Source organism: Microbacterium sp. AK031, assembly GCF_024807145.1.
In the GTDB taxonomy this organism is placed as follows: domain Bacteria; phylum Actinomycetota; class Actinomycetes; order Actinomycetales; family Microbacteriaceae; genus Microbacterium.
The window spans coordinates 395,049-452,186 of sequence record NZ_JANUCA010000002.1 but is presented as its reverse complement, the minus strand read 5'-3'; the positions used below and the strand labels follow the sequence as shown (position 1 = coordinate 452,186).

Sequence of the window (57,138 nt, the reverse complement as noted above, 5' to 3'; positions counted from 1 at the left end):
GCAGCACCAGGATGCCGCCGATCAGGAGCGAGAGCCCGACGGGCGATGTCCAACCCCACTCGGCGCCTCGCGAGACGTACAGCAGCAGGCCGGTGAGGCCGATCGCCAAGCCGATCGCACCTGGCACGTCGAGGCGGCCGGGGGAGAGAAGCACGTCTTCCGGCACGAACAGGAAGACCAGGATGAGCCCGACGATGCCGAGACCGGCCGCGAGCCAGAACAGAGAATGCCAGTCGGCGTTGATCGCCAGGTACGCAGCGAGCGGCATCCCGAGCGCACCGCCGACGCCCATGGTCGCGCTCATCAGGGCGACGGCGGTGCCGAGTCTGTTGGTCGGCAGGATGTCGCGCATGATCGCGATGCCGAGCGGGATGACACCGGTGACGCCGCCCTGCAGCGCGCGGCCGATGATCACGCCGACGATGGATCCGGACATCGCGGCGATCACGGAGCCGATGCTGAGCAGCGCCATCAGCACCACGACGACGCGACGTTTGCCGTACATGTCGCCGAGACGGCCGGAGATCGGGGTGGCGACCGCGGCGACCAGCAGCGTGATCGTGACGACCCAGGTGGTGTCTTCGCGTGATGCGTTCAGCAGCGTCGGCAGCTCGGCCTGAAGCGGCACGACCAGCGTGAACATGAACGAGGAGCAGAGGCCGGCGAAGGCGAGGACCGCGACCGTGAGGCCACGATGTGGGGTGCGGGAGAGACGTTTTCTGGCTTTGTCATCTCTGTCTCCCACCACGCCAGATTACCGCTGCTCGGCAGAGGTGGGCGCGTCGGGCGAGATCGCAACCGTCCGGTAGAGTCATGCGCGGCTGCGCACGACACGCATCCGTCCGCACTCCGTGAAGTCGGAGCGAGAGTCACGCTGGAGTCCTCTTGAACCACGCATCCTCGTCCTCTCGGGACGCCTCTCCTGCGATCACGTGGCGCGACGGGCAGCTCCTCCGTGCCGGACGGTCGTATCGCATCCTCGCTGGAGCGCTGCATTACTTCCGCGTGCATCCCCAGCAGTGGGAGGACCGTATGCGTCGGCTCGCCGCGATGGGTGCGAACACGGTCGACACCTATGTGGCCTGGAATTTCCACGAACGGGTGGAAGGAGAGCCGCGTTTCGACGGCTGGCGCGACCTGGAGTCGTTCATCCGACTCGCGGGTGAGATCGGACTCGACGTCTACCTGCGTCCGAGCCCGTACATCTGCGCGGAGTGGTCGAACGGCGGGTTGCCGTTCTGGCTGACCGGACGGGTGAGCGCGTTGCGCACGAACGATCCCGAGTATCTTGCGGCCGTCGACAGCTGGTACGACGAGCTGATCCCGCGCATCGTGCCGCTGCAGGCGGCATTCGGCGGGCCCATCGTCGCCGTGCAGATCGAGAACGAGTACGGCTCGTTCGGCAGCGATCACGTATATCTCGAGCATCAGCGCGACGGCCTGCGTTCGCGGGGCGTCGTCGAGCTGCTGACGACGGCAGACGGCATCACCTCCGACATGATCGCGCACGGCTCGGTGGCAGGAGCGCTGCCGACATTCACCTTCGGCACCGGCGTCGCCACAGCCCAGCAGCTGCGTCGCCCCGACGATGCGCTGATGTGCAGTGAGCTATGGGGCGGATGGTTCGACCACTGGGGCGAGCAACACCATGTGCGTTCGGCCGAGAGCATGATCGGCACCGTCGACGAACTGCTCGCGGTCGGCGGATCCGTCAGCATCTACATGGCGCACGGCGGCACGAACTTCGGCCTGTGGAACGGAGCCAACCACGACGGCGCACTGCAGCCGACGATCACCAGCTACGACTCGGATGCCCCGATCGGCGAAGACGGCACGCTGAACGCCAAGTTCGAGGCGCTGCGCGCAGCGTTCGCCCCGTTCCATGACGGTGAGATGCCGGAGCGCCCCGCACCTGCGCCGGTTCAGGCCGCGCAGTCGGCGCCGCTGCAGCCGGTGACGTCGTTGCGCGAGTTCGCCGAGACGCTGCCGATGATCGGAGAGATCACCCCGATGCCGCAGACGTTCGAGCAGCTCGGCGTGGAAGACGGCATCGTCATCTATCAGGCACAGATCGACGTTCCGGCGGATGCGACGATCGACATCGACACCCTGCATGATCGTGCGACGGTCTTCGTCGGCGACGAGCGCATCGGCACCCTGGAGCGGGACGGGCAGCTGTCGCTTCCGCTTCCCGGCGGCGCCCGAAAGGCGCAGCTGACGATCGTGGTCGAGAGTCTCGGACGCATCAACTACGGCCCGCGCACCGGCGAGGGCAAGGGCATCATGAACGGCGTGCGCATAAACGGCCGCCGCTACGTGCACGGCTGGACGCACCGGGCGCTGCCGCTCGACGCGGCGCCCGCCCCCGACGCGACGGACCCTGCTGGCGCTCGGGAGGCGGACGGGGTCGCGCGTGCGACGATCGAAGTCGTCACCCCAGCGGATGCCTGGCTCGCCTTCCCTGACGGGGCCAAAGGCATGGTGTGGCTGAACGGCTTCCTGCTCGGCCGTTACTGGACGATCGGCCCGCAGCAGACGCTCTACGCTCCGGCCCCGCTCTGGAACCCGGGAGTCAACGAGATCGTCGTGCTCGACACCGACGGTCTGGGCTCGACAGTCGAGGTGCGCGAGTGGCCGGAGTTCGGCCCGACCGAGGAGTTCGTCGGCTCCTGATCGTCGACCCAGTGTGACGTCGACAGCTGCGATGTTCTCGGTCTCCCGTTTCCGCATCAGGGGCGAGGAGGGGCAGACTGGGGACGTGCGAACCATACGTGACCTTGACACCGTCGAACTCATCATCGAGGCGCAGTCCCTGTTGGATGCCATCCGCGGACCGGAGCGCGTCATCGATGCGGGCACCCTGCGTGCGCTGCAGCAATCCGGCAACTACGTCGTCGGGTTGTTCGACGATGAGTCCGGCGCGGAGCACATGGTCGGGGCATCCGTCGCTTTCTTCGGTGTTCCCGGCCAGCGCACGATGCACTCGCACATCACAGCCCTGGTACCGGATTACCGCGGTCGCGGCTGGGGGCGCGAGCTGAAGGAGCACCAGCGCCAGTGGGCGTTCTCGCGTGAGGTCGGACGGATCACCTGGACATTCGACCCGCTCGTCGCCCGCAACGCGCACTTCTTCCTCACCGTTCTCGGCGCGCGCGTGACCGGGTACTCGGTGAACAACTACGGCATCTTCGGCGGTGGGGATGCCGGCGACGAGAGCGACCGTCTCGATGTCGAATGGGCACTCGCTGACATCGCCAAGCACCCTGCGGGGGAGACCGTCGTCGCGACCCTCGAGATTCCGTCGGACGTCGAGGGAATTCGGGCGACGGATCCCGACGCGGCGCACGAGTGGCGTCTCCGGTTGCGCGGTGAGATGGAGGCACTGCTGGGCCGTGGACTGCGCATCGCCGGCTTCGACGTGGAGCGCGGATACCTCTTCACCGAGTGATGCGCGGCGCTGCGACGCCTTCTCTGGTTTCATGGGTGGCATGCCCTCCGACCCAGATTTCGCACAGCATCCGGCCGACACCGAGTGGCACCGGTGGGCGCCGATAGGTCAGACGCTCGACACGAGCAGAGTGCCCGGCAGCGGTCCTGCGCCCAGTATCGCCGCATTCGAGTTGTTGCCGATCGAGCCGATGCTCGTGCCCGAGAGGCCAAGGCACGGTGAGGTCGATGCCTCCGAATGCGGGCACTGCAAGCCGTCGAAGAGCACGATCTGGCATGACGATGAATGGCAGGTGAGTTCAGGATTCGAAGGCGGCGTCGGGCTGCCGTTCGTCGGCTCGATCTCACCCCGCCGCCATGTAAAGCTCGAAGACGCCCCGATCGAGGTGCTCGCCGGCCTCGGACCCGTGCTGCAGAGACTGTCGGAGGCCACCAAGGCGATCCCTGCGGTCGCGCGCTGCCATTTCTCGCGATGGAACGACGGCTCGGCGCACCTCCACTTGTGGGCATACGCCCGTCTGGCCGGAATGATGCAGGGGCGTGGTGCGATCCTCCCGTACTGGGAGCAGAGCATGCCGGCGATGCCGGCGGCGATGATGAACGACCACATCGAGATCGTCGCCGAGGCGCTCGCCGCGGGCGGGGGAGAGGCTTTCCCGAACCGTTGAGGCGGTGTCGGATGCTCGTGGCATCCTGTTCCCATGGACGATGTGGCGGGACAGGCGGGCGGTTCGGCGGAGAAGCCCGCGGTGTACTTCCGCGACGCGGCGGAGTTCCGTGCGTGGCTCGAGCGGCATCACTCCGACAAGCCGGAGCTGTGGATGGAAGTGCGCAAGGCTCACGTCGTCGATCGGGGTCTGACGTGGGCGGATGCCGTTCCCGAGGCGCTGTGCTTCGGCTGGATCGACTCGGTGTCGCAGCCCATCGACGATGATCGCCGCCGTCAGCGGTGGACGCCGCGAAAATCGGGGAGCACGTGGTCGAAGGTCAATGTCGCGCACGTGGAGCGCTTGCAGGCGGAGGGGCGGATGGCCCCCGCCGGCCTGGCGGCGTTCGAGGCGCGCAGCGCGGATCGCACCGGCACCTATTCGCACGAGAACGGTGAAGCTGAACTCGAGCCGGAGGTGCAGGCCGTGCTCGACTCGTCTGCTGCGGCACGGGCATTCCTCGACGCAGCGACGGCGGGGTATCGCAAAGCTGTGCGGCACTGGATCGCGACAGCCAAGCGCCCTGCCACCCGCATCGCGCGTGCTGAGCAGCTAGTGGAAGAGAGCGCCGCCGGGCGGCTCGTGCCGTTCGCGCGGCCGGGCAAGACACCCGCGTGGCTGGCGCGCGCAGCCGCTGCTGCTGCCGCAGTGGAGGGCTGAACCGGGCTCGTCGGCGCGGATAGGATGGAGGACGGCGCGGCATGTCCGCGCGCAGCATCCGAATCTCTCCCGACCATTGGAGCCACCGTGGCCGAACAGTCCCGTCTTGACAAGGTCATCAGCCTCGCCCGCCACCGCGGGTTCGTGTTCCAAGCGGGTGAGATCTACGGCGGTTCGCGTTCCGCATGGGATTACGGCCCCCTCGGCACCGAGCTCAAGGAGAACATCCGTCGCCAGTGGTGGCAGACCTTCGTCCGCGGACGCGGCGACATGGTGGGACTGGACTCCTCGATCATCCTCCCGAAGCGCGTCTGGGAGGCATCGGGGCACGTCGCCACGTTCACTGATCCGCTGGTCGAGTGCCTGAGCTGCCACAAACGCTTCCGTGCCGACACCCTCGTCGAGGACTTCGAGGCGCGCAAGGGCCGCAAGGCGGAGAACGGTCTTGCCGACGTGCCGTGCCCGAACTGCGGCAACAAGGGCCAGTACACCGAGCCGAAGGCCTTCTCGGGCCTCGTCAAGACTTACCTCGGCGTCGTCGACGACGAATCCGGCCTGTTCTACCTGCGTCCCGAGACGGCTCAGGGCATCTTCGTGAACTTCGCCAACGTGCTCACCGCCAGCCGCAAGAAGCCGCCGTTCGGCATCGGTCAGGTGGGCAAGGCATTCCGCAACGAGATCACCCCCGGAAACTTCATCTTCCGCACCCGCGAGTTCGAGCAGATGGAGATCGAGTACTTCGTGCCTCCCGCCGACGCCCAGGAGTGGTTCGAACACTGGGTCGAAGCGTGCTGGGCGTGGTTCGAGGACCTCGGCATCGACACCGCCAACATGCGCCGCTTCGATGTCCCAGAGGACGAGCGGGCGCACTATTCCGCCGGAACCATCGACTTCGAGTACCGCTTCGGCTTCCCCGGCAAGGAATGGGGAGAGCTCATGGGTGTCGCCAACCGCACCGACTACGACCTCTCGAGCCACTCCGAGGCGTCGGGCCAGAGCCTGTCCTATTTCGACCAGGCATCCGGAGAGCGCTACACCCCGTATGTCATCGAGCCGTCCTTCGGGCTCACCCGCTCGATGATGGCGTTCCTCGTCGACTCGTACGTCGAGGAGGAGGTGCCGAACGCCAAGGGTGGTACCGACACCCGCACCGTGCTCAAGCTCGACCCGCGTCTGGCACCGGTCAAGGTCGCGGTCCTTCCCCTGTCGCGCAACGAGAGGCTCTCGCCGCTCGCGCGCGAGGTCGCGGACTCGCTGCGCGGTCGCTGGGCCATCGACTTCGATGACGCCGGCGCGATCGGTCGCCGCTATCGTCGCCAGGACGAGATCGGCACGCCGTTCTGCGTCACCGTCGACTTCGACTCGCTCGACGACAACGCCGTCACGGTTCGCGACCGCGACACGATGGCGCAGGAGCGCATCCCCGTTGACACGTTGCACGAGTACCTGGCGGAGCGTCTCAAGGGGGCGTGAGCGGGGTGGAGTCCACGACATTCGCAGCGACAGACGGCTTCCCTCACAACGCACTTGTAGGGGTGACCAGCTCTGAGCAGACGCTCGCCGTGCAGGGAGACTCGCGCTCGGTTCTGCCGCTGGCATCGGTGTCCAAGCCCATATCGGCCTGGGGCGTATTGATCGCCGTCGAACGTGGGTTCGTGGACCTCGACGAGCCGGCAGGTCCCGCGGGATCGACGCTTCTGAACCTGCTCGACCACACCAGCGGGCTGCCGTTCGAGGGAGACCAGACGCAGGCCGCGCCCGGAACCCGGCGTATCTATTCGAATGCCGGGTTCGATTCGCTAGGCGCGCACGTGGCCGAGGCCGTCGGCATGCCGTTCGCCGACTGGATGACCCGCGAAGTCACCGTGCCGTTGGGCATGCAGGACATCGTCGTGACCGGCCGGCCGTCCGCAGGCTACCGGGCGTCGATCGAAGACCTGCTGACGTTCGCACGCGAAGTGCTGCGACCGACGCTGATCCCCGTCGAGCTGCGTGATCTCGCGCTCATGGTCTCGCGGACCGGGTTGCGCGGCGTCGTTCCCGGATACGGCTCGTTCGACGACAATCAGTGGGGACTGGGGTTCGAGCTCAAGGGCGCGAAGAGTCCGCACTGGCTGAGCGACACCCTGCCGCCTGAGACCGCAGGACACTTCGGCGGGCAAGGCAGCTTCCTGTTCATCGACCGCTCCCGCGACCTCGGCGCAGCGTTCCTCTCGGGCGTCGCATTCGGCGATGAGCACAAGCGCATCTGGCCGCCGCTCACCGAGGAGATCGTCGCTCGCTACGGCAGTCGCTGACGACAGTCGCTGACCGCGACGCTCGTGACCCCGAGCAGACGGTCGCGTCTTCGCGGAGCGCGCGGCCGCGGATGCCGGGTCTAGGCTGTCCGCATGATGGAGCAGTGGAGCGAGTTCAACGTCGCCATGGCGGGCGCCACTGCGGCGCTCGCCGGACTCGTGATCGTCGCCGCGAGCGTCAACATCGCGGAGATCATCAAATCGCGCACGCTCACCGCGCGGCTCCTTGCCGGCGTCGCGACACTCGTGCTCGCGCTCACCGTCGCGGCACTGGGCCTCGTTCCCGATCTTGAACCCGCTTGGTACGGCGGCGTGATCATCGCGGCCACGCTGCTCGCCACCGTATTCCAGGTGAACGCCACCCGGCTGATCGCACGCGATCCCGCCCCGGCGGCCCGTGCACGACCGCTCAAGTACCTCATCGGCTTCCTGCCACTCGCCGCGTACGTCGTCGCCGGCGTGATGGTGTGGGCGGGGCATCCTTCCGGCCTGCACCTCGCGGCCGCCGGGTGCCTGCTCGCGATCGTGTCGGCTGTCGTCGTCTCGTGGGTCGCGCTGGTCGAGGTGCTGCGCTGACGCTCACACCTGCGAGTGACGGAAGGCCTCAGTCGGTGACCGTCAGCTCGATCCCGGGCGTACCACCGGACTCAACCCAGGCGAGAGTGCCCTCGAGGATGTCGCGGAGCACCTCGAGATCGACCTTCTCGAGGTCCTTGACGTACAGGCATCCTTTGCCGACGGTATGCGGGCCGAGGTCACCGAGCGCCTCGCTGTGCCGCTCGGTGTCATCGAGGTAGATCGTGGTCGCGGTCTTGCGTGGTGCGAACGCCAGAATCGGCATGTCGCCCTCGGTGCCGGTCGGGTAGCGGTAGTGGCAGGAGCCGAAGCCGATGATCGATCCCCAGGCGGCGGGTTCGCGGCCGGCGACCTCCCGCATCAAGGCAGTCAGCGTCTCAGCATCCCGCCTTCTGATCGCGGGTGACGCCGCGGCGATCAGCGCGGCGACGTTCGAACCGGTCTGCTTCATGAGTTCATTCTCCACCAGACGCGCGCGGCGCGAGATCCGGCAGCGCTCTGGTGCCGAAGTCGTTCCGCAACGCGCTCAGCGCTGCGTGCCATCCGGGCAGGCCGTGCACTCCTGGCCCCGGTGTCGTGGATGCACCGCACAGGTAGACGCCGTTCATCGGCGTCTGCCACGGCTCGGGGCTGAGTACAGGACGGCGCAGCAGCTGCACCAGATCCGGCGTACCTGCAGAGATGTCGCCGCGAGGGTAGTTGGGGTTGTGCCGCTCCACGTCCATCGCCGTGCGGGACGACATGCCCAGGATCGTGTCGCGGAAGCCGGGTGCGAACCGTTCGATCTGCCGGATGACTGCCTCCGACCTGTCCGCGCGCGATGCCGCCGGCACATGCGTGTACGTCCAGAGCGTGTGCTGGCCGGCGGGGGCGCGGGTGTCATCGAAAAGCGAGGGCTGCGAGACGAGAACGTACGGAGACTCGGAGAGGTTGCCGTGTGCGACGGCGTTCTCGGCCGCCGCGATCTCGGCCCGGGTGCCGCCGACGTGAAGTGTTCCGGCGCGGCCGAGTTCCGGATGCGACCACGGCACAGGTTCGGAAAGCGCGAAATCCACCTTCGCCACGGCGTTGCCGTAGCGGAAGCGACCGAGCGCATCGCGGTAGCGCTGCGGCATCCGGTCGCCGGCGATCCTGCTCAGCGCACGCGGTGTGACGTCGAGCAGCGTCACGCGGGACGAGGGCAGTTCGTCAAGAGAAGTGACCTCGTGATCAGTCACGAGCTCACCTCCGTGCGTGACGAGGTCGTCGACCATGGCGTCGATGATGCTCTGGCTTCCGCCGATGGGGATCGGCCATCCCTTCGCATGCGCGTACGCCGTCAGCGCGAGGCCGGCGCCCGAGCTGGCCAGGCCAGGCATAGGCAGGATCGTGTGCGATGCCACGCCGGTGAGCATGGCGGGGGCGGCATCCTCGCGGAAGCGCGCGTTCCACAGCGGGCTGCCCTGCTCCATCGCCGCCAATCCGAAGGCCAGGGCGGTCGGGATGTCCCGGGGGATGCGCAGGAGAGTGTCGCCGGTGAAGTCGGCGACCCTCGTCGAGCGCTCGACCAGCGGGCGCATCAGGCTGGTGTACGCCCTGCCATCCACACCGAGGGTCTCCGCCGTGCGCTCCAGATCCCGGTACGCGATCCCGGCCCTCCCGCCATCGAGCGGATGCGCGAAGGAGATCTCCGGTACGGCGAACGGTATGCGTCGGGTGAGTCCGAATTCGCGGAAGAAGCGCGACTCGAAGGCGAGAGGATGCACCGCCGAACAGACGTCGTGGTGGAAGCCCGGCAGGGTGAGCTCTGCGGTCGCCGCGCCGCCTCCGGCTGTCGTCGCGCGCTCGAAGACTCGCACCGAGAGCCCTGCGCGTGCGAGTGTGACGGCGGCGGCGAGACCGTTGGGCCCGGCGCCGACGACGGTGGCATCGACATCGAACGAGCGCCCTGTCATGTGTTCTCCGAATCGGATGCCGTGTTCACGGGGGCGAGTCCTTCTGCCAGGTATGCGAGTCTGTGCAGCGTCTCGGCGTTGCGCCATTGCAGCAGCACATCGGACACGATGCGGGGGATGACCTTCGCCGGTCCGCTGACCTCTTCCTCCTGGATGCGGACGAGGCATCCTCCCCCGAAGGGCCTGACGTCGATCGTCACGCGTGCCTCGCCGATCGGCCACCCCCGTGCGGTCATCACCATGTGGCGCGGTGGATCCCACGTGGCGGTGCTCGTCGTGTCGTCGAGGAGGGCCGGCCAGACCCCCACGGAGTGATGCAACTTTGCTCCGGGCTGCGGCCATGCGGCGGCGACGTCGCGCATGCGCGATGCCCCGACGACCCAGCTCGGGTAGAGCCAGCCGTCCTCCAGAACGCGGAAGACCGCTTCGGGCCGGCAGTTCATCCTTCGGACGTTTCTCGACATGCGCGCTCCCTGGCTCGTTTGCTGACCAGTCTGCGTCACCGGATCTTCTGCGAGACCGGCCTTGACAAAGGTTGCCCGCCTATCCGGCCGTCTTCGCGGCGGCCTTCATGGCCTTCTTGTGCTCGCGCACCTTCGTCAGCGACTCTGGCGAGACGATGTCGGCGACGCTGCGGTATGAGCCGTCCTCTCCGTACGGGGCGGATGCCTCGCGCCACCCGGAACCGGTGAAGCCGTACTGCTTGCCGAGCAACGCGAGGAAGATCTTCGCCTTCTGCTCGCCGAATCCCGGCAGCTTCTTCAATCGGCGCAGCACCTCCGCACCGTCAGGGTCTCCGCGGGTCCACAGCGCCGCGGCATCCCCGTCCCAGGCATCGACGAGCTCCTGGCAGAGCGTCTGCACGCGAGTCGCCATCGAGCCGGGGAACCGGTGCACTGCAGGCGTCTGCTTGAACGCCTCGAGGAACGACTCCGGGTCCATGGCGGCGATGGCCTTGGCATCCGCGGAGCCGGTGCGCTGTTCGATCTTGAGTGGGCCGGCGAATGCCGTCTCCATCGGCACCTGCTGATCGAGCAGCATCCCCACCAGCAGCGCCAGGGGATTATCGGTCAACAGCGAATCCGCGGCGGGGTCACCGGTGATGTGAAGGGCCATGCATCCAGTCTGGCACTCGAGCGTGCTGCCGTGCGGTGATCAGTACCTGCCGCTTCTTCGGAGATCTGCGCTACGTCCGGAGAGATTCTGGAATCTCTCCGGAGTAACTGTACTTCTCCGAACGAAGCGTCGGAGAAGGCTCAGGCGGACTCGGCCGTCGGGGCATCGGCGACGACTTCGGCCTTGATGCCGTACAGCGTCTCGAGCGCTGCGGCGAACTCGTCGCCGCGCCCCTGAGCCGCGAGCTCGTGCGCCCGCGTGGTCGGGGTGTGCGTGAGTACACCGGCGAGGTGGCGCATGGCCTGCTCGACCTTGCCGCCTTCATCACCGCGGGCGCGGGCCCGCTCGATCTCGGCTTCCATGAGCGACAGGATGTGCGTGCGGAATGCGACGACCGAGGGCGTCACGCTCTGCTGGGCGCCGATCACGTGGAATGTGTCGGCGGCCTCGCGAACCACCGTGCGCGCGGCATCTGTCGCCTGCAGCTCTTCCAACGGGGCGTGCAGACGAATCGTCTCGAGGTCGAGCAGGGCCACGCCCTCGAGGCTTGAGATGTCGGGGTCGACGTTGCGGGGCATGCCCAGGTCGATGACGAGCTGCGAGGTCTGCTGGCCCATCGGGCACCCGGCAGGCGAGTCCGCTGTCGGACCCTGCAGCTGAGCGCGGCCGAGTACGGGCTCGGTCGCAGTGGTGCAGGTGATCAGCAGGCTCGATGCCGTCGCGACGCTGGCATAGTCCGCTTCAGTAACGGCGGTGATGTCGTGCTTCTTCGCGAAGAGCTCTGCACGGCCCGACGGCGAGTACACCGAGATGTTCGTCGCGCCGCGCTCACGGAGCGTCGCGAGCGTCACAGCGGCATAGGAGCCGGTGCCGACCAGGAGCACGCGCTCGGCGGACCAGTCGGCGATGCGGCTGTCGGCCAGTTCGAGCGCGAGGCGCACCAGAGAGCGGCCGGCGCGACCGAGTGCCGTGACGTTCTTGACCTTGCGCTGCGCCTGGCTGGCGCGCTGGAAGAGGCGCTCGAGTTCGGGGGAGGTGGTGCCGTGCTTGCGAGCGGTGGTGAGCGCGCGGCGCACCTGGCCGGCGATCTCGCCTTCGCCGGAGACGACGGATTCCAGACCGGATGCCACGGCGAACAGATGCTCGGCGACACGGCGACCGGAGTGCACGGTGTATGCGCCGTCGAGTTCTTCGGTGGGGATGCCGGCGGACTGCTCGATCGCTTCCAGCACGGCCTCGACGCCTACGGCGCCCGCAGCGGTCACCGGTTCATCGACCTCGACGTACGCCTCGAAACGGTTGCACGTCGAGACGACGACTGCGCCCTGCACGCACGGAGCGAGGCGCAGAAGATTCGGCGCGACGTCGTCGGGCGTGCGGCTCAGTCGTTCGAGCATTTCGAAAGAGGCGGTCTTGTGGTTCGCCGTCACACACAGCAGCACATTGACATCTTACGCCGCCTTCCGGAGCGCCTCCTGGATGCGTACATCGGGCACCCACAGAGACCGGATGGGAAGATGGACGCATGTCCTCATCCACTGCCCCGTTGCTGCGCGCGCTCGCGGGAGATCGACCAGAGCAGACCCCCGTCTGGTTCATGCGACAGGCGGGTCGCTCGCTACCCGAGTATCGCGAGCTGCGCGTCGGCACCCGGATGCTGGACGCGTGCCTGACCCCCGACCTCGCGGCCGAGATCACACTGCAGCCGGTGCGTCGGCACGGCGTCGATGCGGCGGTGTTCTTCAGCGACATCGTCATCCCGCTGCGTCTGGCCGGCGTCGACGTGGTCATCGAACCAGGACGCGGTCCGGTATTCGCAGAGCCGGTGCGCACGCGCGCCGACGTCGACCGGATCACCGCGATCGATCCGGATTCCCTGGACACGACCGCGATCGCCGAGGCCGTGCGGATCGTCACCGCCGAACTCGGCGACACCCCGCTGATCGGGTTCGCCGGTGCGCCGTTCACCCTCGCCGCGTATCTGGTGGAGGGCGGTCCCTCCAAGGAGCACCTTCGTGCCAGAGCGATGATGCACACCGACCCCGAGGCATGGGATCGACTCGCCGGATGGCTCTCCCGCATCTCGCGCCGCTTCCTCGAGGCCCAGCGCGACGCCGGGGCCGGTGCCCTGCAACTCTTCGACTCGTGGGCCGGCTCACTCAATCCCGCCGACTACCGTGCGTTCATCGCCCCGCACTCCAAGGCAGCAGTGACCGACCTCGGCATCCCGGTGATCCACTTCGGCGTCGGCACCGGACCCTTCCTCGCCGACATGAAGCTCGGCGGCTCCGCCTCCGCCGTCGGCGTCGACTGGCGTCAGCCGCTCGACGAGGCGGCCGCGATCCTCGGTGCGGATGTCACCGTGCAGGGGAACATCGACCCGGCCCTGCTGTCGGCGCCCTGGCCCGTGCTCGAGGCACACGTGCTCGACGTGCTGGAGCGCGGTCTGGCAGCACGCGCGCACATCCTCAACCTCGGTCACGGCGTGCCACCGGACACCGATCCCGACCAGCTCACCCGCATCGTCGAGCTGGTGCACTCCCGCTCGGAGCAGGCGCGCGCATGAGTGAGGATTCCGTCGAGCTCGCAGCCAGGGCGGCCGCACGCCACGTCATCGTGGTCGGGGGTGGGATCGGCGGCCTCGTCGCGGCCCGTGAATGCGCCAAGGTCGGTATGAAGGTCACCCTCCTGGAAGCGACCGAGAGCCTGGGCGGCGCCATCCGTCGAGCCGAACTCGACTCGATCGTGGTGGATGCCGGTGCGGAGAGTTACGCGACGCGCGGTGGCCACGTGCGTGAGCTGCTCGCCGATCTCGGTCTGACCGACCGCATCGTCACGCCGAACCCGGCCGGGGCGTGGCTGGTCGGCGCTCCCGGCGTCGATGCAGCGCCCCTTCCCCAGGGCGGCATCCTCGGCATCCCCTCGAATCCGTTCGCCGAAGACGTGCGCCGGATCATCGGCTGGGGTGGAGCATGGCGCGCGTATGTCGACCGATTGCGACCGCCGCTGACGATCGGCAAGGAGCACAGCCTCGGCAGGCTCGTCTCGACGCGCATGGGAGAGAAGGTGCGCGACCGACTGGTCGCCCCCGTGACCGCCGGGGTGTACTCGGCGCAACCTGATGACGTCGACACTGAGATCGCCGCGCCGGGCCTCAACGAGGCCATGACCAGGGCGGGGTCGCTCTCGGGAGGCGTCGCTCAGCTTCTCGCCGATCGTGCCGACCGCGCCAAGAAGGCTCCCGGCTCCGCCGTCGAGGCCCTCGCGGGCGGGATGAGCGCGCTCGTCGACGCACTGGCGAGTGACCTGGATGAACTCGGCGCCCTCGTGCGCACCGGCGCCGACGTGCAGTCCCTGGTCCGCGAGGACGATGGATGGACGGTGACGTTCCCGACGCGCAACGGGGCCTTGGATGCCGCGGAAGAGCCCGAGGAGATCACCGAGACGCTCACGGCGGATGCTGTCATCGTGGCCACCGCCGAGCCCGTCGCCCGCACGCTGCTCGATTCGCACATCGATGCTCTCACCGCTCCCGGCGCCGCCCCCGAGATCGAGATCGTGAGCCTGCTGCTCGATGCGCCGGCGCTCGACGCCGCCCCGCGCGGCACCGGCGTGCTCACTGTGCCGGGCAGCCACGCGGCCAAGGCTCTCACACACGCCACCGCGAAATGGTCGTGGCTGCGCAAGGCTGCCGGCGGCAAGCACATCGTGAGGGTGTCGTTCGGCGCCCAGGGTGAGCCCGCCGCCACCGCGCTGCTGGACGACGAGGAGGCTGCCCGGCTTGCACTGCGCGAGGCCGCCGACATGCTCGGAGTGCCGGTGGCGGAGTCGATGCTCGTCGACTCGCACCGGGCACGATTCACACAGGCGCAGCCGGCATCCCTCATCGGTGCGGCGGACCGCCGTCGTGCGGTCCGCGCGGCCGTGCAGAAGACCGCTGGCCTCGCGGTCGTCGGGGCATGGTTATCCGGGACGGGCCTCGCGCAGGTCATCCCGGATGCGAAGGCGGAGGCCGATCGCCTCCGCCGGGCTCTGCTCTGGACGTGAATGAACCTTGGCTGTCAACCCCCTGAGGTATAGATGCCGAAATCGGCATATGGGGTTACGCTGGGTACCTGGCCGACAGGGGCGGAATCCTTCGGCTCGACCGGAACAACGTGAGGAGACCCCATGAAGGGGAAGATCGGACTTGTCGTCGGACTCGGCGTCGGTTACGTACTCGGCACGCGCGCCGGACGCGAGCGCTACGAGCAGATCAAGACGCAGTGGCTCAAGGTCTGGCACCTGGACCCGGTCCAGGAGCAGGTCACCAAGCTCACGGCATTCGCGGGGGACAAGGCCGCAGCCATCCCCGGCGCGGTCTGGTCGGGAATCGTGAAGGTGGCGGGGTCTGTCGGCAGCGGAACGACGCCTGGCGAGAAGCTCGACTCCGCGATCGCCACGACCAAGGAGGCGGCGGGGAACGTCGCCGACGTGGCGGAGGGCGTGGTCGAGGACGCGAAGGCGGCGGCGAAGAAGCCCGCGGCCAAGAAGTCCGCCGCCAAGACGAGCAACGCCACCTCGAGTGCGTCGACGGGCTCAGCGGCGAAGAAGACGACGACGAACGGCAACTGACATGGTTCGCGGATACCGTGACCGCGCTGACGACAGTTTTCTGACGCTGCTCGGCGACCTCCCGGAACTGGTCAGCAAACTCGTCAAGGCCGAGATCGATGCCGCCAAGGTCTGGATCTCGCGCACGGCGAAGGACGCCGGAATCGGAAGCGTCTGGTTCCTGGTCGCGCTGTTCTTCCTGTTCTGGGTGATCCCGATGATCCTCGTCTTCGCCGTGGCGGGACTGTCCTCGTGGTGGCCGGTCTGGCTCTCGGCGCTGGCAGTGCTCGTGCTGCTGCTGCTCTGCGTTCTGGTGTTCGCGGGTCTCGGACTGCTGAAGTTCCGCAAGGTGCTGCGTCGCGAGAACCCCGGTCAGGCAGTCGCGACCGATATTCGAATCGTGAAGGATGCCGGTGATGACAAACTCTGAGCTGAATCTGCCCCGCACTGCTGTTCCTGCCGGGATCACCGACCCCGTGGCATCCGCTCGTGCCGAGTTGAAGGCCGCTCTCGCCGCCATCGAGATCAAGGGCAACCTCCCTCGTCGCATCGAGAAGGCATCGGTGCGCGGCGCCGCGAAGGCACGCGTGTTCGCGGACCGCAACCCGGTCGGAGCTGCCGCTGCAGCTGTCGGAGTCGCCGCGGTGGCCGGTGCTCTCGTCTGGGCGATCGTGCGAGCGCTCGCGCGCTGACTTCACTGAGGGTCGCTGAACGCTGCATTCGCTCCTTCCTCGAGAAAGGGGCAGACTGGATGCATGTCCGACGCGAGCGAAGAGAACCCGACCGGCTTCACCCTCTGGGCTGTATGGCGACGCAATCCTGATGCCCCTGTCGCGGAGACGGATGCGACGGAACTGGAGACGATCTCCGAGCACATCGAGAACTCCGGCGTCACCATCCGCGGCTTCTACGACGTCTCGGGGCTCAAGGCCGACGCCGATCTGCTCGTCTGGCTGCACGGCGAGACCGCTGAAGAACTGCAGAAGGCGCTCCGCCGGCTTCGTCGCACCGAGCTCCTGCGCACACTGCTGCCCGTCTGGAACGTGATGGGCGTGCACCGCGACGCCGAGTTCAACCGTGCGCACGTGCCCGGTTTCCTGCGCGGCGTCGAGCCCAAGGACTGGCTGTGCCTGTACCCGTTCGTGCGCACCCCCGAGTGGTACCTCGCCTCTGAAGAGGATCGGCGGAAGATGCTCGCCGATCACGGACGCAAGGGGGCGGCGTTCAAGGGCGTCATCGCGAACACCGTCGCCGCCTTCGCGCTCGGCGACTACGAGTGGATCCTTCCGCTCGAGGCGGATGACGTCACGGAACTCGTCGATCTCATGCGTGACCTGCGCTACACCGAAGCTCGTCGATTCGTGAAAGAGGAGGTCCCGTTCTTCACGGGACGCAGGCTCCGATTCGACGAGATCGCGGACGTGCTGCAGTAGGCCGCCGTGAGTACCCCGATCCGTCTCGGCACGCGCCGAAGCGCACTCGCGCAGGCGCAGTCCGGTCATGTCGCCACCGCGCTCGAGAAGGCCTCCGGCCGCAAGGTCGAGCTCGTCCCCATCGTGTCGGAGGGCGATACCAACCGCGCATCGCTGTCCGAGATCGGCGGGTTGGGCATCTTCGCGACTCGTCTGCGGGAGGCTCTGCTCGCCGGCGAATGCGACATCCTGGTGCACTCGCTCAAGGACCTTCCGACGGCCGTGCCGGAGGGTCTGCTGATCGCGGCGACGCCGGCACGGGAAGACGCCCGCGACGTCGTGCTCACGCGGGAAGGTACAGCGCTTCACGAACTGCGCCGCGGTGCGAAGGTCGGCACCGGCTCGCCGCGACGCATCGCACAGGTGCATCGTCGTGCGCCTGGCGCAGAGGTCGTCGACATCCGAGGAAACATCGGTTCGCGCATGGGCCGGGTCGAATCCGGTGAACTGGATGCCGTGATCCTCGCGGCCGCCGGTCTGTCGCGACTCGGATCCGAGGTGACCCTCGCACGTGAGGAGCTCGGTCTCGCCGAATGGCCGACGGCACCAGGGCAGGGATCCCTCGCCGTCGAGGCTACGACGGACGCATCAGAAGAACTGCTCGCTGCGCTCGCAGAGCTCGACGACGAGGCGACCCGGCTCGCCATCACCGTGGAGCGCGGAGTGCTGGAGGGACTGGATGCCGGATGCCAGGCGCCGATGGCCGCGCACGCCGTCGTGACCGGCGATGAAGTGCGTGTGCGAACGATCGTCTATGCGCCGGAAGGAGAGAGGCGGATCGGGCTCGACGTCACCGAACCTCTGCGCCGGGGGTATATTCGTCTGAACGGCAGTGGCAATGGAGCGGATGCTGCCGATGGTGCGGACCTGAATCACGCAGCACGCGAGATCGGACTTTCTGTCGCCCGTCGGCTGCTCGATCAAGGGGCGGCCGGACTCGTCTCCCGAGAGCAATCCTGATGAGCAGCACACCCGAAACGAATCATGAGAAGCCATTGACCGGCTGGCGCGTCCTCGTTCCGCGAGGAGGCCCGTGGGGCGACGGCGTCGCCGCGAGCCTTCGCGCGCAGGGCGCCGTTCCCGTCGTCGCGCCGTTGATCAACTTCGGTCCGACGACAGACCAGGACGCACTGGACGACGCGCTGACGAAGCTTGCCGCCGGAGAGTTCGACTGGCTCACGATCACCAGTGCGACGACCGTGGACGTGCTCTTCGCGCATCGCGCCGTGGTTCCGAAGTCTACGAAGATCGCCGCGGTCGGAGAGACGACGGCGGCGGCGCTGCAGGCGGTCGGATACGAGGTCGCGCTCGTGCCGGAGGAGGACAACTCCGCCGAAGGCATGGCAGAGCAGCTGATCGCTCTCGAGCCCTCGCCCCGTCGAATCCTGACTCTGCGCAGTGAGATCGCGAAGCCCGTTCTCACGCGATCACTCATCGACGCCGGGCACGAGGTCTCCAGCATCGTCGCGTACCGCACGGTGGGGGTGCCGGTGACCGACCGCATCCGTCGTGATGTCGACAGCGGCCGGATCAACGCGATCCTCATCACCAGCGGCTCGGTCGCGCAGCAGGTGCGCGAGCAGTTCCCCGACATCCCGGATGACACGCTGCTCGCCGCGATCGGTCCTCGCACCGCGAAGGACGCCCGCAAGGCAGGTCTGCCCATCACGGTGGTCGCTGACAAGCAGACCGTCGACGCGCTCATCGATGCGGTCTCGCACTTCACCCTCCCGCACGCGGCCGACGAGTTCGCGCCGTGAGCTTCCCCGAGATCCGTCCGCGCCGACTCCGCCAGTCGCCGGCGGTGCGGAACCTGGTTCGCGAGACCTCATTGGAGGCTCGGCAGCTGGTGCTGCCGATGTTCGTGCGCGAGGGCATCACCGAGGCCGTGCCGATCAGCTCGATGCCGGGCGTCGCCCAGCACTCGCTCGATTCGCTGCGTCGCGCGGCTGTCGAGGCGGCCGAGGCGGGGGTCGGCGGTGTGATGCTGTTCGGCGTTCCTGAGGTGCGCGATGCGATCGGCTCCGGTGCGGATGATCCTGACGGCATCCTCAATGTCGCCACGGCGGCCCTCGTAGAGGAGGTCGGCGACGCGCTCGTCGTGCAGACCGATCTGTGCCTCGACGAGTTCACGGATCACGGTCACTGCGGCGTTCTCACGGACGACGGCTCGGTCGACAACGACGCGACGCTGGAACGATATGTCGCGATGGCGCTTGCGCAGGCGCGGGCAGGTTCGCACCTGCTTGGCCTGTCCGGCATGATGGACGGCCAGGTCGCGGCGATCCGTCGCGGGCTGGATGCCGAGGGCTTCAGCGGCACTCTCCTTCTCGGCTACGCGGCCAAGTACGCGAGCGCATTCTACGGACCGTTTCGCGAGGCCGTCGACTCCCAGCTGCAGGGAGACCGTCGCACGTACCAGCTCGACCCCGGCAACCGACGTGAGGGACTGCGCGAGGCGCTGATCGATGAGGCCGAGGGCGCGGACATCGTCATGGTGAAGCCGGCGATGAGCTTCCTCGACGTGCTGCGCGAGGTGCGCGACGCCGTGCACATTCCGGTGTGGGCATATCAGATCTCCGGCGAGTACGCGATGATCGAGGCCGCGAGCGCGAACGGTTGGATCGACCGCCGCGCTGCGGTGCTGGAGTCACTGCTGTCGATCCGACGCGCCGGTGCCGACGCCGTGCTCACCTACTGGGCGACGCCGGCCGCCGGCTGGCTCCGCGAACGCTGAGCGGCATCCCGCGGCTCGTTGAGCGAGCGGAGTGAGACGAAACGGGTTGAGCGAGCGAAGCGAGTCGAAGCCTGCACCGGACCAAGACATGGAGGATCCCATGAACGACCGCAACGATGACCTGTTCGCCGCCGCACGCGCCGTGACCCCCGGCGGGGTGAACTCGCCGGTACGGGCGTACGGCTCCGTCGGCGGGACGCCGCGGTTCCTGGCCTCCGCGAAGGGCGCGACGGTCACGGATGCCGCCGGCGACGAGTACGTCGACCTGGTGGCATCGTGGGGCCCCGCCCTGGTGGGGCATGCGCATCCTGATGTCGTCGCGGCCGTGCAGGAGGCAGCGACTCGCGGTCTCTCGTTCGGGGCGCCGACGGAGGGTGAGGTCGTGCTCGCTCGACTCATCACCGAGCGCGTGCGGGTGGGAGATCTGGCACCGATCGAACGTGTTCGCCTGGTCTCCACCGGCACCGAGGCGACTATGACGGCCATCCGCCTCGCGCGCGGGGCGACCGGTCGTGACCTGCTGGTGAAATTCGCCGGTCACTACCACGGGCATTCCGACGGACTGCTGGCCGAGGCGGGCTCCGGCGTCGCGACGCTGGCGCTGCCCGGCTCTGCAGGCGTTCCCGCCCCGATTGCGGCGCAGACCCTCGTGATCGGCTACAACGACCGCGCAGCGCTCGAGACCGTCTTCGCAGAGCACGGCGACCGGATCGCCGCCGTGATAGTCGAGGCTGCCGCCGCGAACATGGGCGTTGTCGAACCCGATCCTGGATTCAACCGCTTCATCGCCGACACCGCGCACGCGCATGGCGCACTGATGATCCTGGACGAGGTTCTCACGGGATTCCGCGTGCACCATGCCGGGTACTGGGCGCTGCAGGCCTCGCTCGGCGAGGAGTACCTGCCCGACATCATCACCTTCGGCAAGGTCGTCGGCGGTGGCATGCCGCTCGCCGCCCTCGGCGGTCGTGCCGATGTGATGGATCTGCTCGCCCCCACCGGTCCCGTCTACCAGGCGGGCACTCTGTCGGGGAACCCGCTGTCTGTCGCTGCCGGGCTCGCGACGCTGCGCCTCGCGACGCCGGCCGTCTACGCGCGCGTGGATGCTGCGGCCGCTCGTGTCGCCGACGCCCTTGATGCGGCCCTCACGGATGCCGGCGTCGTGCACGCCGTGCCGCGCGCCGGAAACCTGTTCGGCGTCGTGTTCGCCGAGACGCCACCGCGTAACTACGCCGAGGCACAGGCTCAGGAAGCGTTCCGCTACGCGCCCTTCTTCCATGCGATGCGCGAGCAGGGCATCGCCCTGCCGCCGAGTGTGTTCGAGGCGTGGTTCCTCACAGCCGCTCACGACGACGCGGCATTGACTCGCATCGAAGCAGCGCTGTCCGCGGCGGCTGCTGCCGCAGCATCCGCTCGTCCCTGACCGGACTGGTGGAACCGCACAATCGGATTGTTGCGGTCCTGTGAGGAAGTCGCAGACAGTTTGCAAGGCGTCGCTGGCAGACTGGGTGCATGGTGACGTTGCTGCTGGATCAGACACAGCTTGAGGTTGTGCTCTCTCCGCTTGAGCGCGCTGCGACGTTTCACCGCGAGAACCTGCGGGTGGCGCGGGACACCATAACCAAGGTGCAGCTCACCGAAGACGCATGGACGTGGCTGCGCGGCGTGCCGGGCCCCGGCACCCATATTCCCGGCATCCTCGCGGCGGGAACCTGGAAGGCCGCGGCCACGACCGACTTCGTGCTCATCCGCCGTCACCGAGCGAGCGTGGTCATCGATCTCGAGGGCGACGAGCAGTTCCAGCGACTGATCTTCACGACCAGGCATGGCTTGGCACTCACACAGGCGCTGCGACTCGACGTCTCGGAAGAGCCCGTCGACGTCGTGGAGATCGCAGGCACGGCGCCGATACCGGTCGTGAAGGGACGTCAGCGCCCGGTCATCCGGCCGCGTCCGGTCTGAGTTCAGTGCCGGTCGGCCGTGGGTTCACTGCGATCTGAGTCGCTGTTGTCCGCGTCGTGCTCTTCTGGCTCGTCGCCGGAGGATGCGTCAGGTGCGTCGTCATCCTCCGCAGCCGGGTCACCGGCGAACGCGTCGAAGAACTCCTCGGTCGGATCGGCCTCATCGAGATTCTCGTCCGTTTCGGGTGCCGACTCCGTGAGTGGCGTCGCATCGAGGTCGTCGTCGGCAGAGTCCGTGGTGTCGGCACCGGCCTCATCGGCCGTGACCGCCGGCGACTGGTCGGCATCGGCGAGTTCGCGAGTATCGCTCTCGCCCTCAGTCTCAGAGGTCGACGTCGACGTCGGCGTGTTGAACAGGCTGGCGACGGCCGCGAGTCCCGCGATACCGGGGAGCTGGCGGTCCTCTTCCTGAGGAGCGGGCTCACTGGTGGTTTCCGCTGTCTCCGCGGTGGCTGCCGATTCTGCCGTGTCCGCCGATTCTGCGTCCGAGTCGGCGAACGATGCGGTGATGTCGAAGGGCGCACGATCCGATGTCTCCGGCTCCGCCTCCTCGGCATCTGACGGCTTTTCATCGCGCACTGGCTCGTCCGCAGACGTCGCAGGCGAGCCTTCGTCAACGGCAGATGCTCCGACCGACGCGAACAAAGACGCAACCGGCGCATCGGAGTCAGCCGTTGACTCTTCTGCATCAACGGCTGTCACGGTGGCGACGGCCTCGTGCGTAGCATCCGCCGCACGCACCTCGGGACGCACGAACCTGTCGTTCACGAGATCGAGGAAGACGTCCTCGAGTGTGGGACCGCGCTGCTGCAGTGTGGTCAATGCCACGCCGGCACCCGCGGTCACGGCGCCGATGCTGGCGGCGTCGCTGCCGCGCACCGTCAACCCCGAGCGCAGGATCTCGTACTCGAGGCCGGCGGTGCTCAGCGCCTGGGACAGCGCGCGGCGGTCGGCGGCGTCGACGACGACAGGACCGGTGCTCGGGTCGGCGAGGTCTTCCATGGTGCCAGCGAACTTCAGCTCGCCGCGCGCGATCACGAGGATCTCGTCGGCCGTCTGCTCCACTTCGGAGAGCACGTGCGAGGAGACGAGCACGGTGCGGCCCTCATCGGCGAGACCGCGGATGAGCGTGCGCATCCATCGGATGCCCTCGGGGTCGAGACCATTCGCCGGTTCGTCGAGCACGAGCACGCCGGGGTCGCCGATCAATGCCGTCGCCGCACTCAGGCGCTGGCGCATGCCGAGCGAGAGCGCGGCGATGCGGGTGTCGACATCATCGCCGAGTCCGACGAACGAGATGAGCTCGCCGACGCGCGAGAGAGGGATGCTGTTGGCCTTGGCCGCAGCGATGAGATGGCGCTCGACGGTGCGGCGGGCGCGGAAGCCGGGGTTCTCGAGCATCGCGCCGATCACGCGGGCGGGCTCGCGCAGCTCGGAGAAGCGCTTGCCGCCGATCTTCGTCGTGCCGATGGTCGGGCGCTCGAGGCCGACCAGCATCCTCAGTGTGGTGGTCTTGCCGGCGCCGTTCGGACCAAGGAAGCCCGTCACGACACCGGGGTTGACGCGCGCGGAGAAGTCCGACACTGCGGCGACAGCACCGAAGCGCTTCGTCACGTGGTCGAACTCGATCAGCTGTCCGTCTGGCATCCGGGGCCTTCCTGCGATGGGCGTTCTCTCTATCTTGTCGGAAAACACGCAGAATCTCGCGTCGGCGCTGTGCGAAGCGTGAAGAATCAGGCGGGTAACGTGGCATTCGTGACTGACAACACCGCGGCCCCCACCGTTCTCGTCCGCACCGAGGGTTCGCTGGGACGGCTCACGCTGAATCGACCGAAGGCGATCAACGCCCTCGATCTCGACATGATCCGTCAGCTCACCGCCGCGCTCGAGCGGTGGCGCCACGACTCAGACGTCGACATCGTGCTCATCGACGGCGCTGGCGATCGAGGTCTCTGCGCAGGCGGCGACGTGCGCGGCCTCTACGAGCAGATCACCAGCGGCCGGCATGAGGGCGTCAGCGACTTCTTCCGTGCGGAGTACGCGCTGAACCTCATGATCGCCCGGTACCCCAAGACCGTGGTCGCCTTCGCCGACGGCATCACGATGGGCGGCGGGATCGGGCTCGCCGGTCACGCGGCCATCCGCGTCGTCACCGAAAGCAGCCGCCTGGCCATGCCGGAGACCAGGATCGGGTTCACGCCTGACGTCGGCGGCACCTATCTGCTCGGCCGCGCACCAGGCCGCATCGGCGAGTACCTCGGGCTCACCGGCGCCACCATGACGGGAGCGGATGCCGTGTATGCCGGCTTCGCCGACTACTACGTGCCGTCGGCGCATCTCGACGAACTGCGCGAGGCGCTCGGCAAGCGCGCCGACCCCACCAGTCCGTCCGAGCTCGTGCTGCTGTTCGATGAGACGCCGGAGCGCTCCGCTCTGGTGGACGAGCGCGGCTGGATCGACGAGGTGTTCTCCGCCGAGACGATCGGCGAGGTCGTGGAGAGGCTCGCTGCGCGGTCCGAGTCCTCGGCATCCGAAGCGGCGGCGACGCTCGCCGAGCTCTCGCCAACGGGGGTCGCGGTGACGCTGGATGCCGTCCGCGAGGCTCGTGAGGGAGATCTGCGCGATGCGCTGATCGGCGAGTACCGGCGCGTGCTCTGGTTCGGGACTCACCACCCCGACCTCGTGGAGGGGATCCGCGCGCAGCTGGTCGACAAGGACCGCTCGCCGAAGTGGCAGCCCGCGACGCTCGAGGAGTTGGAACCGGATGCCGGCGCAGCGGCCCGCGCGTACGTGCCAGAGGTATCCTTGTTCGCCTGAACTGCACGTCGCGATTTGCTGGACGGCGTGCAGAATCCGCTGATGATCAGCGGTTCGTTCGCCCTGAGCGGATAAGCCTCCTTCGTCGTTACGAATGTCCGAGCTTCGTGACAATCTGTTCTGTGGCACTCGCTGCCCCTATCTCACAAGGACACTTTCATGCTCGGGAAACTCCTCGTCCGCTATCTCTCCAAATATCGGTGGCTCCTCGTCGGCGTGCTGATCTTCCAGTTCGCCAGCGCGCTCGCCACGCTCTATCTGCCTCGGCTGAACGCTGACATCATCAACAACGGCGTCGCCCAGGCCGACACCGCATACATCTGGCGCACGGGCGCTTTCATGCTCGTGGTGTCGCTCGGTCAGATCATCTGCTCGATCATCGCCACCTACTTCGCGGCGAAGGCCGCGATGAGCGTCGGGCGCGACATCCGCGCCGACGTGTTCTCCCGCGTCAGCGGCTTCTCCGAGCGAGAGGTGTCGCAGTTCGGCGCCGGTTCGCTGATCACCCGCAACACGAATGACGTGCAGCAGGTGCAGATGCTGGCGATGATGGGCGCGACGATGTTCGTCACCGCTCCGCTGCTCGCGATCGGCGGCATCATCATGGCTGTCCAGCAGGATGTCGGGCTGAGCTGGCTGATCGCGGTCTCGGTGCCGGCACTGCTCATCGCCGCGGTGCTCGTCATCGGCCGCATGGTTCCGCTGTTCCGCCGCAACCAGAAGCAGCTCGATGCGATCAACCGCGTGATGCGCGAGCAGCTCACCGGAGTGCGGGTCGTGAGGGCATTCGTCCGCGAGCCCATCGAGGAAGTGCGGTTCCGCGAGACCAATACGGAACTCATGATCCTCGGTCGCAAGATCGGCTCGCTCTTCGTGCTGCTCTTCCCGCTGTTCATGCTGATCCTCAACGTCACGGTCGTCGGAGTGATCTGGTTCGGCGGCATCGAGATCAACGCGGGCAATGTCGAGGTCGGCACGCTGTTCGCGTTCATGCAGTACATCGGGCAGATCATGATGGGCGTGATCATGTCGAGCTTCATGGCGATGATGATCCCGCGTGCGGCCGTTTCCGCCGAGCGCGTGGGCGAGGTGCTCAATTCGGAGTCGACCATGCACCGCCCGGAGAACGGCGTCGTCGACTTCAGTGCACCTGGCGCGGTCATGCTCGAAGACGTCGAGTTCACCTATCCGGGAGCTGAGGCTCCTGTGCTCTCCGGCATCTCCTTCGGCGCGAACAAGGGCGAGACGGTCGCGATCGTCGGCTCCACCGGCGCCGGCAAGACCACACTCGTCTCGCTGATCCCGCGGCTGTTCGACGTCACCGGCGGCGCCGTGCGTGTGAACGGCACTGATGTGCGCGAGGCCGATGTCGAAGCGCTGTGGAAGAGCATCGGCCTGGTGCCGCAGCGTCCCTTCCTGTTCACCGGAACCGTGGCGTCCAACCTGCGGTACGGGCGAGAGGAAGCCACAGACGAAGAACTCTGGCATGCGCTCGAGGTCGCACAGGGTCGCGACTTCGTCGAGGAGATGCCCGATGGCCTCGACTCGCGCATCGCGCAGGGCGGTACGAACGTCTCCGGCGGGCAGCGCCAGCGACTCGCGATCGCAAGGGCCATCGTGCACCAGCCGGAGATCCTCATCTTCGACGACTCGTTCTCCGCGCTCGACCTCACGACCGACGCCAGGCTGAGACAGGCCCTGTGGCGTGAGCTGCCGGGGGTGACGAAGATCGTCGTCGCACAGCGCGTGTCGAGCATCATGGATGCCGATCGCATCGTGGTCCTCGACGGCGGCAGGATGGTCGGCGTCGGCACTCACGACGAGCTGCTCGCATCCAATGACACCTATCGAGAGATCGTCGAATCGCAGCTGGGGGTGGACGCATGAGCACGCCGGAGCAGCTCACTGCAGAAGAGCAGTACGAAGCAGAACTCGCTGAACAGGCGAGATTGAACTCGGGCGACTGGGACGCCGTCGCGCCAGGGAAGGCCGACAACTTCGGCAAGAGCTTCGCCCGGATGATCGGACTGCTGAAGCCGTCTGCACTCTGGTTCGTCTTCGTGTCGATCCTCGGTGCGATCGGCGTCGTGCTGACGGTGGCCGCGCCCAAGGTCCTCGGTGAAGCCACCAACATCATCTACGAGGGCTTCATCTCCAAGACGCTCGGCGACAGCGGCGTTCCCGCCGGCACGTCGCAGGAGCAGGTCGTCGAGATACTGAGGGCTCAGGGGCAAGACGACTTCGCCAACATGGTCGCTGCCTTCACCGATTTCCAGGTGGGGGCAGGACTCGACTTCGAGCGTCTTCGCGTGATCATCATCGCGGTGCTCGCCATCTATGTCGGCGCTGCGCTGCTGACCTGGATCCAGGGTTACGTCATCAACGTCATCATGGTGCGCACGATGTGGCGTCTGCGTGAGTCGGTCGAAGCGAAGATCAACCGTCTGCCCCTGTCGTACTTCGACAAGGTGCAGCGCGGTGAGCTGATCTCGCGCGTCACGAACGACATCGACAACATCACCACGGCGATGCAGCAGTCCCTCTCCGGCGCCCTGACATCGGTGCTCACGGTCATCGGCGTGCTGGTCATGATGTTCTCGATCTCGTGGCAGCTGGCGCTCGTCGCCCTCGTCGCGCTGCCGCTCATGGGCGTGATCTTCGGCGTCATCGGCCCGCGTTCGCAGAAGGCCTTCGGGTCTCAGTGGCGCAAGGTCGGGCGTCTCAACGCCCGCGTGGAAGAGGCCTTCTCCGGCCACGCCCTGGTGAAGGTGTACGGCCGCGAGAAGGATGCACTCGACAGGTTCCAGGTCGAGAACGAAGAGCTGTTCCAGGCGAGCTTCAAAGCGCAGTTCCTGTCGGGCATCATCATGCCGGCCATGACCTTCGTCGGCAGCCTGACCTATGTCGGCATCGCCGTGCTCGGGGGCCTGATGGTCGCGAGCGGTCAGCTTCGCCTCGGCGATGTGCAGGCGTTCATCCAGTACTCGCAGCAGTTCACACAGCCGCTGAGCGAACTGGGTGGCATGGCGGCCATCGTGCAGTCCGGTACCGCCTCGGCCGAGCGCGTGTTCGACTTCCTCGACGCCGATGAGCAGGACCCGGATGCCGTTGATGCGCCGGAGCTCGCCGAGGGCAAGGGCGTCATCGAGTTCGAGAACGTGTCGTTCTCGTACACGCCGGAGCGTCCGCTGATCAACGACCTCTCGTTCCGGGTGGAGCCGGGGCAGACGGTCGCGATCGTGGGACCCACCGGTGCGGGAAAGACGACGCTGGTGAACCTCATCATGCGCTTCTACGAGCTCAGTGGCGGTCGTATCCTGCTCGACGGGCAGGACATCTCCGAGGTGACCCGGTCCCAACTGCGCTCGCGCACTGGCATGGTGCTGCAGGATCCATGGCTGTTCGCCGGCTCCATCCTGGAGAACATCCGCTACGGGCGGGCATCGGCGACCGACGAAGAGGTGCTGGAGGCAGCAAAGGCGACGTACGTCGACCGGTTCGTGCATGCGCTTCCCGAGGGATACGAGACGGTTCTCGAAGAGGACGCAGCCAACGTCTCCGCCGGAGAGCGCCAGCTCATCACGATCGCGCGTGCATTCGTGGCGAAGCCGTCGATCCTCATCCTCGATGAGGCGACGAGTGCGGTCGACACCCGCACCGAGCTGCTGCTGCAGCACGCTATGGCGGCGCTGCGACAGGGGCGCACCTCGTTCGTGATCGCGCACCGCCTGTCGACCATCCGCGACGCCGACCTCATCCTCGTGATGGAGCACGGCGACATCGTGGAGAAGGGCTCGCACGATGAGCTCATCGTGGCTCAGGGCGCGTACTGGCGGCTGTACCAGTCGCAGTTCGAGCAGGCCGCGACCGACATCGACGCCGAGGAGGCTCTCACGGGTACGACCCCGGTCGTCGTCACCGGAGATGCCGAGGCAGATCTGGATGCTGTCGCGGCGGCGAGTGGGGATGCCGACTCGGAAGCGCCGACAGCGAGCTGAGTTCGATCGTTGTGGCCGGCTGCTCGTCAGTCGGCCACAACGCCGAGAAGCTCGAGCGGGTGCGTCAGGCGCCACCACGGGCTTGGGCCCGATACCTCGTCTTCGAGCGAAACGCTGACCTCGACGGCGTCGACGGGGCCGGTCACGCTGAGGCTGCCGGCCTGATCGCCGGCCTCGCGCTCGTCGCCCAGCGCGAGCGTCGTAGCGGCATCGGCCGACGCGCCGTTCCAGAGCAGCACCGTCGCATCCTCGTCGGTCACGAGATCGACGTTCGTGCCCCACAGGGTCTCGACTTCGCCGACCACAGTGCCGGCAGGTACGGTCGTCGGAGTGTCCTGCAGGGCTGTCTCGACTTCGGCGAACAACGATCGCGTGACGGCGAGACGCTCGTCGTTGCTGCTCTGGTTCAGCACGGCAGCGAAGAGACGCACGGTCGTGCCGCCGATCGCGACGTCTTTCGCGGTGAGCATGCTCCAGCCCTCGAGTGTTCCGGTCTTGATGCCGACGACGCCCGGGTCCGCAAGCATCCCGTTGGTGTTCGCGACGAGGCCCGCGCCAGGGATGTCAGCGCTGACCGTGCCGACGATCTCGGCGAAGACCGGGTTCTGCATCGCGCGTTCGCCCAGGCGCAGCAGCGCATCCGGTGTGGCGACATTGCCCTCATCGAAACCCGACGGCGTCACGATCGTGATGCCGGTCATCCCATGGTCGGCGAGCCACGTCGCTGCGGCATCGGCGAAGCTCGCATCCGAGCCCCAGATCTCGCGTGCCAGGCGATCGGCATAGTTGTTCGCAGACCCGAGCAGTGTGCCCTGCAACAGTTGATACTCGGTCAGCACGCCGTCGACCGGCACATCCAGCGCCGACTGATCGCCGCGGCGGTAGTCCCAGTAGTCCACGCTGTCGCTGTAGTTGAAGGCGAACTCGGGGCCCTGCTCGCCAAGCTGCAGCGGCATCCGATCCAGCACCATCAGAGCGGTCACGACCTTCGTCACGCTGGCGATCGAGACGGCATCCGCGGCAGACGAGGTCGATGAGACTCCGGCGATGCCTATGCCAGCGCTGCCCACGGCCGGCCAGGTGGGGGTCGCAAGCTCTGAAACGACGGCCGGCACCTCCACGGCTTCCACAGTGGGCGGAACCTCATGCAGCGGCCACAGCAGCACGGTCGCGGCGTACGCCACCACGAGCGCGGCGAATGCGCCGAACGGTACCAGCCACCGTGCGTGCAGCAAGGCGGGTCGAAGACGCGCGTCCGCGAGCAGATTCGCTCCCGGCTCCCGCATCGTTACGGTATCGAGATCCGCCGACCGGGTGGATTCCTCAACGGCGTGGACGTCGAGCCAGGTGAACGCCGTGGCGGTCCGCTCGTCATCGGCCCAGTGCACGGGGGTCCCATGGGCGTCATGGTGGTCGTGGGCGGTGTCCGACGCCAGCGCCGCCTCGATGTCATCGAAGGCAGTGCCGACCGCAGCGTAATCGGCGGCAGACGCCTGAGTCTGCGCTGTTTCCTCGCTGCTCGCCGCGTGCTCGGCGTCAGCGGTCGGCGCGTTCGCGCTGCCGCTGAAGGGCAACGCGGGCGAGCGCACCGTGTTGTCTGCAGCCGTGCCCGCGCGAAGCTCACGTCGAGTGAGAGCCCCCGTATCGGGCGTCGCGTCATCGATTGTCACCAGTTCACGGTACCCAATCCGGTGCCGTCGCAGTGTCTCGATGCCCACACGGACTGCGGGCGGCACCCATCGTTTCGCACGAGTATGATCGTGAGCATAACCACGGGAGTCCGGCGAGCCGGGCTGAGAGGGAGCGAAAAGCGCTTCGACCGTCGAACCTGATCTGGGTCATGCCAGCGCAGGGAGGAGTTCAAATGAGCACGTCTACACGCACACCCGCCGCCGCATCCACCGGCACCGGTGACAATCCCTGGCGCTGGCGCGTCGTTGACATCGTCGTCGCCGCTGTTCTCGGCGTCGCGACCGGTCTGCTCTTTTGGGGCTGGAACGTCGTCGGCGGCGCCTGGTTCGGCGCTGCGGACGCGCTCACCCCCGGCCTCGGCGGCATCGCGGTCGGCATCTGGCTGATCGGCGGTGTCATCGGCGGACTCGTGATCCGCAAGCCCGGCGCGGCCCTCGTCGTCGAGGTGGTCGCCGCGATCGTCTCGATGCTCATCGGCAACGTATGGGGCGTCTCCACCGTTCTGTCCGGTCTCGTGCAGGGCTTCGGCGCCGAACTCATCTTCGCGCTGTTCCTGTACCGCCGGTTCGGTCTCGGTGTCGCCGTTCTCGCCGGAATCGGCGCGGGAGCTGCGGCATGGGTGTTCGAGCTGTTCTATGGCAGCTCGCCGAACATCCTCAAGTCCCTCGAGTTCAACACCATCTACCTGGTGTGCGTCGCCGTGTCCGGTGCTATCCTCGCCGGCGTCGTCGGCTGGCTGCTCGTGCGCGCGCTGGCGAAGACCGGAGCGCTGAGCCGCTTCGCGGCCGGCAGAGAACTCGCACGCGAGGTCTGAGCATGACCGCTGCCGCCCCGGCCCGTGTGCAGGCCGCGGGCTGGGGATGGCGCTACGCCGGACGGAAGCTTCCCGCAGTCAGCGACGTCTCGTTCACGATCGAGCCCGGCGAGCGCGTGTTGCTGCTCGGAGCATCCGGCGCAGGCAAGTCGACGCTTCTCGCCGGACTCGCGGGAGTGCTCGGCGACGCCGACGAGGGCGAGCGCACCGGATCGCTTCTGCTCGATGGCGCAGCCCCTGAGTCGCGCCGCGGGCAGGCAGGCCTCGTCATGCAGGACCCGGATGCCGGGATCGTACTGTCGAAGGTAGGCGACGATGTCGCCTTCGGATGCGAGAACCTGGGGGTTCCGGCATCCGAGATCCCCTCGCGGGTGGCGCACGCGCTCGAAGCCGTGGGCCTGAAAGTGCCGCTGCTCCGGCCCACCAAAGAGCTCTCCGGCGGCCAGAAGCAGCGCCTGGTGCTCGCGGGAGTGCTCGCGATGCGTCCGGGGCTGCTGCTGCTCGACGAGCCGACCGCGAACCTCGACCCCGAAGGTGTCGCCGAAGTGCGCGCGAGCGTCGAGCGGGTCGTCGACGCCACGGCGGCGACGCTCATCGTCGTCGAGCACCGCACTCCGGTCTGGGTCGACCTGATGAGCCGCGTGATCGTTCTCGCCGCCGACGGCGGTCTTCTCGCCGACGGGTCGCCGGCGCAGGTGTTCGCTGAGCACGGTCGAGCGCTGGCAGATGCCGGGGTGTGGGTGCCCGATCAGGACGTCGAGCTGCAAGTGCTGGCGGTGGCTGCGGATGCGAATGCGCCGGCGCTTTCGGCGACGGGACTCGCGATCGCGCGCACATCCAGAGACGTCGTCCAGTCCGGACTCGACGTCCGCGTGCCGCGGGGGAGTGCCACCGTGATCACCGGACCGAACGGCGTCGGCAAATCGACGCTCGCGCTCACACTGGCCGGTCTCATTCCTGAGCACGAGGGTGAGGTCGTCGCCGCATCCTCGCTTTCGGGACGGGGAGGGCTCAGGCCGATCCGATGGACATCGCGCGAGCTGCTGACGCGCATCGGCACCGTCTTCCAGGAGCCAGAGCACCAGTTCCTCACCCAGACGCTGCATGACGAACTCGCCGTCGGGCCGAAGGCGCTGGGGTGGGACGCCGCGCGCACCGCGGCCGTCGTCGACGGGTTGCTCGAGCGTCTGCACCTCTCGCACCTCGCTCTCGCGAATCCGTTCACGCTGTCCGGCGGGCAGAAACGGCGGCTGTCGGTTGCGACGGTGCTCGCGGCATCCCCCGAGGTGATCGTGCTCGACGAGCCCACCTTCGGGCAGGACCGCCGCGGCTGGATAGAGCTCGTCGCACTGCTGCAGGAAGAGGTCGCTTCAGGCACATCCGTCGTGGCCGTCACGCACGATGAAGGCGTGATCTTTCACCTCGGCGGGCACCGGATCGAACTGGAGCAGGCATCATGACCGCGCAGCGCACGGAGGTGTCGGTCGAGCCCCTGGAGCGGTCGTGGCTCGACGGCGTGAACCCCGTGACGAAGCTGGCGCTCGCACTGCTGCTGTCGGTGCCGCTGTTCGCGTCGATCGACGTCGTGAGCGGCCTCGTCGCGATCGGATTGCAGTTGCTGTGCCTGCCGCTCACCGGCATGCGGCTGTCGAGCGTGCTGCGTCGCATGCTTCCGCTCGTGATCTTCGCGCCGCTCGCCGGACTCAGCATGCTGTTGTATGCGGAGCCGGCAGGGCGCGTCTATTGGAGCTTCGGCTTCGCGACGATCAGCGAGGACTCGGTCCAGCTCGCGATCGCGGTGAGCCTGCGCGTCATGGCACTGGGGCTGCCGACGATCCTGCTGTTCGGTCGCACCGACCCGACCGAGCTGGCGGACGCGCTCGCTCAGGTGGCGAAGCTGCCGAGCCGGTTCGTGCTCGGTGTGCTCGCCGGCACGAGGATGCTGGGGCTGTTCCTCGACGACTGGCGCACGATGGGTCTCGCTCGCCGCGCGCGCGGCGTCGGCGATCGTGGTGCGCTCAGGCGTTTCTTCTCGATGGCATTCGTGCTGCTGGTCTTCGCGGTGCGCCGCGGCACGAAACTGGCGATGGCGATGGAAGCGCGCGGGTTCGGCTCCGGCATTCCTCGCACGTGGTCCCGGCAGTCTCGCATGCATGCGCGCGACGGGGTCGCGCTGCTCGGCGGCGCGTTGATCATGGCGCTCGCGCTCGCCGCCGCAGTGCTGCTCGGCACGTTCCGGTTCGTCTGGAGCTGAGCGGGTCAGCGCGGGTCGAGTTCCTGCACCAGCCGTCGTGGCGCTGTCACACGGTAGGAGGCGTCGATGAGCTCGCCGATCTCCCGCCAGTCGGTGTCACGGTCGAGGTCGATCCCGAGCCATCCCGATGGGCCGAGGTACGCCGGGACCCAGAACCGCCGGTCCTGACGCAGGGCCGGATCGTCGTCGGGGTCTGGACGCACCATGATCGCCGCATCGTGGGCGATCCACTCCTGATCGATGCGCACCGAGCCGCCGTAGTAGCAGAACACCTTCTGCGTGTAGAAGGTCGGGCGTCCGTGACTGATCTTCTCGTCGGCCTCAGGGAGCGCGAGCGCGATCTCTCGCACCCGCGCGAGAAACGGATCGTCGTGCCGGAACATGATCGGATGTGCCATCACATCGCGTCCCACAGCGCCCGGTAGTACGCCAGCCGCTCACGGTCCGGCTCGACGCCGTACGCCTCGATGAGCGCGTCTTCCCATCCGGGGCCGTAGTTCCACTCCGTGCTCATGGACGCCACCGCGATGTCGGCCCAGCGGTCGGCAGTCCCGAGTGCAGCGAGGTCGACGTGCGCGAGCCAATGACCGCCGGCATCCAGCAGGGTGTTCGGCACACAGGCGTCACCGTGGCAGACGACCAGCCTGTCGACCGCCGGCGCCTCGCGCAGCGCGGGTGGAATGCGGATGCCACGGGCTTCCGCGTTCGCGAGGCGGCCTGGCACGCCCCAGCTCCACCGGCATTCGTCGACCGGCAGTGCGTCGTGCAGCGCCCGCAGCGCCTCGCCCACCGCTCGCACGGCAGTGGCAGGTTCCGCGATCCAGCGCGGTGCGACGGCGCTCTCGCCGGGAAGAGCCGCCGTGACGAGCCATTCGTGGGTGGTGTCCTGCCCCTGGTCGAGCACTTCAGGCACTCGCGTCCACTGCGATGCCCACCGCATCCGCTCCGCCTCGTCGCGCATGTTCGCCTCGAGGTCGAGAGGGCCGTGTTTGATGAAGCGTCCGTCGTCGGTTCGGAACGTGAGTCCGCCGATGTTGTTGTGCCACACGGGCGTGAGCGCCGCGGTGCCGGCGAGTTCGCGCACGCGCTGCGGCACTTCGACTTGAGTGGAGGGGATGCTCACAGTCTCATTCTCCTGTCCACCTCGTGCACAACTCCGGAGCAACTGCCCCGAACAGCGCAAACAGGGTCGAGTTCATGCGGATCGGCGAAAAGCTCCGGAGTTGTGCGGGGGAGAACGACGCTGCGGGGATGCTCACAGCAGCTGGCGCAATGCGCGCTCCAGCACCACCGCGTGGTTGTGCTTCTCACCGTGGGCGGCATAGACGAGCGTGATGACGCCGTGCTGCTTCAGCTCAGCGGCGAGCGCCTTGAGCGCGGGGGCCGTTTCGTGCGCCAGCTCGGCACGGTAGCGCTCGGCGTAGACGCCCCAGTCATCTTCGGATGCCGCGTGCCATGCCTTTCGCAGATCAGGGCTGGTTGCGGTGTCCTTGGCCCACAGGTCGATCTCGCCCCGCTCCTTCGATAGACCTCGCGGCCACAGCCGATCCACCAGGACGCGGAAGCCGTCAGCCGCCTCGGGGGTATCGTAGGCTCGCTTGCGACGCAGTTGCATGCCTCCACCCAACACCTGTTCACCGGTCGACGCCAGGGTGGAACTGAGAACTGCGTATGCTGGAACTGAGTTGCACGAGCCGTTCGAAGGAGAACACATGCAGGTCGAGGGATCCGGAGCACTGATCACAGGTGGCGCCTCAGGCCTCGGCCTCGCCACGGCGCGGGCGCTCGCCGCCGCCGGAGCGCACGTCACGCTGCTCGATCTGCCGTCATCGCAGGGCGCGGAGCTTGCCGCCGAACTGGGTGGAGCGTTTGCCGTCGGTGACGTGACGAGCCCGGAGGATGCCGCGTCCGCCGTCGCCGCAGCGAACACCGAAGCTCCGCTGGGCATCGTCGTGAACTGCGCAGGCATCGCCCCGCCGGCGAAGGTGCTCGATCGCGACGGCAATCCCGCAGTCCTCGCGGACTTCGAACGCGTGATCCGCATCAACCTCGTGGGTACGTTCAACGTGATCTCCCAGGCATCCGCCGTGATCGCGAAGAACGATCCCACCGAATCCGGTGACCGAGGAGTCATCATCAACACGGCATCCGTCGCCGCGTTCGACGGGCAGATCGGCCAGCCCGCATACTCGGCGTCGAAGGGCGGAGTGCACGCCATGACCCTGCCGATCGCACGCGAGCTCGCCCGTCACGGCATCCGGGTCTGCACGATCGCTCCGGGCATCATGGAGACGCCGATGCTCACCGGTCTTCCGGAGGCCGCGCAGGAGTCGCTCGGTCAGCAGGTGCCGTATCCCGCGCGTCTGGGACGCCCTTCCGAGTACGCCGCGCTCGCCCTGAGCATCATCGAGAACGATTACCTGAACGGTGAGACGATTCGCCTGGACGGCGCGATCCGGATGGCACCGAAATAGCCCCACCCCACCCACCCTCAGCCTTTCGAATCGCGCAGAGTGCTGCATTCCGATGGCAGATCGAACACTTTGCGCGATTCGAAGCACGACGTCACTAAGGAGATCCAATGACACTCGCAGGCAAGACGATCCTGATGTCGGGCGGCAGCCGCGGCATCGGACTGGCGATCGCGCTGCGCGCCGCGGCGGACGGTGCGAACATCGCGATGCTCGCGAAGACCGACACCCCGCATCCGAAGCTCGAGGGCACGATCCACACCGCCGCCGAGCAGATCCGGGCGGCCGGCGGCAACGCCTTGCCCATCGTCGGCGACGTGCGCGAAGACGACGACATCACCGAAGCCGTCCTGAAGACGCAGGGCGAGTTCGGCGGCATCGACATCGTGATCAACAACGCCAGCGTGATCGACCTGTCGCGTTCGCTCGACCTCGGCGCGAAGAAGTACGACCTGATGCAGGACGTCAACGTGCGCGGAACGTTCATGCTGTCGCGCACAGCGATCCCGCAGCTGCGGGAGTCCGCGAACCCGCACATCCTGTCGCTGTCGCCGCCGCTCAACCCCACACCGAAGTGGCTCGGCGCGCACACCGGATACTCGCTCGCCAAGTTCGGCATGACCATGGTCACGCTGGGGCTCGCCGCGGAGTTCGCCTCAGACGGCATCGCTGCTAACACGCTGTGGCCGCGCACGACGATCGCGACTGCCGCCGTGCAGAACCTGCTCGGGGGCGACAAGGTGATGGCTGCGAGTCGCACGCCGGAGATCTATGCGGATGCCGCCTACGCTGTGCTCACGAAGCCGGCGGCCGAGTACACCGGGCAGAGCCTCATCGTGGAGGATGTGCTGGAAGCCAACGGCGTGACCGACTTCTCCGGCTACGCCGCCGTGCCGGGAACGCCGGACGATCGGCTGTTCCCGGACATCTTCCTCGGTTAGTTGTGATGTCCAGGCAGGTTGTTGAGTCTGCTGATGGGTGCGGCGCCGATTGCGGAGTGGTGCCTGTGATGATTGTAGAAGTGCAGCCAGCCGGGTAGTGCAGCGCGGCGTTCGGATTCCGATCCGTAAAAGCGTGCGTAGGCCCAGCCATCGGCGAGGGTGCGGTGGAAGCGTTCGATCTTCCCATTGGTCTGGGGTCTGTAGGGGCGCGTCCGTTTGTGCGTGATCCCCAGTCCAGCGCATGCGTCTCGCCAGGCGTGGGAGCGGTAAGCGGCTCCGTTGTCGGAGAGCACCCGCTCAACGGTGACGCTGCGATCAGCGAACCAGGCGGTGGCGCGTTGGAGCACGTCAATCGCGGTCACGGCCTTCTCGTCCGAGCAGATCTCGACATAGGCCACTCGGGAGTGGTCGTCGATGACGGTATGCAGGAATGCGGTCCCGATACGAGGCCGGTATTCGTGTCCGCGTTCACCGGTCCGCCGTGCCTGGGCGCGTGCGTTGAGCTTGCTCTGCTGTCGGCTGAGGAACTTGTGCCCTCCGCCGTCAGGGATGTTGCCGAACTTGGTGACGTCGACATGAACATCTTCGCCGCGACACCGACCGGCCAATGCTCTTCAACGATGAGCTTGGCTAGCCGCAGACGAGCGCGCGGGGTGAGAGGGGACTGCTGCACGGATAGGTGACATCTGAGGTGGCTAGCCCGGAGGGCTGGCCTGGAAGGATGTCATCATGCCCAAGGCGTTTCCCAAGGAGTTCCGCGACGATGTCGTTCGTGTGGCGCAGACCCGTGAAGCGAACGTGACGCTCGCGCAGATAGCGAAAGACTTCGGAGTGCACGTGGGCACTCTGGATAAGTGGCTTCGCGAAGCCCGTATCGACGATGGCGAGCAGCCGGGAGTGACACGCTCGGAGAGCGACGAGATGAGGCAGCTGCGTAAGCGCAACAGGCTCCTCGAGCAGGAAGTCGAGGTGCTGCGGCGGGCGACGGCGTATCTGTCACAGGCGCATCTGCCGGGAAAATGATGTACCCGCTCGTGAGAGAGCTCGCCGCTGACGGGATCCCCGTCACGGTGACGTGCCGGGTGTTGAAGCTCTCCCGCCAGCCCTATTACCGGTGGCTGGCCGACCCGATCACGAACGCCGAGATCGTGGAGGCGTATCGCGCGAACGCACTGTTTCACGCGCACCGCGATGACCCGGAGTTCGGTCATCGGCTCCTCGCCGACGAGGCCCGGGAGGCCGGTGAGGCGATGGCGGATCGGACTGCGTGGCGGATCACCGCTGCGAACGGCTGGTGGAGCGCGTTCGGGAAGAAACGGGGCAAGAACGGCAAGAAGCCCGGCCCCGCCGTCCACGACGGCCTCTGCACTGTGACAGACGAGAAGGGTCGGGTGCGGCACGAGTTCACCGCCGAACTCCCGAACCAGCTCTGGCTGACCGACATCACGGAGCACAAGACGGCGGAGGGCAAGCTCTACCTCTGCGCGATCAAGGACGTGTTCGGGAACAAGATCGTCGGGTACTCCATCGACTCCCGGATGAAGTCGAGCTTGGCCGTGCGAGCGTTGGAGAACGCCGCCCAGATGCGCGGTGAGGTCGCCGGCTGCGTGGTCCACTCCGACCGCGGATCGCAATTTCGAAGCAGGAAGTTCCTGCGCGCCTTGTCCCGTCACCGACTGGTCGGTTCGATGGGACGCGTGGCCTCCTGCGGAGACAACGCCGCCATAGAGAGCTTCTTCGCTCTGCTGCAGAAGAACGTCCTCGACCGCCGCTCCTGGACCACCCGTGAGCAGCTGCGCATCGCGATCGTGACCTGGATCGAGCGGACCTATCACCGACGTCGTCGACAGGCCGCTCTGGGCCGTTTGACCCCGGTCGAATTCGAGACCATCATGAACACGACCGTCGCACTGGCGGCGTGACTACAACTGTCACCTATCCGTGCAGCAGTCCCGAGCAGCGTTAGCGTGGGACACGAAGGCCTCCTGTGTGCGTGAGCGGTTTCTAGACAGCTCCACTCTCGCAACAGGAGGCCTTCGCCCGTCAGTAGATCACTCGCGACTCACGCAACAACGTCCCTGGACATCACAGCTAGGGCGCGTCTCCTAACTTGTCGGGCGATTGGCGGCAGGCTTGTGGACGTGTCGCGTACTCAGTCGCTTTCTGATTCGGCGTGGGCTCGGATCGAGCCGTTGATGCCGCTGGCCTCGGGCAAAGGCGGTCGGCCGTTCCAGGATCATCGTCGGGTGGTCGAGGGTATCGTGTGGCGGTTCCGGACGGGCTCGCCTTGGCGGGATCTGCCGGCGGAGTTCGGCCCATGGCAGACGGCATGGAAGCGGCATCGCCGGTTCAGCGGCGATGGCACGTGGGACAAGATCTTCGCCGAGATCCTCGCCGACGCGGATGCTGCGGGGGAGATCGACTGGGCGATCAGCGTGGACTCGACGGTCAACCGCGCCCATCAGCACGCGACGAACCTCCCGCGCGACACAGGGGGATCTGGCGAGTTACAAGAATCTACGCGAGGAACCGCCTGACCACGCGATCGGCCGCTCACGCGGTGGGTTGAGCACGAAGATCCACCACCTCGTCGATGGACGCGGGCGACCGCTGGTCGTGCTCGTCGGCCCCGGACAGGCCGGTGACTCACCGATGTTCCCCGTCCTGATGGATCATCTTCGCGTCGCTCGGCGCGGGCCAGGCCGGCCGCGCACCCGCCCGGATCGGGTCCGCGGGGACAAGGCATACTCGTCCCGCGCGATCCGGCAGCACCTGCGTGATCGCGACATCATCGCAGTGATCCCAGAGCCGGCTGATCAGCGAGGACACCGCAAACGTCGCGGCTCCAAGGGCGGCAGGCCGGTAACCTACGACGTCGAGGACTACAAGGGACGCAACGTCGTCGAACGCGGCTTCAACGAAGACAAGCAATGGCGTGGACTCGCCACTCGCTACGACAAGCTCGCCCTCGCCTACCGCGGCGGAGCCGTCCTTCGCGCCATCACCCTCTGGCTCAAGCGGTTAGGAGACGCGCCCTAGTCGTTCCGCCGCGGGGTCGGCTCAGAACAGCAGGTAGCCGGCACCGACGATCGTGAGACAGATCACGATCCAGTCGAACACCTGCTGCTTCATCCGGCGGGCCACGCGCACACCGACCAGCGCGCCGATGACGACGAGCGGGATCAGCACGGCATCCATCAGCAGCACAGGGCCACTGAACAGCCCGATGCTCGCGAGGAAGGGCACCTTCGCGAGGTTCACGATCGCGAAGAACCATGCCGAGGTGCCGAGGAACACCTGCACCGGTGTGCGCATCGCGAGGAAGTACATCGACATCACAGGTCCTGCGGCATTCGCGACCATGGTCGTGAAGCCGGCGAGTGCCCCATATGAGGACGCGATCACGATGCCATGCTCGGCGGGTGCGGCATCCGTCCTGCGTTGACGCCAGCGACGCCACAGCGTCACGGCGATCATCGCGAGCAGGATGACACCGATAGCGCGGCGCACGATGCTGTCATCGCCGAGCGCGAGGAACGCGAAGCCGGCCAGCAGGCCGGCGACGACCGCCGGTGCCAATCGCAGCAGCGTCGGCCAGTGCGCGTGCCGCCGATAGGCGATCAACGCGAACATATCGCCGACGATCAGCAGGAGCAACAGCGCCGCGGTCGACGTGCGGGCGGGCAGGACAGCCGCGAACAGCGCCACGGGCAGGATGCCGCCACCGGGGATCGCCGTCTTCGCGAGGCCGATCGTCAGGGCGGCGAGGGCCAGAACGGCCCACGCCCACGGCAGGAGGTCCGGCACGCTCAGCCGCGTACGGCGGCGAATGCCGCGGCGAACGCCTCCGCGCGCGCGGTGAGGTCGGCCCAGTCGCCGGCCTTGATCGATGCGGAGTTCGCGAGGTCGCCGCCGGCGCCCACGGCCACCGCACCTGCCGCGAACCAGTCGGCCAGGTTGTCGGGCTTCACGCCGCCGGTGGGCATGAGCGGTGCACCCGGGAACGGTCCGCGCAGCGCTCCGAGGTAGGACGGACCGCCGAGGGATGCCGGGAAGATCTTCACGACGTCGACTCCGAGTGCGAGGGCGCCCATGACCTCGGTGGGGGTCATTGCGCCGGTCATCACGACTCGTCCGGTGTCGAGCATCGCGCGGGTGAGGTCTGGCAGGGTGCCGGGGCTCACCAGGAACTCGGCACCCGCGTCGGCTGCGGCGGTCGCCTGCTCGATGGTGGTGACAGTACCAGCGCCGACATAGGCCGCGTCACCGTGCCGGGCGATCAACTCGCGGATCACGGCGGGAGCGTCGGGCGTGGAGTACGTGACCTCGATGCCGGCGACGCCGCCGCGGATGATCGCGTCGGCCGCGTCGAGCGCCTGCTCGGGGGACGGGGCGCGTAGTACGGCGAGAACGCCGGTGGCACGGGCGCGGGCGAGACGGTCGGTCATGGAAGCTCCTCGATGGGTGATGCTTCCATTCTCGTGCATCACGCAGGCTGTAGTGACAGGTCGCGTCGAGTGTGATCGCTTGGATTCTTCTGTAGGGAGAGACGACCTTGACGAATGCGCGAATCCCTCCTAATGTGAGATTGTCAAGACATACTGCTGACGTCTCATCCGGGAGGATGAGTGGATACGATGCTGAAGGATGGTCACGACAGATGACACGTCTCGAGTCTGCGGAGCTCGCTCGGCTTCGCGCTGTCCGTGCCACCGATCCCGGTGCAGTCGAACGCGCGCACCTTGCTCGAACGCGACGGCCGATTCTGTGCGACGACGGCCGCCTGTTCATCGTCGCCGCGGATCATCCGGCGCGCGGTGCGCTGGGCGTCGGGGGCGATCCGTTCGCGATGGCGGACAGGCGAGAGCTCCTCGAGCGGCTCGCCGAGGCGCTGAGCCACCCACGCGTGGATGGTGTGCTCGGCACGGCGGACATCCTCGACGACCTCGCACTGATGGGTCTGCTGAACGACAAGCTCGTCGTAGCTTCGATGAATCGCGGGGGGCTTCGAGGATCGTCTTTCGAGATGGACGATCGGTACACGGCCGTCGACGCACGCTCTGCCAAGAAGATCGGCGCCGACATGACCAAGGCCCTGATCCGCGTCGACGTGGACGACCCGGCGACGGTCTCCACGCTCGAGGCGACCGGGCGCGTGGTGACCGAATGCGCGGCCGCCGACCTGCCCATCATTCTCGAGCCGTTCATCAGCCGCCGTGTCGACGGACGCGTCGAGAACGACCTGTCGACGGATGCGGTGATCCACTCCGTGGCGATTGCGGCCGGTCTGGGGGCGACCAGTTCGCACAGTTGGTTGAAGATACCGGTCGTCGACGACATGGAGCGGGTGATGGCTGCGACCACCCTGCCGACCTTGCTGCTCGGCGGCGACGTCGGCCCGGATCCGGACGACACCTTCGCACGCTGGGAGAAAGCCCTGCAGGTCCCCGGAGTCCGCGGGCTCACGGTCGGTCGCACGTTGCTGTATCCACCGGGTGGCGATGTCGCGACCGCGATCGATCAGGCCGCACGTCTTGTGCATCCCGCAGAACTACCGGAGAAGAATTGACGATGTCCACGACGCAAACGCAAACGATCGGCCACTGGATCGACGGCGCGCCACGTGCGTCCGGGAGCGGCAGGACTGCTCCGGTGTACAACCCGGCGACCGGATGGGTTCAGGCGCAGGTCGCTCTCGCTGATCAGGAGGAGATCGATGCGGCGATCGCGTCGGCCCGGCGCGGCTTCGAAGTGTGGAGTGAGCTGTCGATGGCGCGGCGCCAGAGCGTTCTCTTCGCCTTCCGCGAGTTGTTGAACGAGCGCAAGCCGGAGTTGGCCGCCATCATCACCCGTGAGCACGGCAAGGTACACTCCGATGCGATGGGCGAGATCGCTCGCGGCCAGGAGGTGGTGGAACTCGCGACCGGATTCCCGCACCTCATCAAGGGAGCGTTCTCGGAGAACGTGTCGAGTGGGATCGACGTCTACACGACGAAGCAGCCGCTCGGCGTGGTCGGCATCATATCGCCGTTCAACTTCCCTGCGATGGTGCCGATGTGGTTCTTCCCGATCGCGATCGCCGCAGGAAACGCGGTGATCCTCAAGCCGAGTGAGAAGGATCCATCCGCCTCGCTCTGGATCGCCGAACTCTGGAAGGAAGCGGGCCTCCCCGACGGCGTGTTCACCGTGCTCAACGGTGACAAGGTCGCCGTCGACGGTCTGATGAAGTCTCCCGACGTGCAGTCGATCTCTTTCGTGGGTTCGACGCCGATCGCACAGTACATCTACGAGACGGCTGCCAAGCACGGCAAGCGCGTGCAGGCGCTCGGCGGCGCGAAGAATCACATGCTCGTGCTGCCGGATGCCGATCTCGACCTCGTCGCCGACCAGGCCGTGAACGCCGGATACGGCGCGGCCGGCGAGCGCTGCATGGCGCTCTCCGTCGTGCTGGCGGTGGACCCGGTGGCGGATGCGTTGATCGAGAAGATCGTCGAGCGCGTCGCCACGCTCCGAGTTGGTGACGGTGCGGGAGGGCCGGATGGCGAGCCGCATCTGGGCCCGCTCATCACTGCGGAGCACCGCGAGAGGGTGGCGGAGTACGTGGCGATCGCCGAAGACGACGGTGCGACCGTCGTCGTCGACGGCCGCACCTGCATGGTCGAGGGCAATGAGGACGGTTTCTTCTTCGGTCCGACTCTCCTGGACGGTCTCCGGCTCGACTCCCGCGCATACACCGAGGAGATCTTCGGGCCGGTGCTGCAGGTCGTCCGCGTCGCGACCTTCGATGAAGGTGTGGCGCTGATCAACTCCGGGCGATTCGGCAACGGAACGGCGATCTTCACGAACGATGGGGGTGCTGCGAGGCGCTTCCAACGCGAGATCCACGTCGGTATGGTCGGCATCAATGTGCCGATTCCCGTCCCCGTCGCCTACCACTCCTTCGGTGGGTGGAAGGCTTCGCTGTTCGGCGATGCCAAGGCATACGGTGTGCACGGTTTCGACTTCTTCACCCGGGAGAAGGCGATCACGAGCAGATGGCTCGATCCCGCTGCGCACGGCGGTATCGATCTCGGCTTTCCGCAGCACGACTGAATACCCAGTACACAACACGACGACGTGCACGACACGAGTAAGGGCGATGATGACCACCGATACGTACGAGTTCGTTTCCGACGCCGATGAGTGGACTCTGCGGCGTGACGGCTCGCCGGTTTTGCGGGTGCTGGCACGCGAAGGCGCGACGGACACCTTCACTCCGATAGAAGGCGGCTTCTGGCTGTGGGAGAGGGTGTGCGACGAGCCGACCGACTCGATGCGCATGGAGCTCGAGACGACCTTCACGCCGCAGTACACGATGGTCCCCGGTATCAGTTACAACGGCAACGGATGGGGCGACACCCCCGAATACGTCGGGGATCGTGCCGCAAACGGTACGCCGTGGACCTGGGCGTGGCACCGCGGCACCATTCCGGCTTGCACCTACTCGGCCGCTGACGGACAGGCCGTCGTGCTCAGCGGCGCCCTCGACGATGCGGTCAGTTGTTCGCTCACCCGCGAAGGGGATGTCGAGCGGCACTCGCTGCTGTGGCCGGAGGTCGAAGGGCCACAGGTGCTGCATCGGCACTTCTGGAAGGACGCCTACGAAGGCTCGATGGAGCCGCGTCGGGTCTTCCAAGCAGTCGTCGGCGGATTCGCAGCGGAGCGTCCACACCTCGACTACCAGCCGCTGCTCGATTTCGCGTTCCGGTACTACGGTCACCCCGTGTACGAGAAGTTCGGCCCGCAGCGCCTCCATGAACTGAGCCTCGCCTACACGAAATTCCTCTGGACGAAGGAGGCCGACGGGTTCGTCAGCATCAACCGCGGATGCGGGTGGCATGAGGACATCACCGCATTCGGTAAGGCGCGGGTCTCCAAGTACGAGATCGGCTGGGTGGGTCAGAGCGCACTGCTCGCCGTCGCCCTGCTCGAGGAGCACGTGCGCACAGGAGACGCGGATGCTAGGGACAAGGGGCTGAGCGTCCTGGACCACTGGTGTCGCTTCGCCATGCCCAACGGCATGATCCGCATCAAGTTCAGCCTCTCGCCCGAGGAGGACGGCGTGCTGGAGACGGCTGTCGAGACGCTCGAGCAGAGCAAGGAGCCCGGCAAGGAATTGCCGTACGAGGAGTATCACCCCGAGTTCGTCACGGGCGCGGACGGAAAGCGCATCTTCCCGATCGACGCCTGCAACCTCGGTGGCGCGGCGGAGCATTTGTTGACGGCGTACGGGCTTGCGCAGGCTATCGGCGAACCCCGCCCCGAGTACAAGCGCGTCGCGCTGGGTATCTGCGACTTCGCGCTTCGCGAACAGAAGGCGAACGGGCAGTTCGCCAAAGCCTGGAACCCCGACGGAAGCGTCTTCCGGGAAGGCGGCACGGTCGGTTGCTTCCTCGTGCCGGCACTGCTCAAGGCCTATGAAGTCACCGGCCGAGACGAGTATCTCGAAAGCGCCACCCGTGCGTTCGACTTCTACTACGACGAGCTGCTTCGCGACGGGTACACCACGGCCGGGGCGCTGGACACCTATTGCATCGACAAGGAGTCCTCGAGTCCGCTGCTCATCTCCGCCCTGCGTCTGCACCGACTCACGGGAGATCGTCGGTACGTCGAGGCGGCGGAGACGACGGCTTGGTACCTGAGCACGTGGATGATGCACTTCACCGTGCGATATCCCGTGGCCAGCCTGCTGCACGAGGTCGGCATCGACACTTTCGGGATGACCTCGGTCTCGACCGCGCACACCGCCGTCGACCAGTACTCGCTGCACGACGTGCTGTCGTTCTTCGAACTCGCGGAGATCACCGGGGATGATCAATGGCGCGAGCGGGCGCTTGCGCTGTGGGTCGGCGCCAGCCAACTGATCTCGGACGGCACGCTCGCCGTGCGCGGGCGAGTCCGCCCTGCCGGTTCGCAGGACGAGGCGATCTTCCATACGCGGTGGGGGCGCCCGGTGGTGACCGAGTTCCATCCGTGCGAGTGGTTGCCCGCGTGGCCGACGGCGTTCCGGCTCGAGGTGCTTCACCGGCTGAATGATTGGGCCGACCTCGAGCGCGGCCTCGACAGGATCGAAGGCGAGGTCCAGGTCTCGGTGCTGGACGAGCCGATCGCGGAGCTCGGCGTCAGTGAGACCGCACTTGTGGGCAAATGAGCAAATGTAATTACCTCTAGACATTGACACATAAGGTGCTCAATCTCTAGGCTGAATCCAGCTGCTTCAGGCATGTCTCGCTGGAGCCGCACCGACAAGGAGGTCAGATTGTGATTAGCAACAACACACAGATCAGTCGACGCGGGCTGCTGATCGGTGGTCTTGGGCTCGCAGCGACGACAACTCTGCTCGCGGCTTGCGGTCCCAGCGAACGGGGCTCGACCGCCCCCATCGACAAGGGGTCAGAAGAAGAGGGCAAGCTCGTCGTCTGGGGCGGTGTGGCCCCAGAGGCGGGTCCGCAGGCGCTCGTGGACGCGTTCATGAAGAAGTACCCCAAGATCAAAGTCGAGTACGTCCGATTCGTGAACGACGCCGAGGGGATCCTCAAGCTCGACTCGGCGCTCCAAGGCGGAGTCCCGATCGATGTCTTCTTCTCCTACGGGACAGTCGATATCGCGCGGCGATCAGCAGCCGGCCTCGCCATGGACCTCACAGACCTGGCACGCAAGGACAGTCAGCTCAAGAGCTTCGTGCAGAGCACCCCGATCAGCACGATGGTCGATGGCAAGCTCTTCTCGATTCCCACGTCGATGTACCCGAACTACGTCGCGCTCAATGCCGACGCGCTCGACAAGGCCAAGATCGAGGTCCCCTTCGACTGGACGATGGACGATTACCACGATGTCGCGAAGGCTCTGAAGCGCTCTGGATTCGACGTGGGCGGATACAACGCTCCTAAGTCGTTCCCCGCCACCCTTGGTGGCGACTATCTCTACAAAGACGGCGGCAAGGAGTCGAACTTCGATCACCCGTCGTACAAGGACGAGCTCGAACTCGTCCTTGCGATGGAGGATGACGGATCGATCTTCACGCAGGAGCGGATCTCAGCCGAAGGCATCGGCGGCTACGCGCAGAACTACTTCCTCAACGGGAGCTTCGGCATGATGATCGACGGTAACAATGTCATCCGATACGCCAAGAATCTCAAGGAGTATCCGCACGACTTCCGCGTCACGTTCCGACCCTATCCGGCGCCGGAGGCGGGGGCAGCGTACTTCAACCCCGGGGTGCGAGGAGACGATGTCCAGATCTCGGCGAAGACGCAGTATCCGGGCGCGGCATGGACATTCGTCAAGTTCTGGATGGGTGAAGGAGCGGACCACATGACGACGTCTGGCAAGGTTTCCCCTGACCAGTTCGCGAACCCGTCCGACACGATGTACGAGAACCTGTTCGGGCCCGACGCGGACAAGCTGTTCGACATCGAGGCATTCGGCAAGACGTTCTTCACGGAGGAGCCGCCGATGTCCGTGCGCGCGATCACCACGGCCTACACGGAGATCTCGACGCTCAAATCTCAGATCGAAGGCGAGGTGCGGTTGCGGACGAAGTCGGTGGACGACGCCATCGCAGAGTTGAAGCAGAAGGCCGACGAAGCAATCACCAAGGCGTCGTGAGGAACCTGCCCCTGTGACTGTGACAGAGACTCTGACTACGGAGGGCGGCCGCGCCCCGCGCTCGGCCCGTCTGTCCACTCCGCGACGGAAGCCGCATGCGCTGGTCAACGGCTATCGATGGTGGATTCCGTGGGCGTTCCTGATGCCGACGATCCTCGGCGTCGCGGCATTCCTCGTCGTCCCGTTGGCTGCCGGACTGTTCATCGCCTTCACCGATTGGAACGTCGTCTCGGGCATCGAGGGCATCCGCTGGGTCGGTGCAGCCAACTTCCAAGAACTCATCGGCGACGAGAAGTTCTGGTCATCCGTGGGGCGGACGCTCTTCTACGCGGGTGTCGGCACGCCGCTCACGGTTGCAGTCGGAGTGATACTGGGGCTGGCGCTCAATCGTCCCATGCCCGCCAGAGGACTGCTCCGTGCGATCTTCTTCCTCCCCTCGCTGGTCAACACGGTCGCGGCGGGAACGGTGTGGCTGCTTCTGCTGCATCCGACCTCCGGTCTCGTGAACGACACGCTGCGCGCGATCGGCTTCAGCGAGCCTCCCAAGTGGTTCGTCTCACAAGACTGGGCGCTACCGGCGATCGTGCTGATGTCAGTGTGGATCGGGGCGGGGTACGTGGCAATCCTCGTCATCGCCGCGCTGCAGGACATGCCGGAGGAGCTGTACGAGGCCGCCACGTTGGACGGCGCCGGTGCATTCCGCAAGTTCATTACAGTCACTCTTCCTGGACTCGTGCCGATCCTCACCTTTCTCTTCGTCACGTCTTTCATCGGGCGCTCCCAGTCGTTCGGTCTGATCCAGTTCATGACCGGGGGCGGACCGGGCGAGTCGACCACCGTCCTGTCGTACTACATGTACGAGGTCGGATTCCAGTCGTACCGTTTCGGCTACGCGGCGGCCATCGGTGTGATGAGCATGCTGGGCGTCCTGGTGATGTCGGTCGTGCTGCTCCGCCTGCAGCGCGGCCGTGGGCTCTACACGTAAGGGGTGTCCGGAATGAGTGACGAAGTCATCGAGTCGCGGCAGACGCCCGTCCGTGCGGGATACCTCCGACGTCAGCGCGGGGCGCGCGTCGTGTGGTGGCTGACCGGGTTGATCATGGCGCTTGTGGCGTTGCTGTTCCTCACGCCGTTCCTATGGATGGTCTCGTCTTCGCTGAAGAACAACGTCGACATTTTCGAGCTCCCGTTGCGGTGGATCCCCGATCCGCTTGTCTGGGCGAATTACATCGACGTGTGGTTCGGTGAACGCTCGATGGTGCGCTACTTCTCGAATTCCACGATCGTCGTCGTCGCCACGATCGTCGGCCAGCTCGCCGTGGTCACGCTCGCCGGATATGCCTTCGGCCAGCTGAGGTTCAAAGGCCAGAACGTGCTGTTCGTGCTGTTCCTGGCCACCTCCATGGTGCCGGGACAGCTTCTCCTGGTCCCGCGCTTCATGTTCTTCCAACAGATCGGTCTGTACGACACCCTGTGGGCGCTGATCCTGCCAGGGCTGGCGTCCGTGTTCTCGACCTTCCTGCTGCGACAGCATTTCGCGGCCGCGCCACGGGAACTCGGTGAAGCTGCGCGCATCGACGGCGCCAGTGAATGGCGGATCTTCTTCTTCATCTATCTGCCGCTCGCGCGCCCGATGCTCGCGGCTCTGGCGATCCTGATCTTCGACGCCACGTGGAACGACTACGAGAGCGCCTTGATCATGATCACGGACGAATCCAAGTACACGATTCCGCTCGGGCTCACACGCTTCATGTCGGAGGACGGCACGGTGTCGCTCGGGCCGGCGCTGGCGGGCTCGGTCTCGTCCCTCATCCCGATCCTCATCGTCTTCCTGATCTTCCAGCGGCAGTTCATGCGATCGATGTCGCGCGCCGGGCTGCGCTGACGAACGAATGGAGAGTCGATGACGACCGCAACCATCGAGCACCAGATCACCACCGTCTCGGGGTGGGAGGCCAGGCGACTGTCGACGGAGCAGCTCGATGTCACGGTCATCCCCGGAAAGGGAGGTGACGTGACCTCGATCAGGGTTCGCGCGAGCGGAGTCGAGCTGCTCTGGACTCCGCGTTGGGGTCTGCGGCCCCCGTGGGCACTGCCGCTGCCCGGAGTGCCGGAGGCACTGGCGCTGGACCGCTCGGGCGGTGGCTGGAACACGATGTTCCCCAACGCCGGTCGTGCGTCCATCGAGCACGGCGTCGACTGGGGGTTCCACGGCGAGGCTTGGCTCGCACCGTTCGAGGCGGAGGAGACGCCCGACGGCATCCGCATGACGACGGCGCTGGCACGCAGTCCCTTCACGGTCACGAAGGACGTGGCAGTCGAGGGGAATCAGGTCACGGTCACCGAGACAGTCACCAACGTGGGGGCGCAGCCCATCGATGTGCTGTGGTGCCAGCATCCGGCCTTTGGCGAGCCGCTCATCGGTCCCGAGACGACCGTGCAGATCACCGGATGCGCTGTGCATCCGGACATGCCGGACGATGTTCCATCAGATGCAGCGGCGCCGCACTGGCCCGCCCACACCGAGGTCGACGGCTCCCGCCACGATCTCTCGCGGCTCGTCGCCGATCGGAGCGGAGTGGCCCGATTGGCGTTCCTGGGATCGTTCGACGAGGAACGGGTGCGGGCCCGCATCCACAACCCCCACCTCGGACTCGCCGTGGAACTCGCATGGAGCAGAGAAGACTTCCCGTTCGCCTGGTACTGGTACGAGGCGGGTGGGCGCCTGGACTACCCCTGGTACGGCGCTGCGCACTCGCTGGCGTTGGAGCCCGCCAGCGGATACCCCAGCGGCGTCCGTCGGGCGCGCGAACTCACGGGTACCGCGACGACGATCCAGCCCGAAGCGACCGTCACGAAAACCGTGACTCTCACCGTCACCTCAGGGTGAGCCCGACCAGACCTCTACACATCACCAGACCTCTACACATCACCAGACCTCTACACATCACCAGACCTCTACACATCACCAGACCTCTACACATCACCAGACCTCTACACATCAATGGAGCCCCCGATGAAGCGTGTGTCCATGATCCTCGCGGCGGCCTCCGCCGCCTTCGCCCTGACGTTCTCCGGTCTTGTCGCCTCGACGGCGGCTGCTGAGGAGGAGACCGTCATCTACGTGGCCCAGGACAGCGGCGACGACAAGAACTCCGGCACCGGTCCGGATGATCCCGTCCGCACGCTGACCGGCGCACTGCCCAAGGTCGCGGCTAGCGGTGGAACCATCGTGCTCATGGGCGACTACCGTCTCATCAAGAGCATCACGGAGCCGGAGCATTCCGGCGAGATCCGGATCACCAGTTCCGATGGCACCACGGACTACCCGGGACGCCTGATCTTCGCCGACCAGCAGTTCATCGAGTACAACCTGTCGGGACCGACGACCTTCGCAGACCTGGACATCCAGACCTCGCAATGGGCGGTGTTCGCGGCGAACTGGAACCCGATCGTCTTCGGTGACGGGGTCACGATGGCGAACGCCGAAGGCAAGCGGCAAGTGTTCGTCATCGGGGGCTACCATGGCCCCGCGGATGGGGACGTCACGCTCGACGGCAATTCGAACATCAGGATCGACTCGGGCTCTTTCTACAAGGTCTCCGGCTTCAGCCGAGGCAAAGGAGTCGGGACGCAGACCTACACGGGCACCTCGCACATCTCGATCAACGGCGGTGACATCCAGGAGGTCTTCGGGGCATCGCTGGAGAACCACTACTCCGGGAGTACTGACATCACGATGACCGGCGGCAGCGTCGGAACACTTCACACCGCCGGCGACGTCACGCGCTACCTGGTGGGCGGTGCTGATGTCGCGCTGAGCGGCGGTCATGTCGACACCATCGACATCAACAACGTCGTGGAGCACGTCGACCTCACGCTCGACGGCGTGACGTGGGGTGCCATCAAGGCGCAGAATGCGTGGGGCGGAGAGGAGCGGCTCCAGCAGATCCTCGACTTCGCCGCGGTCCGCACGGTGCACTTCGCCGGTCAGTATTACACCGCGGGACAGGTCGCGGCGCTCCGGCAGCTGTTCGATGTCGTGACGAACACCGCGGATGTCCGTGTCAGTGCGTCAGGATCGGGGAACGAGTGCAGCGCGGAGCAGCCTTGCGCCAGCCTCGAGACCGCGCTTGGCCTGCTCGCCGCGGACGGCGGCGCGATCACGATCAGCGGAGATGTCAGCTGGGATGTCGATCCGGCTACGCTCGCCGCAGGCGCGGGTCGGGTGTCCTTCGTCGGTGACGGCTCGGCATCCATCGCGTTCCCCGCCGACGCGGACGTCGCTCTCGCACGTGATGTCACTTTCGAGTCGGTCACGCTGGCCAACGCCGGTGCCCTTGAGTTGCAGGCTCACGGTACGGATCTGGTGATCGGGGATGATGTCGTCACCGATCAGGGGAGGGCGGTGAGCCTGGTCGGCGCGGGCGACGCGCCCTCGCTGACCGTGCGCTCAGGAGAATTCGCGAGAATCGTCGGGGTCACCGGACTGACCGGAGCATATAGCGGTACGACGGACGTCACGATCGCCGGCGGCGAGATCGGAGAAGTGTGGGCCGGCACCGACAGCGCGGTTGAGGTCGCAGGTGCATCGGTCACGATCGACGGCGGAGAGGTGCAGACTCTGCACGCCTCCGGGGGCCGGGTCACCGAGAACCTCACGGCCAGGTTCCTCGGCGGTGAGGTGACGGATGCGAGGCTCGAGCGGGCCGACGCCGGGGTCAGGGTGCGCGTCGGCGATGTTGAGATCAGTGGGATCTCACTGTCGGACTGGGCGGATGCCGGTGATGCCGAGCGCGCGCTCGTGCGCCTGCCCGGCGCGGACGCGGAGTTGATCGACGAGATCGCCGGCTCTTTCGGCACTGTCATGGATGACGAGGTCGTCTACCTCTCCTCCGAGGGCACCGGCGACGGAGGCAGTCCGGCTCACGCCGCGGGTGACCTGAGTGAGGCGATCGCGGCGCTCTCGGGCGATGGTCGTGTGGTGCTCACCGACCGTTACACGATCGAGGGCGGATACGACCTCGGCGACTACGACGCGGACGTCGTGCTCACATCCCGCGACGGTGATATCGACTTCGGAGCAGAGGGGGCGGCTTTGCAGATCGAAGGCGCGATGAGGCTGGGCGGTCCCACCACGCTCCGGGATCTGCAGCTGCTGTCGCCGGGAACAGACGGGACGCTGTACGGGATGGGTCATGCGCTCACGATCGGAAGCGGCGTGGACACCGAGTTCACCCGACGAGGCGAGACCTACCTCTCCATCGTCGGCGGAGGTGACGATGCCACGCCGGCGCCGGCCACATCGGTGACGGTCGAAGGCGGTCAGTGGGCCGGTCTGCGCGGCGGCTCCGACAGCACGGAAGCCGTCACGACCGGATCGCAGATCGGTGTGCAGATCGATGGCGGCACCTTCTCGGGCCCCGTCGTGCTCGCGCACCGGGGCGAGGGCTCAGGGGCGGCATCCGCCGTGATCAACGGGGGGTCATTCCCGCAAGGTCTCTACGCCGTCTACGAAGAGGACGGCGCAGCTTACTCGGCCGATTACGACGTGGACATCACCGTCAACGGCGGCGAGTTCTGGGCGACGGTCGCTCCGGCGAAGTCGCGCGCGACCGAGCTCGCCGGCACCTACGAACTCACCGTGAACGGCGGCGAGTTCGCTCATCTGACCGACCTGCTGGGAACGGAGGGCTTCGCCGGCTCGATGACCAGCGCCCTGCATGTCGACCCGGCCATCTCGGACACGGTCCCCGAGGGAGAGCTGACGTTCGCCAATCCGCTCGTCCGCGCCGCCGATCCGTACATGTTCACCCATGATGGGCAGTACTACTTCATCGCAACCGGCGGATCGACACTGGAACTGCACAAGGTGGCGAACCCCGCCGACCTCGGCAGTTCCGTGGGATCGGTGATCTTCGCACCCGACGACATGGCGAATCTGTGGTCGCCCGAGATCCATCACCTCGCAGCGGAGGAGGTCGGCGAAGAGAACGCCGGCTGGTACCTGTATCTGTCGGCCGCGGACACCGGCGAGGCGGCGGCCGAGGGGCAGCGGCAGTACGTGCTCAAGGCGCTCGATGGAGACGACCTGTTCGGTCGCTGGGGCGACCCTGTGACGGGGGAGGTGAACGAGCCGCGCCGGATCACGAATGTCGACGACCCGGACTTCAACCTCCACAGCTTCGTCGCGGGTATCTCTCTGATGCGCGTGGCTGACGAGACGTACATCACCTACGTGGCGGAGGTGGGCCGCGGGAGCGCCGACTTCCATCAGACCATCAACATGAGCCACATCGTCAACCCGTGGACGCTCGCCGGAGAGCCCACGGTCATCACCCGGTCCGAGTACGACTGGGAGATGCAGGGGTATGCGCAGGACAGCAGCGACCCGACAAAGTGGTGGCCCAAGGTCGTCGAGGGCGGAACAGCGGTGTACGGACACGGCGGCGAGGTGTATCTGGCGTACTCCGCCAGCGGCTACTGGACCATCCACTACGCGATCGGCTATCTGAGGTACATCGGCGGCGATCCGCTGGATGCCGCGAACTGGGAGAAGAATCCGACTCCGATCATGAGCAAGAACACCGAGGTCACCGGAACAGGCACCGGACCGAACTTCATCGACCATGAAGGCACCGACTGGTTCCTCTTCCAGGCACGGCCGGGCCCGAATACCCAGACCGCCCGATACGCGTTCATCGAGCCGTACACCGCCGACTCGAACGGCCTGCGCATCGGCGACGGCTCGGGGCACCCGGCACCGCTGTCGACCGAGTACACGATGAGCGTGAACCCGATTCCGCTCGGCGAGAAGGCCAGCGGGTTCACGTCGACGGGTTGACGCCCACACGATGAAGAGCGCTGAGAGGTCGAATCGACCTCTCAGCGCTCTTCAGCGATCAGAAGGCGTCGTCCAGCATCGAATCGATCGAGCCGTCGATGGACTGTCCGCCGTCCACGGTGATCGTCTGACCGACGATGAAGCGACTCCTGCTCTTATCAGCGAGAAACACTGCGAGCTCGGCGATGTCTTCCGGGGAACCGCCGCCACCGAACGGGATCTTCCGGTTGAAGCCGCTGAGGTCGCGTTCGCTGTAGCGGTCGAGCGCCTTGGTGTGGATGAGGCCGGGTGCGATGCCGTTGACGTTGATGCCGTACGCGATGAGCTCCACGGCGAGTGCCTTGGTCATCATGTTCAGGCCCCCCTTCGCCGCCGAGTAGGGGAGCGCCTTGCGCCGCACCCAGGTGATATCGCCGTGGATCGAGGAGATGTTGATGACGGCACCGCGCACTCCCTGCGCGACCATCGAACGGGCCGCGGCCTGCGTGCAGTACGACGCGGCGCTCAGGTTGAGAGCGATCTGACTGTCCCAGTACTCGACGGGCATGTCGATGAATCCGCCGGCGGGCATCTTCAGCGCACCACCCGCATTGTTGACGAGGGCATCGATGCGTCCGAACCGGGAGACGAAGCTCTCGACCATCGCCTGGGCATCGGAGGAATCTGAAACGTCGGCGGCGAACACTTCGGCCTCGACGCCGAGATCCCGGCACTGCTGCGCGATGCTCTCGGCGTCGTCCGGTGAGGAACGATGATTGATGCCGACGTGATATCCCTCGCGCGCGAACGCCAGGGCGCAGCCGGCGCCGATCCCGCGTGATGCTCCAGTGATCAAAGCGGTCTTCATGAGCATTCCCTTTCGGCGGCTTCCTGGTAGGCGGCCACGGTGTGCATGGGTAGAAACATCTTCGCCGGGGCGATCCCGCCGATGTCTTCGACCAGTGCCTCCGCCACCGTGAGCGGATCGGTGATCCCGGCCGTCGCCATACCGGCGACGAACCCGCGGTCGTGCTCGTAGCATCCGATGCACGTCGCGAGAAACTGCTGGGCTGCCTCGGGGCCGATGGCGGTCTCGCCCAGCGGCAAGTAGGGGTGGCCGCACACGATGTTCTGCACCGGAAGGCTGATAAGCCGCTGCAGCGACGGCAGATATCGGCTCGGATCGAACAGGAGCGCGCACCCTTGGGAGATCGTGCCATTCAGCTGAAGCGAGTCGCCGGTGATGAGCGTGCCCGAGCGGACATCGAAAAAGCAGCACGCATCCGTGTCGTGGCCCGGCGAGTGGATCGTGCGCAACGGCCCCAGCATGTCGCCGTCCTCGAGCAGCAGATCGGGGTCGACGCCGTCGAGCACCGACGGGGGAGCGGCGCTGTGCTCGGGGAACTTCGCCCGTATCTCGCGGCTGTACGCGAGCGGATCGCGCATCCGTTCCAGGGAATCGCGCAGAACCGCGACTTTGATCGACGGGGCGAGTGCGCGCATCCGCCCGATGCCACCCACGTGGTCGCCGTGGATATGCGTGGCGAGGACCCAGCCGATGTCCGCGAGCGTCAGATCGAATTCCGCGAGTGCGGGCACGATGGTCGAATCCACCGTCTTGGCGCTGCCGCCGCTGTCGACCAGAATCGGCGCATCGTCGCCGAGTACGAGCACGACCCCGGTCCATACTCCGGTGAACGGGACCTTCAGCAGGAATACATCGTCGGCGACGGCTGAGAACCTCTCCATGATGTCAGACGCTCGCGCCTACTGCTTCGCCATCGCTTCGTTGATGCTGAGCTGGTAGTCGCCCACGGTGCAGTTGAGCACATCGTCGATCGTCACGATCGTGCCGCCCGCCGCGCCGGACTCCATCATCGCGTAGCAGAGCGCAATCGCCCGCAGCCCCTCCTCCAGTCCGACCTCCGGCTTCGTGCGCGAACGGATACACGAGCCGAACTCGGCGTACTCGATCGCCAATAGCAGGCGATCGACGGTCTCGAAGTCGAGCCCGTACGCGGTGGCCTGTGCGCCGCCGAACAGGGCGGCGGTGGCGTCGTCGAGGGCGAATCCGGGAACGAGGGGCAGGATCTCGGCGCCGGTATATGTGTGCGTTCCGTCCAGCGTCAGGATGAGCGGTTCGCCGCTGCGATCCTTCGGGATCTCGACGGCGCCGGCCGAGCCATGCACGCTGCGGGCCCAACTGGACCGGCCGTGCTCGGCGCGGTTCTCCGCGTACTGGCCGATGGCGCCGGAGGCGAAGTTGACCATGGCGAAGAGGGCGTCGTCTGCGGTGGCGGTGAACTCGGCAGGCATTGCCGCCTGGGATTGGCCGTACACGCCACCGGGATTTGACGCCGGCGCCCCTCCGGTCGCCGCGAGGTTGTAGCGGACCTTCTCGAACAGGCGCATCTGGGCGTACACGCTGGATGCCGGGCCCAGGTAGTACTCCATCATGTCGGTGTAGTGAGTGCCGGCGTCGAACAGGATGCCGCTCTCGTCCTTCAGGTGACGCCACATCGAGATCGCCATGAGGTTGCCGCCGCCGCCCGAGCTCTGGTGGAAGTAGCGCGGTTCACCGAGGACGCCGCCGTCGATGAGGGCCTTCACCAGTCGGTTCGTGGGGTCGCGTCGGAAGTTCTCAGCGACGCTGAGGACCCGGTCCGAGCCCGCGATCGCCGTCTTCAGCGAATGCGCAGCGGCGATCGTCAGGCCGACCGGCTTCTCCACCATGACGTCGAGTCCCAGTGCGATCGCCTCGGCGGCGAGAGTGTGGTGGAAACGCGGCACGGTGGTGATATCGACCGCCACCGTGCCGAGCTTCTGCGCCGCTTCGAGGTCGGCGCACGTCGTCGGGCGGCGACCGAGCAGCCCAGCGGCCGCATCGGCGAGAAGCTCTGCGCGGGCGGGATCGACATCGCATACTGCGACGAGGTCGAACGGATTGAGCCCGTTCTTCTCGAGTTCGGCCAGGCCGAACATGTGTCGAGTCCCCATGCCGCCGCTGCCGACGATCGAGAGCGGGATCCGTTCCATGATGATGCGCCTTTCGGGGTCGTATCGTTCCCCGTCAGCCTATTTGAGCTGATGTAAATATGTCAATACATTCAGCTATCAGGTGATAAATCGGATCAGTTCTCTTCGAGCACGAGGTCGATCTCGTAGTTATCCGATCGGTACA

53 protein-coding genes, 1 pseudogene and 1 riboswitch (2 of these 55 running past the window's edge) are annotated in these 57,138 nt (G+C 66.7%); of the genes and pseudogenes, 36 read left to right on the top strand and 18 right to left on the bottom strand.

Annotation, left to right across the window (positions count from 1 at the left end; translation table 11 throughout):
• Positions 1–745: the 5' portion of an MFS transporter gene (locus tag HDC95_RS07470; protein ID WP_259062694.1), read on the bottom strand. Its footprint begins 698 nt before the window's first position; the window shows 745 of its 1,443 coding nt (coding positions 1–745); the start codon lies at positions 743–745; its stop codon lies off the left edge, out of view.
• 140 nt (positions 746–885) lie between these two features.
• Between HDC95_RS07470 and HDC95_RS07465 the strand changes: the two genes are divergently transcribed.
• The 7 genes from HDC95_RS07465 (at position 886) to HDC95_RS07435 (ending at position 7,687) form a co-directional block, all read left to right on the top strand.
• Entirely contained in the window at positions 886–2,673 is a 1,788-nt protein-coding gene (locus tag HDC95_RS07465) for a beta-galactosidase family protein (protein ID WP_259062693.1), read from the top strand.
• 85 nt (positions 2,674–2,758) lie between these two features.
• The gene (locus HDC95_RS07460) at positions 2,759–3,448 is read left to right on the top strand and encodes a GNAT family N-acetyltransferase (protein WP_259062691.1); all 690 of its coding nucleotides are present in this window, start codon (positions 2,759–2,761) and stop codon (positions 3,446–3,448) included.
• A gap of 40 nt (positions 3,449–3,488) precedes the next feature.
• Complete coding sequence (locus tag HDC95_RS07455; protein ID WP_259062690.1) at positions 3,489–4,115, top strand: hypothetical protein; 627 nt, start codon at positions 3,489–3,491, stop codon at positions 4,113–4,115.
• Between the two features lie 33 nt (positions 4,116–4,148).
• Positions 4,149–4,814, top strand: a complete 666-nt coding sequence (locus HDC95_RS07450) for a YdeI family protein (RefSeq protein ID WP_259062688.1) — start codon at positions 4,149–4,151, stop codon at positions 4,812–4,814.
• Between the two features lie 87 nt (positions 4,815–4,901).
• Entirely contained in the window at positions 4,902–6,287 is a 1,386-nt protein-coding gene (locus HDC95_RS07445) for a glycine--tRNA ligase (protein ID WP_259062687.1), read from the top strand.
• Positions 6,284–7,111, top strand: coding sequence for a serine hydrolase (locus HDC95_RS07440; RefSeq protein ID WP_259062686.1), 828 nt, complete (start codon positions 6,284–6,286; stop codon positions 7,109–7,111). The genes HDC95_RS07445 and HDC95_RS07440 overlap by 4 nt, the downstream gene beginning before the upstream one ends.
• A gap of 93 nt (positions 7,112–7,204) precedes the next feature.
• A complete protein-coding gene (locus HDC95_RS07435) occupies positions 7,205–7,687 on the top strand; it encodes a hypothetical protein (protein WP_259062685.1) in 483 nt (160 codons plus the stop codon).
• Positions 7,688–7,715: 28 nt separating this feature from the next.
• Here the strand turns inward: HDC95_RS07435 and HDC95_RS07430 are convergent, their stop codons facing one another.
• The 5 genes from HDC95_RS07430 to HDC95_RS07410 form a co-directional block, all read right to left on the bottom strand.
• A complete protein-coding gene (locus tag HDC95_RS07430; protein WP_259062684.1) occupies positions 7,716–8,138 on the bottom strand; it encodes a DUF1801 domain-containing protein in 423 nt (140 codons plus the stop codon).
• 4 nt (positions 8,139–8,142) lie between these two features.
• Positions 8,143–9,621: an NAD(P)/FAD-dependent oxidoreductase gene (locus tag HDC95_RS07425; RefSeq protein WP_259062683.1), complete on the bottom strand. Its 1,479-nt coding sequence runs from the start codon at positions 9,619–9,621 to the stop codon at positions 8,143–8,145.
• Positions 9,618–10,085: an SRPBCC family protein gene (locus tag HDC95_RS07420; RefSeq protein WP_259062682.1), complete on the bottom strand. Its 468-nt coding sequence runs from the start codon at positions 10,083–10,085 to the stop codon at positions 9,618–9,620. The genes HDC95_RS07425 and HDC95_RS07420 overlap by 4 nt, the downstream gene beginning before the upstream one ends.
• A 79-nt stretch (positions 10,086–10,164) precedes the next feature.
• Positions 10,165–10,737 carry an HhH-GPD-type base excision DNA repair protein gene (locus tag HDC95_RS07415; protein WP_259062681.1) on the bottom strand — a complete coding sequence of 191 codons (573 nt, stop codon included), beginning with the start codon at positions 10,735–10,737 and terminating at the stop codon, positions 10,165–10,167.
• A 140-nt stretch (positions 10,738–10,877) separates the two neighbouring features.
• A complete protein-coding gene (locus HDC95_RS07410) occupies positions 10,878–12,134 on the bottom strand; it encodes a glutamyl-tRNA reductase (protein ID WP_396652676.1) in 1,257 nt (418 codons plus the stop codon).
• A gap of 128 nt (positions 12,135–12,262) precedes the next feature.
• Here HDC95_RS07410 and hemE point away from each other — a divergent pair, with 128 nt between their 5' ends.
• From hemE to HDC95_RS07355, 11 genes are all read left to right on the top strand, one after another.
• Complete coding sequence (gene hemE, locus HDC95_RS07405) at positions 12,263–13,303, top strand: uroporphyrinogen decarboxylase (protein WP_259062680.1); 1,041 nt, start codon at positions 12,263–12,265, stop codon at positions 13,301–13,303.
• A complete protein-coding gene (gene hemG / locus HDC95_RS07400) occupies positions 13,300–14,784 on the top strand; it encodes a protoporphyrinogen oxidase (protein ID WP_259062679.1) in 1,485 nt (494 codons plus the stop codon). Before hemE ends, hemG begins: the two co-directional genes overlap by 4 nt.
• 123 nt (positions 14,785–14,907) lie before the next feature.
• Positions 14,908–15,351: a hypothetical protein gene (locus tag HDC95_RS07395; protein WP_259062678.1), complete on the top strand. Its 444-nt coding sequence runs from the start codon at positions 14,908–14,910 to the stop codon at positions 15,349–15,351.
• A gap of 1 nt (position 15,352) precedes the next feature.
• Entirely contained in the window at positions 15,353–15,760 is a 408-nt protein-coding gene (locus HDC95_RS07390; protein WP_259062677.1) for a phage holin family protein, read from the top strand.
• Positions 15,747–16,022: a hypothetical protein gene (locus HDC95_RS07385; RefSeq protein ID WP_259062676.1), complete on the top strand. Its 276-nt coding sequence runs from the start codon at positions 15,747–15,749 to the stop codon at positions 16,020–16,022. Before HDC95_RS07390 ends, HDC95_RS07385 begins: the two co-directional genes overlap by 14 nt.
• 63 nt (positions 16,023–16,085) lie before the next feature.
• Positions 16,086–16,763 carry a hydrogen peroxide-dependent heme synthase gene (gene hemQ / locus HDC95_RS07380; RefSeq protein ID WP_259062675.1) on the top strand — a complete coding sequence of 226 codons (678 nt, stop codon included), beginning with the start codon at positions 16,086–16,088 and terminating at the stop codon, positions 16,761–16,763.
• Between the two features lie 6 nt (positions 16,764–16,769).
• Entirely contained in the window at positions 16,770–17,762 is a 993-nt protein-coding gene (gene hemC / locus HDC95_RS07375; protein WP_259062674.1) for a hydroxymethylbilane synthase, read from the top strand.
• Positions 17,762–18,562, top strand: coding sequence for a uroporphyrinogen-III synthase (locus HDC95_RS07370; protein ID WP_259062673.1), 801 nt, complete (start codon positions 17,762–17,764; stop codon positions 18,560–18,562). The genes hemC and HDC95_RS07370 overlap by 1 nt, the downstream gene beginning before the upstream one ends.
• Positions 18,559–19,539: a porphobilinogen synthase gene (gene hemB, locus HDC95_RS07365; RefSeq protein WP_259062672.1), complete on the top strand. Its 981-nt coding sequence runs from the start codon at positions 18,559–18,561 to the stop codon at positions 19,537–19,539. The genes HDC95_RS07370 and hemB overlap by 4 nt, the downstream gene beginning before the upstream one ends.
• A 100-nt stretch (positions 19,540–19,639) precedes the next feature.
• Entirely contained in the window at positions 19,640–20,962 is a 1,323-nt protein-coding gene (locus tag HDC95_RS07360) for a glutamate-1-semialdehyde 2,1-aminomutase (protein WP_259062670.1), read from the top strand.
• An 89-nt stretch (positions 20,963–21,051) separates the two neighbouring features.
• Positions 21,052–21,501, top strand: coding sequence for a hypothetical protein (locus HDC95_RS07355; RefSeq protein ID WP_259062669.1), 450 nt, complete (start codon positions 21,052–21,054; stop codon positions 21,499–21,501).
• A 2-nt stretch (positions 21,502–21,503) separates the two neighbouring features.
• Here HDC95_RS07355 and HDC95_RS07350 read toward each other — a convergent pair whose 3' ends face one another.
• Positions 21,504–23,147 (bottom strand): ABC transporter ATP-binding protein, encoded by a 1,644-nt coding sequence (locus HDC95_RS07350; RefSeq protein WP_259062668.1) that lies wholly within the window; start codon positions 23,145–23,147, stop codon positions 21,504–21,506.
• A 108-nt stretch (positions 23,148–23,255) separates the two neighbouring features.
• Between HDC95_RS07350 and HDC95_RS07345 the strand changes: the two genes are divergently transcribed.
• The 3 genes from HDC95_RS07345 to HDC95_RS07335 all read left to right on the top strand — a co-directional run bounded on the left by HDC95_RS07345 (position 23,256) and on the right by HDC95_RS07335 (position 28,315).
• Positions 23,256–24,317: an enoyl-CoA hydratase/isomerase family protein gene (locus tag HDC95_RS07345; protein WP_259062667.1), complete on the top strand. Its 1,062-nt coding sequence runs from the start codon at positions 23,256–23,258 to the stop codon at positions 24,315–24,317.
• 159 nt (positions 24,318–24,476) lie between these two features.
• Positions 24,477–26,204, top strand: a complete 1,728-nt coding sequence (locus HDC95_RS07340) for an ABC transporter ATP-binding protein (RefSeq protein ID WP_259062666.1) — start codon at positions 24,477–24,479, stop codon at positions 26,202–26,204.
• Positions 26,201–28,315, top strand: coding sequence for an ABC transporter ATP-binding protein (locus tag HDC95_RS07335; protein WP_259062665.1), 2,115 nt, complete (start codon positions 26,201–26,203; stop codon positions 28,313–28,315). Before HDC95_RS07340 ends, HDC95_RS07335 begins: the two co-directional genes overlap by 4 nt.
• Positions 28,316–28,341: 26 nt before the next feature.
• Here the strand turns inward: HDC95_RS07335 and HDC95_RS07330 are convergent, their stop codons facing one another.
• Positions 28,342–29,985, bottom strand: a complete 1,644-nt coding sequence (locus HDC95_RS07330) for a D-alanyl-D-alanine carboxypeptidase family protein (protein WP_259062664.1) — start codon at positions 29,983–29,985, stop codon at positions 28,342–28,344.
• A 92-nt stretch (positions 29,986–30,077) separates the two neighbouring features.
• Positions 30,078–30,187: riboswitch (TPP riboswitch) on the top strand.
• On the opposite strand from HDC95_RS07330, the gene HDC95_RS07325 reads away from it, so the two are divergent.
• The 3 genes from HDC95_RS07325 (at position 30,180) to HDC95_RS07315 (ending at position 33,075) form a co-directional block, all read left to right on the top strand.
• Positions 30,180–30,821 (top strand): ECF transporter S component, encoded by a 642-nt coding sequence (locus HDC95_RS07325; protein ID WP_259062663.1) that lies wholly within the window; start codon positions 30,180–30,182, stop codon positions 30,819–30,821. It overlaps the preceding riboswitch by 8 nt.
• A 2-nt stretch (positions 30,822–30,823) precedes the next feature.
• Positions 30,824–32,281, top strand: a complete 1,458-nt coding sequence (locus HDC95_RS07320) for an ABC transporter ATP-binding protein (RefSeq protein ID WP_259062662.1) — start codon at positions 30,824–30,826, stop codon at positions 32,279–32,281.
• On the top strand, positions 32,278–33,075 hold the full coding sequence (locus tag HDC95_RS07315) for an energy-coupling factor transporter transmembrane protein EcfT (protein WP_259062661.1): 798 nt from the start codon (positions 32,278–32,280) through the stop codon (positions 33,073–33,075). The genes HDC95_RS07320 and HDC95_RS07315 overlap by 4 nt, the downstream gene beginning before the upstream one ends.
• A 5-nt stretch (positions 33,076–33,080) precedes the next feature.
• On the opposite strand, the gene HDC95_RS07310 is transcribed toward HDC95_RS07315, so the two are convergent.
• The 3 genes from HDC95_RS07310 to HDC95_RS07300 form a co-directional block, all read right to left on the bottom strand.
• Positions 33,081–33,473 (bottom strand): MmcQ/YjbR family DNA-binding protein, encoded by a 393-nt coding sequence (locus tag HDC95_RS07310; protein WP_259062659.1) that lies wholly within the window; start codon positions 33,471–33,473, stop codon positions 33,081–33,083.
• A complete protein-coding gene (locus tag HDC95_RS07305; RefSeq protein WP_259062657.1) occupies positions 33,473–34,198 on the bottom strand; it encodes an aminoglycoside 3'-phosphotransferase in 726 nt (241 codons plus the stop codon). The genes HDC95_RS07310 and HDC95_RS07305 overlap by 1 nt, the downstream gene beginning before the upstream one ends.
• A gap of 132 nt (positions 34,199–34,330) precedes the next feature.
• The gene (locus HDC95_RS07300) at positions 34,331–34,690 is read right to left on the bottom strand and encodes a DUF488 domain-containing protein (RefSeq protein WP_259062655.1); all 360 of its coding nucleotides are present in this window, start codon (positions 34,688–34,690) and stop codon (positions 34,331–34,333) included.
• Positions 34,691–34,787: 97 nt separating this feature from the next.
• Here HDC95_RS07300 and HDC95_RS07295 point away from each other — a divergent pair, with 97 nt between their 5' ends.
• Together HDC95_RS07295 and HDC95_RS07290 are read left to right on the top strand one after the other, a co-directional pair.
• Positions 34,788–35,549, top strand: coding sequence for an SDR family NAD(P)-dependent oxidoreductase (locus HDC95_RS07295; protein WP_259062654.1), 762 nt, complete (start codon positions 34,788–34,790; stop codon positions 35,547–35,549).
• A 107-nt stretch (positions 35,550–35,656) separates the two neighbouring features.
• On the top strand, positions 35,657–36,487 hold the full coding sequence (locus HDC95_RS07290) for an NAD(P)-dependent oxidoreductase (RefSeq protein ID WP_259062653.1): 831 nt from the start codon (positions 35,657–35,659) through the stop codon (positions 36,485–36,487).
• On the opposite strand, the pseudogene HDC95_RS07285 reads toward HDC95_RS07290, so the two are convergent.
• Positions 36,484–36,936 (bottom strand): annotated as a pseudogene (locus HDC95_RS07285) (integrase core domain-containing protein); the annotation flags it as partial. The gene HDC95_RS07290 and the pseudogene HDC95_RS07285 sit on opposite strands and share 4 nt — an antisense overlap.
• Before the next feature lie 280 nt (positions 36,937–37,216).
• On the opposite strand from HDC95_RS07285, the gene HDC95_RS07280 reads away from it, so the two are divergent.
• A protein-coding gene (locus HDC95_RS07280) for an IS3 family transposase (RefSeq protein ID WP_259062652.1) occupies positions 37,217–38,409 on the top strand; the annotation gives its coding sequence in 2 pieces (ribosomal slippage) (positions 37,217–37,501 and positions 37,504–38,409; 1,191 coding nt in all).
• Positions 38,410–38,628: 219 nt separating this feature from the next.
• A protein-coding gene (locus tag HDC95_RS07275) for an IS5 family transposase (protein WP_259062651.1) occupies positions 38,629–39,526 on the top strand; the annotation gives its coding sequence in 2 pieces (ribosomal slippage) (positions 38,629–38,964 and positions 38,966–39,526; 897 coding nt in all).
• Between the two features lie 21 nt (positions 39,527–39,547).
• Here HDC95_RS07275 and HDC95_RS07270 read toward each other — a convergent pair.
• Together HDC95_RS07270 and HDC95_RS07265 are read right to left on the bottom strand one after the other, a co-directional pair.
• Positions 39,548–40,294: a sulfite exporter TauE/SafE family protein gene (locus HDC95_RS07270; protein WP_259062650.1), complete on the bottom strand. Its 747-nt coding sequence runs from the start codon at positions 40,292–40,294 to the stop codon at positions 39,548–39,550.
• A gap of 2 nt (positions 40,295–40,296) precedes the next feature.
• Positions 40,297–40,935: a bifunctional 4-hydroxy-2-oxoglutarate aldolase/2-dehydro-3-deoxy-phosphogluconate aldolase gene (locus HDC95_RS07265; RefSeq protein ID WP_259062649.1), complete on the bottom strand. Its 639-nt coding sequence runs from the start codon at positions 40,933–40,935 to the stop codon at positions 40,297–40,299.
• Positions 40,936–41,147: 212 nt separating this feature from the next.
• Between HDC95_RS07265 and HDC95_RS07260 the strand changes: the two genes are divergently transcribed.
• The 8 genes from HDC95_RS07260 to HDC95_RS07225 all read left to right on the top strand — a co-directional run bounded on the left by HDC95_RS07260 (position 41,148) and on the right by HDC95_RS07225 (position 53,978).
• Positions 41,148–42,056 (top strand): class I fructose-bisphosphate aldolase, encoded by a 909-nt coding sequence (locus HDC95_RS07260; protein ID WP_259062648.1) that lies wholly within the window; start codon positions 41,148–41,150, stop codon positions 42,054–42,056.
• A gap of 2 nt (positions 42,057–42,058) precedes the next feature.
• Entirely contained in the window at positions 42,059–43,579 is a 1,521-nt protein-coding gene (locus tag HDC95_RS07255) for a CoA-acylating methylmalonate-semialdehyde dehydrogenase (protein WP_259062647.1), read from the top strand.
• Between the two features lie 46 nt (positions 43,580–43,625).
• Positions 43,626–45,677, top strand: a complete 2,052-nt coding sequence (locus tag HDC95_RS07250) for a hypothetical protein (protein WP_259062646.1) — start codon at positions 43,626–43,628, stop codon at positions 45,675–45,677.
• 110 nt (positions 45,678–45,787) lie between these two features.
• On the top strand, positions 45,788–47,134 hold the full coding sequence (locus tag HDC95_RS07245) for an ABC transporter substrate-binding protein (RefSeq protein ID WP_259062645.1): 1,347 nt from the start codon (positions 45,788–45,790) through the stop codon (positions 47,132–47,134).
• Positions 47,135–47,147: 13 nt separating this feature from the next.
• Positions 47,148–48,119 (top strand): carbohydrate ABC transporter permease, encoded by a 972-nt coding sequence (locus HDC95_RS07240; protein WP_259062643.1) that lies wholly within the window; start codon positions 47,148–47,150, stop codon positions 48,117–48,119.
• A gap of 12 nt (positions 48,120–48,131) precedes the next feature.
• On the top strand, positions 48,132–49,019 hold the full coding sequence (locus tag HDC95_RS07235) for a carbohydrate ABC transporter permease (RefSeq protein WP_259062642.1): 888 nt from the start codon (positions 48,132–48,134) through the stop codon (positions 49,017–49,019).
• A gap of 18 nt (positions 49,020–49,037) precedes the next feature.
• Positions 49,038–50,024: a DUF4432 family protein gene (locus HDC95_RS07230; protein ID WP_259062640.1), complete on the top strand. Its 987-nt coding sequence runs from the start codon at positions 49,038–49,040 to the stop codon at positions 50,022–50,024.
• Positions 50,025–50,150: 126 nt separating this feature from the next.
• Entirely contained in the window at positions 50,151–53,978 is a 3,828-nt protein-coding gene (locus tag HDC95_RS07225; protein WP_259062639.1) for a family 43 glycosylhydrolase, read from the top strand.
• 58 nt (positions 53,979–54,036) lie between these two features.
• On the opposite strand, the gene HDC95_RS07220 is transcribed toward HDC95_RS07225, so the two are convergent.
• The 4 genes from HDC95_RS07220 to HDC95_RS07205 form a co-directional block, all read right to left on the bottom strand.
• Complete coding sequence (locus HDC95_RS07220; RefSeq protein ID WP_259062638.1) at positions 54,037–54,825, bottom strand: SDR family NAD(P)-dependent oxidoreductase; 789 nt, start codon at positions 54,823–54,825, stop codon at positions 54,037–54,039.
• The gene (locus tag HDC95_RS07215; RefSeq protein WP_259062637.1) at positions 54,822–55,706 is read right to left on the bottom strand and encodes an MBL fold metallo-hydrolase; all 885 of its coding nucleotides are present in this window, start codon (positions 55,704–55,706) and stop codon (positions 54,822–54,824) included. The genes HDC95_RS07220 and HDC95_RS07215 overlap by 4 nt, the downstream gene beginning before the upstream one ends.
• Positions 55,707–55,724: 18 nt before the next feature.
• Complete coding sequence (locus tag HDC95_RS07210; RefSeq protein WP_259062636.1) at positions 55,725–56,993, bottom strand: Gfo/Idh/MocA family protein; 1,269 nt, start codon at positions 56,991–56,993, stop codon at positions 55,725–55,727.
• 95 nt (positions 56,994–57,088) lie between these two features.
• Positions 57,089–57,138: the final stretch of a GntR family transcriptional regulator gene (locus tag HDC95_RS07205; protein ID WP_259062635.1), read on the bottom strand. 694 nt of this gene lie beyond the right edge of the window; the window shows 50 of its 744 coding nt (coding positions 695–744); its start codon lies off the right edge, out of view — the gene reads right to left on this strand; its stop codon occupies positions 57,089–57,091.

What these genes read in the sequence shown, in the direction of transcription:
- HDC95_RS07300 (WP_259062655.1), bottom strand. Translation starts at nt 34,690, where the DNA reads ATGCAACTGCGTCGCAAGCGAGCCTACGATACCCCCGAGGCGGCTGAC.
- HDC95_RS07290 (WP_259062653.1), top strand. Translation starts at nt 35,657, where the DNA reads ATGACACTCGCAGGCAAGACGATCCTGATGTCGGGCGGCAGCCGCGGC.
- HDC95_RS07355 (WP_259062669.1), top strand. Translation starts at nt 21,052, where the DNA reads ATGGTGACGTTGCTGCTGGATCAGACACAGCTTGAGGTTGTGCTCTCT.
- HDC95_RS07220 (WP_259062638.1), bottom strand. Translation starts at nt 54,825, where the DNA reads ATGAAGACCGCTTTGATCACTGGAGCATCACGCGGGATCGGCGCCGGC.
- HDC95_RS07210 (WP_259062636.1), bottom strand. Translation starts at nt 56,993, where the DNA reads ATGGAACGGATCCCGCTCTCGATCGTCGGCAGCGGCGGCATGGGGACT.
- HDC95_RS07335 (WP_259062665.1), top strand. Translation starts at nt 26,201, where the DNA reads ATGAGCACGCCGGAGCAGCTCACTGCAGAAGAGCAGTACGAAGCAGAA.
- HDC95_RS07390 (WP_259062677.1), top strand. Translation starts at nt 15,353, where the DNA reads ATGGTTCGCGGATACCGTGACCGCGCTGACGACAGTTTTCTGACGCTG.
- HDC95_RS07225 (WP_259062639.1), top strand. Translation starts at nt 50,151, where the DNA reads ATGAAGCGTGTGTCCATGATCCTCGCGGCGGCCTCCGCCGCCTTCGCC.
- HDC95_RS07430 (WP_259062684.1), bottom strand. Translation starts at nt 8,138, where the DNA reads ATGAAGCAGACCGGTTCGAACGTCGCCGCGCTGATCGCCGCGGCGTCA.
- HDC95_RS07395 (WP_259062678.1), top strand. Translation starts at nt 14,908, where the DNA reads ATGAAGGGGAAGATCGGACTTGTCGTCGGACTCGGCGTCGGTTACGTA.
- HDC95_RS07265 (WP_259062649.1), bottom strand. Translation starts at nt 40,935, where the DNA reads ATGACCGACCGTCTCGCCCGCGCCCGTGCCACCGGCGTTCTCGCCGTA.
- HDC95_RS07410 (WP_396652676.1), bottom strand. Translation starts at nt 12,134, where the DNA reads ATGCTCGAACGACTGAGCCGCACGCCCGACGACGTCGCGCCGAATCTT.
- HDC95_RS07340 (WP_259062666.1), top strand. Translation starts at nt 24,477, where the DNA reads ATGCTCGGGAAACTCCTCGTCCGCTATCTCTCCAAATATCGGTGGCTC.
- HDC95_RS07215 (WP_259062637.1), bottom strand. Translation starts at nt 55,706, where the DNA reads ATGGAGAGGTTCTCAGCCGTCGCCGACGATGTATTCCTGCTGAAGGTC.
- HDC95_RS07310 (WP_259062659.1), bottom strand. Translation starts at nt 33,473, where the DNA reads ATGGCACATCCGATCATGTTCCGGCACGACGATCCGTTTCTCGCGCGG.
- HDC95_RS07325 (WP_259062663.1), top strand. Translation starts at nt 30,180, where the DNA reads ATGAGCACGTCTACACGCACACCCGCCGCCGCATCCACCGGCACCGGT.
- HDC95_RS07250 (WP_259062646.1), top strand. Translation starts at nt 43,626, where the DNA reads ATGATGACCACCGATACGTACGAGTTCGTTTCCGACGCCGATGAGTGG.
- HDC95_RS07370 (WP_259062673.1), top strand. Translation starts at nt 17,762, where the DNA reads ATGAGCAGCACACCCGAAACGAATCATGAGAAGCCATTGACCGGCTGG.
- HDC95_RS07435 (WP_259062685.1), top strand. Translation starts at nt 7,205, where the DNA reads ATGATGGAGCAGTGGAGCGAGTTCAACGTCGCCATGGCGGGCGCCACT.
- HDC95_RS07320 (WP_259062662.1), top strand. Translation starts at nt 30,824, where the DNA reads ATGACCGCTGCCGCCCCGGCCCGTGTGCAGGCCGCGGGCTGGGGATGG.
- HDC95_RS07455 (WP_259062690.1), top strand. Translation starts at nt 3,489, where the DNA reads ATGCCCTCCGACCCAGATTTCGCACAGCATCCGGCCGACACCGAGTGG.
- HDC95_RS07295 (WP_259062654.1), top strand. Translation starts at nt 34,788, where the DNA reads ATGCAGGTCGAGGGATCCGGAGCACTGATCACAGGTGGCGCCTCAGGC.
- HDC95_RS07415 (WP_259062681.1), bottom strand. Translation starts at nt 10,737, where the DNA reads ATGGCCCTTCACATCACCGGTGACCCCGCCGCGGATTCGCTGTTGACC.
- hemG (WP_259062679.1), top strand. Translation starts at nt 13,300, where the DNA reads ATGAGTGAGGATTCCGTCGAGCTCGCAGCCAGGGCGGCCGCACGCCAC.
- HDC95_RS07360 (WP_259062670.1), top strand. Translation starts at nt 19,640, where the DNA reads ATGAACGACCGCAACGATGACCTGTTCGCCGCCGCACGCGCCGTGACC.
- HDC95_RS07235 (WP_259062642.1), top strand. Translation starts at nt 48,132, where the DNA reads ATGAGTGACGAAGTCATCGAGTCGCGGCAGACGCCCGTCCGTGCGGGA.
- HDC95_RS07350 (WP_259062668.1), bottom strand. Translation starts at nt 23,147, where the DNA reads ATGCCAGACGGACAGCTGATCGAGTTCGACCACGTGACGAAGCGCTTC.
- HDC95_RS07230 (WP_259062640.1), top strand. Translation starts at nt 49,038, where the DNA reads ATGACGACCGCAACCATCGAGCACCAGATCACCACCGTCTCGGGGTGG.
- HDC95_RS07385 (WP_259062676.1), top strand. Translation starts at nt 15,747, where the DNA reads ATGACAAACTCTGAGCTGAATCTGCCCCGCACTGCTGTTCCTGCCGGG.
- hemQ (WP_259062675.1), top strand. Translation starts at nt 16,086, where the DNA reads ATGTCCGACGCGAGCGAAGAGAACCCGACCGGCTTCACCCTCTGGGCT.
- HDC95_RS07260 (WP_259062648.1), top strand. Translation starts at nt 41,148, where the DNA reads ATGACACGTCTCGAGTCTGCGGAGCTCGCTCGGCTTCGCGCTGTCCGT.
- HDC95_RS07255 (WP_259062647.1), top strand. Translation starts at nt 42,059, where the DNA reads ATGTCCACGACGCAAACGCAAACGATCGGCCACTGGATCGACGGCGCG.
- HDC95_RS07425 (WP_259062683.1), bottom strand. Translation starts at nt 9,621, where the DNA reads ATGACAGGGCGCTCGTTCGATGTCGATGCCACCGTCGTCGGCGCCGGG.
- HDC95_RS07420 (WP_259062682.1), bottom strand. Translation starts at nt 10,085, where the DNA reads ATGTCGAGAAACGTCCGAAGGATGAACTGCCGGCCCGAAGCGGTCTTC.
- hemE (WP_259062680.1), top strand. Translation starts at nt 12,263, where the DNA reads ATGTCCTCATCCACTGCCCCGTTGCTGCGCGCGCTCGCGGGAGATCGA.
- HDC95_RS07315 (WP_259062661.1), top strand. Translation starts at nt 32,278, where the DNA reads ATGACCGCGCAGCGCACGGAGGTGTCGGTCGAGCCCCTGGAGCGGTCG.
- HDC95_RS07450 (WP_259062688.1), top strand. Translation starts at nt 4,149, where the DNA reads ATGGACGATGTGGCGGGACAGGCGGGCGGTTCGGCGGAGAAGCCCGCG.